This is a genomic window from Achromobacter sp. 77, from assembly GCF_020541125.1.
Lineage (GTDB): Bacteria > Pseudomonadota > Gammaproteobacteria > Burkholderiales > Burkholderiaceae_B > Achromobacter > Achromobacter mucicolens.
The window spans coordinates 1,024,124-1,079,067 of sequence record NZ_CP059848.1; the positions used below are offsets into that span (position 1 = coordinate 1,024,124).

General features: G+C 65.2%; 54 protein-coding genes and 4 tRNA genes (2 of these 58 running past the window's edge). 22 read left to right on the top strand and 36 right to left on the bottom strand.

What is annotated here, in order from left to right; genetic code table 11:
- The 5 genes from H4P35_RS04600 to H4P35_RS04620 form a co-directional block, all read right to left on the bottom strand.
- Positions 1 to 193: the beginning of a quinone-dependent dihydroorotate dehydrogenase gene (locus H4P35_RS04600; protein WP_226848294.1), read on the bottom strand. The gene continues 851 nt to the left of window position 1, outside the view; only the first 193 of its 1,044 coding nucleotides appear in the window; the start codon lies at positions 191 to 193; its stop codon lies beyond the left edge, outside the window.
- A gap of 63 nt (positions 194 to 256) precedes the next feature.
- The gene (locus H4P35_RS04605; RefSeq protein ID WP_226848295.1) at positions 257 to 994 is read right to left on the bottom strand and encodes an arginyltransferase; all 738 of its coding nucleotides are present in this window, start codon (positions 992 to 994) and stop codon (positions 257 to 259) included.
- Between the two features lie 82 nt (positions 995 to 1,076).
- On the bottom strand, positions 1,077 to 1,847 hold the full coding sequence (aat, locus tag H4P35_RS04610; protein WP_179691047.1) for a leucyl/phenylalanyl-tRNA--protein transferase: 771 nt from the start codon (positions 1,845 to 1,847) through the stop codon (positions 1,077 to 1,079).
- Entirely contained in the window at positions 1,844 to 2,425 is a 582-nt protein-coding gene (locus H4P35_RS04615) for an NUDIX hydrolase (RefSeq protein ID WP_152383565.1), read from the bottom strand. Before H4P35_RS04615 ends, aat begins: the two co-directional genes overlap by 4 nt.
- 10 nt (positions 2,426 to 2,435) lie before the next feature.
- Positions 2,436 to 3,368: a LysR family transcriptional regulator gene (locus H4P35_RS04620; RefSeq protein ID WP_056321249.1), complete on the bottom strand. Its 933-nt coding sequence runs from the start codon at positions 3,366 to 3,368 to the stop codon at positions 2,436 to 2,438.
- Positions 3,369 to 3,499: 131 nt separating this feature from the next.
- Between H4P35_RS04620 and H4P35_RS04625 the strand changes: the two genes are divergently transcribed.
- Positions 3,500 to 3,901: a DoxX family protein gene (locus H4P35_RS04625; protein ID WP_062840371.1), complete on the top strand. Its 402-nt coding sequence runs from the start codon at positions 3,500 to 3,502 to the stop codon at positions 3,899 to 3,901.
- Positions 3,902 to 3,911: 10 nt separating this feature from the next.
- Here the strand turns inward: H4P35_RS04625 and H4P35_RS04630 are convergent, their stop codons facing one another.
- The 6 genes from H4P35_RS04630 to H4P35_RS04655 form a co-directional block, all read right to left on the bottom strand.
- The gene (locus tag H4P35_RS04630) at positions 3,912 to 4,511 is read right to left on the bottom strand and encodes a DUF2946 family protein (protein ID WP_226848296.1); all 600 of its coding nucleotides are present in this window, start codon (positions 4,509 to 4,511) and stop codon (positions 3,912 to 3,914) included.
- 4 nt (positions 4,512 to 4,515) lie between these two features.
- Complete coding sequence (locus tag H4P35_RS04635; RefSeq protein ID WP_175156616.1) at positions 4,516 to 4,851, bottom strand: hypothetical protein; 336 nt, start codon at positions 4,849 to 4,851, stop codon at positions 4,516 to 4,518.
- Between the two features lie 100 nt (positions 4,852 to 4,951).
- Positions 4,952 to 5,025: transfer RNA gene (locus H4P35_RS04640), tRNA-Cys, on the bottom strand.
- Between the two features lie 55 nt (positions 5,026 to 5,080).
- Positions 5,081 to 5,156, bottom strand: a tRNA-Gly gene (locus tag H4P35_RS04645).
- A gap of 162 nt (positions 5,157 to 5,318) precedes the next feature.
- Positions 5,319 to 5,394: transfer RNA gene (locus tag H4P35_RS04650), tRNA-Gly, on the bottom strand.
- 215 nt (positions 5,395 to 5,609) lie between these two features.
- A tRNA-Gly gene (locus H4P35_RS04655) sits at positions 5,610 to 5,685 on the bottom strand.
- Between the two features lie 205 nt (positions 5,686 to 5,890).
- Here H4P35_RS04655 and murB point away from each other — a divergent pair.
- Positions 5,891 to 6,934, top strand: coding sequence for a UDP-N-acetylmuramate dehydrogenase (gene murB / locus H4P35_RS04660; protein WP_175156614.1), 1,044 nt, complete (start codon positions 5,891 to 5,893; stop codon positions 6,932 to 6,934).
- A gap of 280 nt (positions 6,935 to 7,214) precedes the next feature.
- Here the strand turns inward: murB and H4P35_RS04665 are convergent, their stop codons facing one another.
- The 3 genes from H4P35_RS04665 to H4P35_RS04675 form a co-directional block, all read right to left on the bottom strand.
- Positions 7,215 to 8,240, bottom strand: a complete 1,026-nt coding sequence (locus H4P35_RS04665; RefSeq protein WP_226847664.1) for an IS110 family transposase — start codon at positions 8,238 to 8,240, stop codon at positions 7,215 to 7,217.
- A 108-nt stretch (positions 8,241 to 8,348) separates the two neighbouring features.
- On the bottom strand, positions 8,349 to 9,140 hold the full coding sequence (gene dapB, locus H4P35_RS04670) for a 4-hydroxy-tetrahydrodipicolinate reductase (protein ID WP_152383570.1): 792 nt from the start codon (positions 9,138 to 9,140) through the stop codon (positions 8,349 to 8,351).
- A gap of 16 nt (positions 9,141 to 9,156) precedes the next feature.
- On the bottom strand, positions 9,157 to 9,693 hold the full coding sequence (locus tag H4P35_RS04675) for an outer membrane protein assembly factor BamE (RefSeq protein WP_226848297.1): 537 nt from the start codon (positions 9,691 to 9,693) through the stop codon (positions 9,157 to 9,159).
- Positions 9,694 to 9,847: 154 nt separating this feature from the next.
- Here H4P35_RS04675 and fur point away from each other — a divergent pair, with 154 nt between their 5' ends.
- Positions 9,848 to 10,267 carry a ferric iron uptake transcriptional regulator gene (gene fur / locus H4P35_RS04680; RefSeq protein WP_056321269.1) on the top strand — a complete coding sequence of 140 codons (420 nt, stop codon included), beginning with the start codon at positions 9,848 to 9,850 and terminating at the stop codon, positions 10,265 to 10,267.
- Positions 10,268 to 10,383: 116 nt separating this feature from the next.
- Here the strand turns inward: fur and recN are convergent, their stop codons facing one another.
- Together recN and H4P35_RS04690 are read right to left on the bottom strand one after the other, a co-directional pair.
- Positions 10,384 to 12,045 carry a DNA repair protein RecN gene (gene recN / locus H4P35_RS04685; protein WP_226848298.1) on the bottom strand — a complete coding sequence of 554 codons (1,662 nt, stop codon included), beginning with the start codon at positions 12,043 to 12,045 and terminating at the stop codon, positions 10,384 to 10,386.
- A gap of 12 nt (positions 12,046 to 12,057) precedes the next feature.
- Positions 12,058 to 12,957: an NAD kinase gene (locus H4P35_RS04690; RefSeq protein WP_056321271.1), complete on the bottom strand. Its 900-nt coding sequence runs from the start codon at positions 12,955 to 12,957 to the stop codon at positions 12,058 to 12,060.
- 140 nt (positions 12,958 to 13,097) lie between these two features.
- On the opposite strand from H4P35_RS04690, the gene hrcA reads away from it, so the two are divergent.
- The 7 genes from hrcA to dnaJ all read left to right on the top strand — a co-directional run bounded on the left by hrcA (position 13,098) and on the right by dnaJ (position 19,827).
- Entirely contained in the window at positions 13,098 to 14,102 is a 1,005-nt protein-coding gene (gene hrcA, locus H4P35_RS04695; RefSeq protein WP_062840377.1) for a heat-inducible transcriptional repressor HrcA, read from the top strand.
- A gap of 45 nt (positions 14,103 to 14,147) precedes the next feature.
- On the top strand, positions 14,148 to 15,263 hold the full coding sequence (gene hemH, locus H4P35_RS04700; protein WP_152383573.1) for a ferrochelatase: 1,116 nt from the start codon (positions 14,148 to 14,150) through the stop codon (positions 15,261 to 15,263).
- The gene (locus tag H4P35_RS04705) at positions 15,253 to 15,489 is read left to right on the top strand and encodes a hypothetical protein (protein ID WP_056321277.1); all 237 of its coding nucleotides are present in this window, start codon (positions 15,253 to 15,255) and stop codon (positions 15,487 to 15,489) included. The genes hemH and H4P35_RS04705 overlap by 11 nt, the downstream gene beginning before the upstream one ends.
- A 127-nt stretch (positions 15,490 to 15,616) precedes the next feature.
- Complete coding sequence (gene grpE / locus H4P35_RS04710; RefSeq protein ID WP_056321280.1) at positions 15,617 to 16,174, top strand: nucleotide exchange factor GrpE; 558 nt, start codon at positions 15,617 to 15,619, stop codon at positions 16,172 to 16,174.
- A gap of 13 nt (positions 16,175 to 16,187) precedes the next feature.
- Positions 16,188 to 16,592: a thioredoxin family protein gene (locus H4P35_RS04715; RefSeq protein WP_062840379.1), complete on the top strand. Its 405-nt coding sequence runs from the start codon at positions 16,188 to 16,190 to the stop codon at positions 16,590 to 16,592.
- A gap of 84 nt (positions 16,593 to 16,676) precedes the next feature.
- Positions 16,677 to 18,602 (top strand): molecular chaperone DnaK, encoded by a 1,926-nt coding sequence (gene dnaK / locus H4P35_RS04720; RefSeq protein WP_056321286.1) that lies wholly within the window; start codon positions 16,677 to 16,679, stop codon positions 18,600 to 18,602.
- A 109-nt stretch (positions 18,603 to 18,711) separates the two neighbouring features.
- The gene (dnaJ, locus tag H4P35_RS04725) at positions 18,712 to 19,827 is read left to right on the top strand and encodes a molecular chaperone DnaJ (RefSeq protein ID WP_226848299.1); all 1,116 of its coding nucleotides are present in this window, start codon (positions 18,712 to 18,714) and stop codon (positions 19,825 to 19,827) included.
- Between the two features lie 88 nt (positions 19,828 to 19,915).
- On the opposite strand, the gene H4P35_RS04730 is transcribed toward dnaJ, so the two are convergent.
- The 3 genes from H4P35_RS04730 to H4P35_RS04740 all read right to left on the bottom strand — a co-directional run bounded on the left by H4P35_RS04730 (position 19,916) and on the right by H4P35_RS04740 (position 24,436).
- Complete coding sequence (locus H4P35_RS04730; RefSeq protein WP_056321290.1) at positions 19,916 to 20,197, bottom strand: DUF4148 domain-containing protein; 282 nt, start codon at positions 20,195 to 20,197, stop codon at positions 19,916 to 19,918.
- 817 nt (positions 20,198 to 21,014) lie between these two features.
- Positions 21,015 to 21,404, bottom strand: a complete 390-nt coding sequence (locus H4P35_RS04735; protein WP_062840384.1) for a DUF4148 domain-containing protein — start codon at positions 21,402 to 21,404, stop codon at positions 21,015 to 21,017.
- A gap of 284 nt (positions 21,405 to 21,688) precedes the next feature.
- On the bottom strand, positions 21,689 to 24,436 hold the full coding sequence (locus tag H4P35_RS04740) for a pitrilysin family protein (protein WP_226848300.1): 2,748 nt from the start codon (positions 24,434 to 24,436) through the stop codon (positions 21,689 to 21,691).
- A 132-nt stretch (positions 24,437 to 24,568) separates the two neighbouring features.
- Here H4P35_RS04740 and H4P35_RS04745 point away from each other — a divergent pair, with 132 nt between their 5' ends.
- From H4P35_RS04745 to H4P35_RS04755, 3 genes are all read left to right on the top strand, one after another.
- Positions 24,569 to 25,168, top strand: a complete 600-nt coding sequence (locus H4P35_RS04745) for a GNAT family N-acetyltransferase (protein ID WP_226848301.1) — start codon at positions 24,569 to 24,571, stop codon at positions 25,166 to 25,168.
- Between the two features lie 247 nt (positions 25,169 to 25,415).
- Positions 25,416 to 25,796 (top strand): hypothetical protein, encoded by a 381-nt coding sequence (locus H4P35_RS04750; protein WP_217617783.1) that lies wholly within the window; start codon positions 25,416 to 25,418, stop codon positions 25,794 to 25,796.
- A gap of 115 nt (positions 25,797 to 25,911) precedes the next feature.
- Positions 25,912 to 26,469 carry a GNAT family N-acetyltransferase gene (locus H4P35_RS04755; protein ID WP_180098919.1) on the top strand — a complete coding sequence of 186 codons (558 nt, stop codon included), beginning with the start codon at positions 25,912 to 25,914 and terminating at the stop codon, positions 26,467 to 26,469.
- A 13-nt stretch (positions 26,470 to 26,482) separates the two neighbouring features.
- Here the strand turns inward: H4P35_RS04755 and H4P35_RS04760 are convergent, their stop codons facing one another.
- Both H4P35_RS04760 and H4P35_RS04765 read right to left on the bottom strand, forming a co-directional pair.
- Complete coding sequence (locus H4P35_RS04760) at positions 26,483 to 27,655, bottom strand: VWA domain-containing protein (protein WP_226848302.1); 1,173 nt, start codon at positions 27,653 to 27,655, stop codon at positions 26,483 to 26,485.
- 25 nt (positions 27,656 to 27,680) lie between these two features.
- On the bottom strand, positions 27,681 to 28,562 hold the full coding sequence (locus H4P35_RS04765; RefSeq protein WP_062840388.1) for a MoxR family ATPase: 882 nt from the start codon (positions 28,560 to 28,562) through the stop codon (positions 27,681 to 27,683).
- Positions 28,563 to 28,737: 175 nt separating this feature from the next.
- On the opposite strand from H4P35_RS04765, the gene H4P35_RS04770 reads away from it, so the two are divergent.
- On the top strand, positions 28,738 to 29,091 hold the full coding sequence (locus H4P35_RS04770; RefSeq protein WP_056321309.1) for a cytochrome c: 354 nt from the start codon (positions 28,738 to 28,740) through the stop codon (positions 29,089 to 29,091).
- 12 nt (positions 29,092 to 29,103) lie between these two features.
- Complete coding sequence (locus tag H4P35_RS04775) at positions 29,104 to 29,466, top strand: cytochrome c (protein WP_062840389.1); 363 nt, start codon at positions 29,104 to 29,106, stop codon at positions 29,464 to 29,466.
- A gap of 65 nt (positions 29,467 to 29,531) precedes the next feature.
- On the opposite strand, the gene H4P35_RS04780 is transcribed toward H4P35_RS04775, so the two are convergent.
- Complete coding sequence (locus tag H4P35_RS04780; RefSeq protein ID WP_062840390.1) at positions 29,532 to 29,957, bottom strand: DUF1841 family protein; 426 nt, start codon at positions 29,955 to 29,957, stop codon at positions 29,532 to 29,534.
- Positions 29,958 to 30,162: 205 nt separating this feature from the next.
- Here H4P35_RS04780 and icd point away from each other — a divergent pair, with 205 nt between their 5' ends.
- The 3 genes from icd (at position 30,163) to H4P35_RS04795 (ending at position 34,603) form a co-directional block, all read left to right on the top strand.
- The gene (gene icd, locus H4P35_RS04785) at positions 30,163 to 31,419 is read left to right on the top strand and encodes an NADP-dependent isocitrate dehydrogenase (RefSeq protein WP_175156822.1); all 1,257 of its coding nucleotides are present in this window, start codon (positions 30,163 to 30,165) and stop codon (positions 31,417 to 31,419) included.
- Between the two features lie 153 nt (positions 31,420 to 31,572).
- Positions 31,573 to 32,832 (top strand): O-antigen ligase, encoded by a 1,260-nt coding sequence (locus H4P35_RS04790; protein WP_226848303.1) that lies wholly within the window; start codon positions 31,573 to 31,575, stop codon positions 32,830 to 32,832.
- A 214-nt stretch (positions 32,833 to 33,046) separates the two neighbouring features.
- On the top strand, positions 33,047 to 34,603 hold the full coding sequence (locus H4P35_RS04795) for a methyl-accepting chemotaxis protein (protein ID WP_226848304.1): 1,557 nt from the start codon (positions 33,047 to 33,049) through the stop codon (positions 34,601 to 34,603).
- On the opposite strand, the gene H4P35_RS04800 is transcribed toward H4P35_RS04795, so the two are convergent.
- The 9 genes from H4P35_RS04800 to kdpF all read right to left on the bottom strand — a co-directional run bounded on the left by H4P35_RS04800 (position 34,566) and on the right by kdpF (position 45,167).
- Complete coding sequence (locus H4P35_RS04800; protein WP_226848305.1) at positions 34,566 to 35,465, bottom strand: 4-hydroxy-tetrahydrodipicolinate synthase; 900 nt, start codon at positions 35,463 to 35,465, stop codon at positions 34,566 to 34,568. The two genes, H4P35_RS04795 and H4P35_RS04800, sit on opposite strands and share 38 nt — an antisense overlap.
- 3 nt (positions 35,466 to 35,468) lie before the next feature.
- Positions 35,469 to 35,795, bottom strand: coding sequence for a hypothetical protein (locus H4P35_RS04805; RefSeq protein WP_226848306.1), 327 nt, complete (start codon positions 35,793 to 35,795; stop codon positions 35,469 to 35,471).
- A gap of 139 nt (positions 35,796 to 35,934) precedes the next feature.
- The gene (locus H4P35_RS04810) at positions 35,935 to 36,696 is read right to left on the bottom strand and encodes a TorF family putative porin (protein WP_226848307.1); all 762 of its coding nucleotides are present in this window, start codon (positions 36,694 to 36,696) and stop codon (positions 35,935 to 35,937) included.
- A gap of 116 nt (positions 36,697 to 36,812) precedes the next feature.
- Entirely contained in the window at positions 36,813 to 37,505 is a 693-nt protein-coding gene (kdpE, locus tag H4P35_RS04815) for a two-component system response regulator KdpE (protein ID WP_152383582.1), read from the bottom strand.
- 8 nt (positions 37,506 to 37,513) lie between these two features.
- Positions 37,514 to 40,330: a sensor histidine kinase KdpD gene (locus H4P35_RS04820; protein ID WP_226848308.1), complete on the bottom strand. Its 2,817-nt coding sequence runs from the start codon at positions 40,328 to 40,330 to the stop codon at positions 37,514 to 37,516.
- A 51-nt stretch (positions 40,331 to 40,381) separates the two neighbouring features.
- Positions 40,382 to 40,990, bottom strand: a complete 609-nt coding sequence (gene kdpC, locus H4P35_RS04825; RefSeq protein WP_226848309.1) for a potassium-transporting ATPase subunit KdpC — start codon at positions 40,988 to 40,990, stop codon at positions 40,382 to 40,384.
- A gap of 49 nt (positions 40,991 to 41,039) precedes the next feature.
- The gene (kdpB, locus tag H4P35_RS04830; RefSeq protein WP_226848310.1) at positions 41,040 to 43,277 is read right to left on the bottom strand and encodes a potassium-transporting ATPase subunit KdpB; all 2,238 of its coding nucleotides are present in this window, start codon (positions 43,275 to 43,277) and stop codon (positions 41,040 to 41,042) included.
- 22 nt (positions 43,278 to 43,299) lie between these two features.
- Positions 43,300 to 45,078 carry a potassium-transporting ATPase subunit KdpA gene (gene kdpA, locus H4P35_RS04835; RefSeq protein WP_226848311.1) on the bottom strand — a complete coding sequence of 593 codons (1,779 nt, stop codon included), beginning with the start codon at positions 45,076 to 45,078 and terminating at the stop codon, positions 43,300 to 43,302.
- Complete coding sequence (kdpF, locus tag H4P35_RS04840) at positions 45,078 to 45,167, bottom strand: K(+)-transporting ATPase subunit F (RefSeq protein WP_056321339.1); 90 nt, start codon at positions 45,165 to 45,167, stop codon at positions 45,078 to 45,080. The genes kdpA and kdpF overlap by 1 nt, the downstream gene beginning before the upstream one ends.
- Positions 45,168 to 45,906: 739 nt before the next feature.
- Between kdpF and H4P35_RS04845 the strand changes: the two genes are divergently transcribed.
- Both H4P35_RS04845 and H4P35_RS04850 read left to right on the top strand, forming a co-directional pair.
- Entirely contained in the window at positions 45,907 to 46,185 is a 279-nt protein-coding gene (locus H4P35_RS04845; protein WP_152383586.1) for a DUF4212 domain-containing protein, read from the top strand.
- Positions 46,185 to 48,275, top strand: a complete 2,091-nt coding sequence (locus H4P35_RS04850) for a sodium:solute symporter family protein (RefSeq protein WP_226848312.1) — start codon at positions 46,185 to 46,187, stop codon at positions 48,273 to 48,275. The genes H4P35_RS04845 and H4P35_RS04850 overlap by 1 nt, the downstream gene beginning before the upstream one ends.
- Here the strand turns inward: H4P35_RS04850 and H4P35_RS04855 are convergent.
- From H4P35_RS04855 to trxB, 5 genes are read right to left on the bottom strand one after another with little or no spacing between them, the layout of a single operon-like run.
- Positions 48,272 to 49,402, bottom strand: coding sequence for a hypothetical protein (locus tag H4P35_RS04855; protein ID WP_226848313.1), 1,131 nt, complete (start codon positions 49,400 to 49,402; stop codon positions 48,272 to 48,274). The two genes, H4P35_RS04850 and H4P35_RS04855, sit on opposite strands and share 4 nt — an antisense overlap.
- Positions 49,389 to 49,994: a hypothetical protein gene (locus tag H4P35_RS04860; protein WP_226848314.1), complete on the bottom strand. Its 606-nt coding sequence runs from the start codon at positions 49,992 to 49,994 to the stop codon at positions 49,389 to 49,391. The genes H4P35_RS04855 and H4P35_RS04860 overlap by 14 nt, the downstream gene beginning before the upstream one ends.
- 59 nt (positions 49,995 to 50,053) lie before the next feature.
- Positions 50,054 to 50,383 (bottom strand): multidrug efflux SMR transporter, encoded by a 330-nt coding sequence (locus H4P35_RS04865; protein WP_226848315.1) that lies wholly within the window; start codon positions 50,381 to 50,383, stop codon positions 50,054 to 50,056.
- A complete protein-coding gene (locus H4P35_RS04870; RefSeq protein ID WP_226848316.1) occupies positions 50,380 to 51,057 on the bottom strand; it encodes a Smr/MutS family protein in 678 nt (225 codons plus the stop codon). Before H4P35_RS04870 ends, H4P35_RS04865 begins: the two co-directional genes overlap by 4 nt.
- On the bottom strand, positions 51,044 to 52,003 hold the full coding sequence (gene trxB / locus H4P35_RS04875; protein ID WP_056321357.1) for a thioredoxin-disulfide reductase: 960 nt from the start codon (positions 52,001 to 52,003) through the stop codon (positions 51,044 to 51,046). Before trxB ends, H4P35_RS04870 begins: the two co-directional genes overlap by 14 nt.
- Before the next feature lie 42 nt (positions 52,004 to 52,045).
- Between trxB and H4P35_RS04880 the strand changes: the two genes are divergently transcribed.
- Together H4P35_RS04880 and lolA are read left to right on the top strand one after the other, a co-directional pair.
- Entirely contained in the window at positions 52,046 to 54,427 is a 2,382-nt protein-coding gene (locus H4P35_RS04880; RefSeq protein ID WP_128827581.1) for a DNA translocase FtsK, read from the top strand.
- Positions 54,427 to 54,944 carry the 5' portion of an outer membrane lipoprotein chaperone LolA gene (lolA, locus tag H4P35_RS04885; RefSeq protein WP_056321362.1) on the top strand. It continues 118 nt past the right edge of the window, so only the first 518 of its 636 coding nucleotides appear in the window; it begins with the start codon at positions 54,427 to 54,429; its stop codon lies beyond the right edge, outside the window. The genes H4P35_RS04880 and lolA overlap by 1 nt, the downstream gene beginning before the upstream one ends.

Consider the following 54,944-nt stretch of genomic DNA (forward strand, 5'->3'; position numbering starts at 1 on the left):
GCCCGATCGGGTTGGCCATCTGCATCCCCATCAGCATGCAGGGCGCCTTGGGTTGCGCGTGCATGAGCTTGCGCGTGGCGCCGCATTCATAGGCGCGCTGCAGGCCCGACAAGGTGACTTCGTGGGCGGTTTCCGCGTCCATGGCGAACAGCGCCGGGCGGGCCAGGGGGTAGGCGTGAAAGAGGATAGACATGGGGCGGAATTGTAGAGCGATTTGATGTGTCCCCGCCGCTCATGGACCCACCGCAAGGCCGATTCAGGCGGGCGGTCGCTCGGGCGTGTCGCGCCATTGCCCATCGACCAGGAACTGCGCCGGACGGAAGGCCGATTTATAGGACATTTTCCGGCTGTCCGCGATCCAGTACCCCAGATAGAGCCAGGGCAGGTTCAGTGCGCGGCACTGTTCGACCTGCCAGAGGATGCTGTAGGTGCCCAGGCCGTCAGCAATGTCCGGGTCATAAAACGTGTAGACCGAGGACAGGCCATCGTCCAGCACGTCGATGATGGACACCATCACCAGCACCCCTTCGGCGCTCCGGAACTCGACCAGCCGAGTGTTGACGCGGCTGGTGAGCAGGAACTGCGCGTACTGGGTGCGGCTGTCTTCGTCCATGCCGCCGCCCGGATGCCGGCCCTGCTGGTAGCGCGTGTAGAGCCGGTAGTGCTCGGGCGACCATGCAAGTTCGGCCACGAACGACTGCAGGCGCTGATGATTGCGCCACGCGCGGCGCTGGCTGCGATTGGGGGCGAAGGCGGCCGCGTCCACGCGCACGGGGATACAGGCCTGGCAGTTGTCGCAATGGGGACGATAGGTAAAGAGTCCGCTGCGGCGAAAGCCCTGTTCCACCAGTTGCGAATACGTGCCCGCGTTGATCAGATGGCCGGGCGCGGCAACCTGCGACCGGGCCTGGCGACCCGGCAGATAACTGCACGGGTAGGGAGCGGTTGCATAGAACTGCAGCGTGGAGAAGGGAAGTTCTTTCAGCTGGCTCATGGGAGCTGGCTCATTGGCGCTGTCGCATGGAATATCCCTTGAGGGCGGCGGGCCCGGGACAGGAATCGCTCCATATTAACGCTTAACTCGGGCGGCAATCCGTCCCCTCGGGTGTGTCCGGATGCAGCGTTCCCTGCGTATCCAACCTGCCGCGGGACCACGCGATGCCGGGTTGCATCGTGGCCTGGCGGACATGCCGCAGAAAGCGTTCGCGCGGCAGGGGGCGTGCGCCCATGCTGGCCAGGTGGCGCGTCTGCTGCTGGCAGTCGATCCACTCGACGCCCTGCGCCTCCAGGTAGCGAACCAGATGCGCCAACGCGATCTTGGAGGCGTTCGGGACACGGGTGAACATGGATTCGCCAAAGAACATGCGGCCCAGGCTGATGCCGTACAGGCCGCCCGCCAACTCGCCGTCGATCCAGGTCTCGATACTGTGCACGACCCCGGCCTCATGCCACTGGCGGTAAGCCTCTTGCATGGCCGCCGTGATCCACGTGCCCGGCTGTCCGTCTCGCGGCGCGGCGCAGGCCGCCATGACCTGCGCAAACACGGTGTCGACCCGCACCTGCACCCTCGGCGCCGGGTCTTGCTCGCGCGCGGCGATCTGCCGCAGCAGCTTGCGCAGCGAGTGCGACGGCGCGAAATCCTTCACGCGCAGCACCATCCGCGGATCCGGGCTCCACCACAGGACGGGTTCGCCTTCCGAGTACCACGGAAAGATGCCGTTGGAATACGCCTGGGTAAGCCGTTCCGGGGACAGATCCGCGCCTGCGGCCAGCAGGCCATCCGGATCCGTCAGCGCGAATTCCGCAGGGGGGAACGGGGTGTCGGCGGCCAGCCAGGGCAGTTTCAACGGTGAGATTCGAGGGTGTAGTGATGAGGACCGAAGGTGCCGCGTTTGCGGTCCTCGAAAAACAGGCGCAGGGTGCTTGCCACGGTGCGAAACGCCAGGTCGTCCCAGGGAATCTCGGTTTCGTCGTACCAGCGCGCTTCAAGGCTCTCCGGGCCGGGGTCCAGTTCGGGACCCACCGCCTGCGCCAGATAGAACACGTGCACCTGCTCGATCTGCGGCACGTCGATGATGGTGTAGATGTCGCCCAGCTGGATCTTGGCGCCGGATTCTTCCAGCGTTTCGCGCGCGGCGCCCTGCGCGGTGCTCTCGCCCAGTTCCATGAAGCCGGCGGGCAGCGTCCACGTGTTGTAGCGCGGCTCGATCGCGCGCAGGCAGAGCAGCACGCGGTTTTCCCAGACGGGCACGGTGCCGACCACCAGCCGAGGATTCTGGTAATGGATCGCCCCGCAGTGATCGCAGATGTCGCGCTCGCGGTTGTCGCCTTCCGGCACGCGGCGGTTTACCGGCGTGCCGCATTGGCTGCAAAAGAGGGAACGGCGCGGGGCGGGAAAGTACACGAGGGGCGATTTGGCGGTCATGGGTACGATTCTAACGGCTGCGGCGAGTCGTGGCGCGCCGTCCCGGCGGCGTGGGCGCGGGGCTGCCGAATCGGGCTTCCAGGTGTTCCACGAACGACCGCACCTTGGGCGACAGGAAGCGGCGGTGCGGGTAGACGGCGACCATGGAGATGGGGGTGTGGGCGTAGCCGGTCAGCAAGGCGGTAAGGCGGCCGGCGCGAATGTCGTCGCCCACCAGGAATTCCGGCTGCAGGATGATCCCGTGGCCGGCCAGCGCGGCGGTGCGCAGCACGTCGCCATTATTGGCCCGCAGCGCCGCATTCACGCGCACCAGGTGCGTCACGCCATCCTTCTCGAAATGCCATTCGTTGCCCGTGCTTGCGTAGGCGTAGTGCAGGCAGCGATGCTGCTTCAGGTCTTCAGGCACGGCAGGGGCGCCGTGGCGTTGCAGGTACGAGGGCGCCGCGCAGACCAGCAGTTGCTGCGGCGCCAGCGGCCTGGCCACCAGTGATGAATCCACCAGCGGTCCGATGCGCACCGCGACGTCGTAGCCGTCCTCGACCAGATCCACCACGCGATCGTTCAGGTCCAGGTCGATCACCACGTCCGGATAGCGCTGCAGGTACTCGGCAATCGCCGGTCCCAGATGCAGGATGCCGAAGGACACGGGGGCGCTGACCCGCAACCGGCCGCTGGGCCGCTGGCCTTCTGCCTGCAGCGACAGTTCCAGGTCGGCGACCTCGGCCAGGATGGGCCGGACTCGCTCGTAGAAGGCGCGCCCGGCATCGGTCATGCTCAGCTTGCGGGTGGTGCGGTTGAGCAGGCGAACGCCGTACTTCTGCTCCAGATAGGCAATCTGCCGCGTGACCACGGAGCGCGCCTGGCCCATCTTGTCGGCGGCCGCCGCGAATGAACCCAGTTCAACGACCTTGGCGTAGGTCTGCATGGCGGTGTGGGTGTCCAAGATTGTTTCCTATCGAGGAACAATAATTTGCAATTCTGCATGTTTATCTTTGTTTTTGGAATCGCAAGAATACGGCTCCATGAAGGTTCGCCCCGTTTTGAGCGATCCGTTTCTGCACAAGGATGACTGCAATGATTGATTCCCGTACCGCGCCGTATGCGGCACTGCTCCTGCGCGTGGCGCTGGGCGTGATGTTCCTGGCCCACGGCCTGACCAAGCTGCTGGTCTTCACGCTGCCCGGCACGGCGCAGTTTTTCACGAAGATCGGCTTTGCCGGCTGGCTGGCCTATCCCGTGACGTTCTTTGAGGTGGCGGGCGGCATTCTGCTGATTTTGGGCGTGGTGCCGCGCTGGGTGGCCGCCATTGCCGTGGTGCAGCTCTTCGCGGCGTCGACGGTTCACTTCGGCAACGGCTGGGGATTCGGCAACCCGGGCGGCGGCTGGGAATATCCCATCTTCCTGACCGTCGCGGCTGCCGTGCTGGCGCTGCTGGGCGACGGCAAGTTCGCCCTGGTCAAGAGCGGCCGGCGCTGAACGCGCTTTTTCAGCCCGCGCCGGCGTGCGGCGCGGGGTCGAACGCCAGGCGATCGGCAACGTCCGCCTGCGCAATCGAATGCAGCGGCGCGTCCACATAAACGCCTGGCCACGCCACGCTGATCGACTGGCCGGGCGTCAAGCCGGCCAGCGCGTCCATCAGCGACGCGCCCGCAGCCGTCCGCAGGGTTTCGAGCAGCGGCTGCAGATCGCGGTCCATCACAATGCCGGCGCCCAGAGGCGTGGATGCGAAGAGCCGGCCTGCATCATCCAGCCACCACCCGGTGACCGAGCCGACGGCCGCATCGGTATGCGTGACGAGGGCGCGATTGTCATCGGCCAGGCGCAATACATAAGGCGCCGCGTCCAGCCGCACGAAGACGCGCTGCGGCCCGTTCTGGAAAAACCAGCGGCCCACATCGTCATGGTCGTAATTGCGGCCGATGAATTCCAGGATTTGCGTGTTGGTGATCGGCTCGCCCGGCCCGCCTTCATTGGCCTGACCTTGCGGATGAAGGCGCCAACGCCCGCGCGCATCGAGCGACAGCCAGCCGTACACTGCCGGCACATTGGGCCATCGGGCGAGGGCGTCCTTCACCGATTGATCCATGGTGTTACGGGCGGATGACGATGGTGGGCGAGATGACGATGCCAGGCTGAACGGGCATCACAGGCACGGCCACGGGCTGCGGCGCGTAGCCATACGCATAGTCGTCGCGGCATTTGCGCTTTTCGCTGTAATCGCCATTGCGCTTCCACTTGCGCTCGACCTTACAGGCGCCATCCCAGTACTTTTCCTTGTACTCGCCACCCTTGTGGCGGTGGTGATGGTGCTTGTCGCCAGCCTCCGCGGCAAGGGGCGCAAGTGCGATCAACGCGGCGGCGGACAGGCTCAGGAAAGCGGGGCGGGTAGCAAAGCGGCGCGGGTGCGATTCCGGGATGTTGTGCATGGACTCATCGTTCAAATGAAAACGGGGTCACCATAACAATCATCCGGCTAACCGGGCGTAGGGATGGGTAACGAGATGCAGGGGGAAAGGAGAAAGATGCTGGAGGCGCAAGCCGGAATCGAACCGACGTACACGGATTTGCAATCCGCTGCATAACCACTCTGCCATTGCGCCAGCACTTGCAAGAAAAAAGGAAGCGCGGTGTGTGCCGTTGCTTCCTCTTTGTATTTGGAGCGGGAGACGAGTCTCGAACTCGCGACCTCAACCTTGGCAAGGTTGCGCTCTACCAACTGAGCTACTCCCGCGGGGGTACTACTTTGCTGTACTACTTTGCCGTACTGCTTTGCGGTACTGCTTTCCCACTGCTTTATTTGCTTTTAGTGAAAGCCTGTATTGGTATCAGGGCTGTTCAGCAAAGAAAGCGATTGTACATGCTTTTAAGGGTCTTTGCACTGCAGACCGAAATCTGGAGCGGGAGACGAGTCTCGAACTCGCGACCTCAACCTTGGCAAGGTTGCGCTCTACCAACTGAGCTACTCCCGCATTTGCACACTGACCGCATCGCTGAGGGTCCGTTTGAATCTTGAGAATTCTGGCGGCTGGCCGATCAGCGAGGCGAGAGTATACATTAATTTTTTCATCCATCAAGCCGATGCGCCTGCGTTGGCGAACCCGGTGTTTCAGGCATGAAAAAAGGGCCTTTCGGCCCTTGCTTCAACGATTTGCAGCGATTTGAAAAAGCGCTGCAGATCAAAATCTGGAGCGGGAGACGAGTCTCGAACTCGCGACCTCAACCTTGGCAAGGTTGCGCTCTACCAACTGAGCTACTCCCGCATTGGTTCCGTAAACTGCCCAGAACCGCTTTTCTTATTCACTCTGACCAACTTGGTTATCGATCAGAAGGCGCGCAGTCTAGCACGATTTTTTGAGCTTGTCCTGAGCCGGTCTGGCTGGCTGCGATTTACGCTGTAAATCGGGTCAAGCACTCAATCAAGTAAACTGAGCGAAGACAGAAACTATAGCATACCTCGTAGCACTCATGTCAAATTCCTTCGCGGGATCCGCGCCCGATTCCTTGTCTCCGTCCGTGCAGGACCTCACTGGTCTGAATACGTTGGGACTGGCATCCCGGGCCGATGCGTTCGTCGCGCTGCGCGAGCCCGCGCAATTGCCCGCGTTGTCCGCCCTGGCGCAAACGGCGCCGTCGTTGCTCGTGCTGGGCGGCGGCAGCAACGTGGTGCTGCCCGAGCGAGTGCCCGGCCTGGTTGCGCGCGTGGCCTTCCAAGGTGTGCGGCTGCTGGAATCGCGGCCGGACGCGTGGATCGTCGAAGCGGCAGGCGGCGAGAGCTGGCATGGATTCGTGTCGGCCTGCGTCGCGCAGGGATGGGATGGCCTGGAAAATCTGGCGTTGATCCCCGGCACCGTGGGCGCGGCGCCCGTGCAGAACATCGGCGCCTATGGCGTCGAGCTGCAGGAACGCCTTCACAGCCTGACGGCCTGGGATGTGCGCGAGGCGCGCTTTGTGGAAATGCAGGCGGCCGATTGCCGGTTCTCGTACCGCGACAGCGTGTTCAAGCATGATGCGCCCGGGCGCTGGATCATCGTGAGCGTGCGCTTTGCCTTGCCGCGGCCGTGGCGGCCGGTGCTGGCGTATCCCGATCTGCAACGCCATCCGCGGCTGTCGGGTGCATCGCCCTGCGCGCGCGATGTCTTCGATGCGGTGTGCGAGATCCGGCGCGCCAAGCTGCCCGATCCCGCGGTCACAGGTAATGCCGGCAGCTTCTTCAAGAATCCCATCGTGCCGGCCGCGCAGCGTGACGCGTTGGCGCAGCGCTTTCCTGGCCTGGTGTCGTACGCGCAGGCTGATGGCCGCTTCAAGCTGGCCGCAGGCTGGCTGATCGATCAGTGCGGCTGGAAGGGAAGGGCGCTGGGGGCGGCGGGCGTGCATGACCGCCAGGCGCTCGTGCTCGTCAATCGCGGGGGCGCCACCGCCGCAGACATCATGGGATTGGCGCGCGCGGTGCAGGATGCGGTGGCCGATCGCTATGGCGTGCGCCTGGAGCCCGAGCCGGTCGTGGTGTGACCGGGCAGGCTTTCCGGCATGAAAAAATCTATGGTCAGCCCGATTTTTGCAAGCGGGTTTGTGTTGGCGTAAATTGGGCTTTGCTCAAATCTATTCGGAGTCGTTTGGGGACAGGTCCCCCGCTCCATGATGAGAGTCGCGCCCGGCAAACCTCAAAAGGGCCTCAGCATCCAGGTGCTGAATTTTTTACCAGGTTTCTTGCCAGGCCGTTGAGCCGTTTATGTCTTCACGTACTCGCGTCGCAAAACCAGGAAGTGACTGCGTAAAACGGTGATGAATGTCAGGTTGCGCTAACAACCTGCTCACTTCGGTAGTTCGTTCCATTGGCGAGGATGGCCCAGGCTATCCTCGCCAATTTATTGGCCAGCGCGCAGGCCACCACGTTCGAGTGGCGTCGTGCCAGCAGCTCGCGTACCCAGACGCCCAGCCGATCCGTGCGCCGCTCTACGCGTTGCATGATCGCTCGTGCGCCCTGCACCAACAGCCGCCTGAGATTCTTGTCGCCACGCTTGCTGATTCCCAGCAGCTTAGGCGTACCGCCAGTGCTGTATTGGCGTGGCACCAGACCCACAGAGGCGGCGAACTGGCGGGCCGAACCGAATTGCTGCGCATCGCCCAATTCTGTCATCAGCACGCTCGCGGTGATCGGCCCGATGCCGGGGATCTCCAGAAGCCGCTGGCTGCGTTCATCCTCGCGCAGTTGCTGGCACAAATCGCGTTCGATTTCGCCGATCTGCTCGTCCAAATACTTGAAGTGCGCCTGCAGCCGTTCAAGCAATGCCGCCAGTCGGGGCGGCAGCTCATGCTCGGCCAACACCGCTGGCAGGCGCCGCAGGATCGCCTGGCCGCGCGGCAGGCTGATGCCGAACTCCAGCAAAAAGGCGTGGACTTGGTTGATCACGCCGGTGCGCTCGCGCACCAGCGACTCTCGGACGCGGTGCAGCGCCGAGACGGTCTGCTGAGCCTCGTTGCGCACGCACACGAACCGCATGCTCGGGCGCGAGGCTGCTTCGCAGATCGCCTGCGCATCGGCAAAGTCGTTCTTGTTGCCCTGCACGAAAGGGCGCACGAACTGTGGGGAGATCAGCTTGGGTTGGTGGCCTAGCGCCTGGATGCGGCGCGCCATCCAATGGGCTCCTGCGCAGGCCTCCATCACCACCGTGCTGCACGGGCTATTACCCAGCAACGTGAACACTTGCTGGCGAGAGCACTTCTTGCGAAACACCATCCTGCCGGCAGAATCCTGCCCGTGCAGATGGAAGCTATGCTTACCCAGATCGATGCCAATCAGCGTGACGGTGCTCATGAGAGGTCTCCCAGAAAGAACAATCCCCACTCAGCGTACCGCTTCGTGGGGATCGGGCTGACCATCTCATTAGGACCCCGCGGGGTCCTTTGCCTTTGGCGCCGGAAATCACAGCCCCAGCACGGACTGCATGTCGTAAAGACCGTTGGTCTTGCCCTCGAGGAAGCGCGCAGCGCGCAGCGCGCCTTCGGCGTAAGTGGCCCGGCTGGACGAGCGGTGCGTGATCTCGATGCGCTCGCCGATGCCGCAGAACGACACCGTGTGATCGCCAACGATATCGCCGCCGCGCAGCACCGAAAAACCGATGGTGCCGGGCTTGCGCACGCCGGTGTCGCCGTGGCGGCTCCAGGTGGCAACGTCGGGCAGTGCGACGTCCCAGGCCGACGCGATGGTCTCGCCCATCTTCAGCGCCGTGCCGGAAGGCGCATCGACCTTGTTGCGGTGATGGGCTTCGAACACTTCGACGTCGTAGCCGGCGTTCAGGATGCGGGCGGCCATGTCCAGCAGCTTGAGCGTCGCGTTGACGCCCACGCTCATGTTGGGGGCGAACACGATGGCGGTCTTTTGCGCGGCAACCTCGATTGCGGCGCGGCCGTTGTCGTCAAAGCCGGTGGTGCCGATGACGGCCTTCACGCCGTGCTTCACGCAAGCCTGCAGATGCTTGAGCGTGCCTTCCGGGCGGGTGAAATCGATGAGGCAGTCAGCGCTTGCAAGCGCGTCCAGGTCGTCGGTGATGGCAACCCCGGTCTGCTTGCCCAGCGTGGCGCCGGCGTCGCGGCCCAGCGCGGCCGAGCCCGGCACGTCCAGCGCAACGGCCAGTTCCAGGCCGTCGGCCTTCAGGATGGCCTCGATCAACATCTGGCCCATGCGGCCGTTTGCGCCGGCGATAGCAATACGCATAAAAAAGTCCTTGGATTTAACGCAGCGGCTCGGGTGAGATGCCGGGCTGGCCCGGATACTGGTTGAGCGGGCTGGCGGGTGCATCGGTGTCGCGCTTCTGTTCGTCCTGCTCTTGCTCGACGCGGGCTTCGTCCCGGGCCAGGCGCTTGTCGGCCTTTTCGTCGGCAACGGCGTCCGGCGTGTTGATCTGGTAGGGCTGCAGATCGGGCTGCTTGTCGCCTTCCCAGCGCGTGAGACGGTCGTTTTCGAACCAGACGGTGAACTTGCGCTCTTGCGGGTTGCCGTAGCCCGGCTTGAAGTAGTACGGGTAGTCCCAGCGATTGGCGTGCAGCACGCTGGTGAGCGTGGGGCTGCCGAGCGCGAAGCGGACTTGTTCACGGGTCATGCCGGGCTGGAGCAGCGCAACCTGTTCCTGCGTGATCCAGTTACCCTGCTGGACCGGCGCCTTGTACGGGAAGCCCCATTTGTTCGAGGTGCAGCCCGCCAAGGCGACGGCCAGGGCGGCAACGGCCAAACCGGTCTTCAGAGAGCGGGAGGGAATACGTGCAAACATGGACACTACGCGCCCCTATTATTTGGAAGCAAGCAAAACCGTTATCATAAAGGTTTCATAAGGATAGTTCCGCGAGGCGGCATGAATTCGGCGAGCCGGCTTGCGGTGACCCCAGTCCTTGCCCATGCCAACGCGGACGGAGAGCGATTACACCATGAGCGACCAAAGCGAACTGAAAAACATGGGTTTGAAGGCGACTTTCCCGCGCCTGAAGATTCTTGATATTTTCCGCAAATCGGGTGAACGGCACCTGAGCGCCGAAGACGTCTACCGCGCCCTGATCGGCGAAAACGTCGAAATCGGCCTGGCTACCGTCTACCGCGTGCTGACGCAGTTCGAGCAGGCCGGCATCCTGGCGCGCAGCCAATTCGACAGCGGCAAGGCCGTTTTCGAGCTCAACGACGGCGACCACCACGACCACCTGATCTGCACCAACTGCGGAAAGGTCGTCGAGTTCTCGGATCCCGAGATCGAAAAGCGCCAGCAAAAGATCGCCAAAGACAACGCCTTCGCGCTGGAAAGCCACGCGATGGTGCTATACGGCATCTGCGGCAGCTGCCTCAAAGGCCGCTAAGCCTGGGCGGGCAGCCGTCAGGCCGGTACATCCGGCTGCGTAGCCAAAAACAAAAGCCCCTTCTGCACGAAGGGGCTTTTGCATGTTGGGGCCAGTGATGCCGGCAGGCCGCAGACTCAAGGCGTTGTCTGGCCGAACCCTTCCAGCATTTCGCGCGCGTGTTCGCGGGTGGTGGCCGTGAGCGTCATGCCGCCCAGCATCCGCGCGATTTCCTCGACGCGGGCCGGGGCGTCCAGCGGTTCGATGCTGGACCGGGTGGTGCCGCGGGACTCGGCCTTGCTGACCAGGAACTGGTTGTTGGCGCACGCGGCCACCTGGGGCAAGTGGGTGACGCACAGCACCTGATGGCGTTCGCCCAGTTCGCGCAGCAGCTTGCCGACGGATTCGGCCACCGCGCCGCCCACGCCGCTGTCCACTTCGTCGAAGATTAGCGTGGGCACGCGCGCCGCGCGGCTGGCGATGACCGACAGCGCAAGCGAGATACGTGACAGTTCGCCGCCCGAGGCGACCTTGGCCAGCGGACGCGGCGTGGTGCCGGCGTGACCGGCCACCAGGAATTCGACCTGTTCGTTGCCGTGCGCGGACGGCGCCGACGGGGCGAGCGTGGGTTCAAAGCGGCCACCCTGCATCGCGAGCGTCTGCATGGCCTGGGTGACCTGTTTGCCCAGATCCTTGGCGACCTTGCGCCGGGCGGTGGTCAGCTTGGCGGCGGCCGCGTCGTATTGCGCCTGCGCCGCGGCCGCCTGGGCGCGCAACGCGTCGATGTCGCCGGCGGCCTGCAAGGCCGCAAGCTCCGCATGTAGCGATTCGCGCAGCTCGCACAGGGCATCGGGATCGGTGCGGAATTTGCGGGCGGTCTCGAACACCAGTCCCAGCCGCGCTTCCACGTCGGCGAGTCGCTTGGGGTCCAGATCGACCCGGCTGACGTAGTTGTTCAGGTCGGACACGGCTTCGCTGATGGCGATGCGTGCCGATTCCAGTTCGTCATGGACACCCTTGAGGCCCGGATCGTGCCGCAGCATCTGCTGCAGGCGCTGGTTCGCGGCCGTCAGACGGTGATGCGCCGAATCGCCTTCGCCGTCCAGCATTTCAAGGATTTGCGAGGCGCCATCCAGCAGCGATTGCGCATGCGAGAGGCGCGTGTGCTCGGATTGCAGGGCGTCCCATTCGTCCGGTCCGAGGTTCAGCCGGTCCAGTTCGTCGACCTGCCATTGCAGGCGTTCACGTTCGGAGGCCAGACTTTCGGCGTCTTTTTCGGCCGATTCCAGCTGACGAGCCAAGGCGCGCCACTGCTTCCATGCCTGGCCAACCGCGTGGCGAAGCTCGCCATGGCCGCCGTGCGCGTCCAGCAGGTCGCGTTGGGCGTCGGGACGCATCAGGCTTTGGTGCGCGTGCTGGCCGTGGATGTCGACCAGGCTGTTGCCCAGTTCGCGCAATTGCGCCACGGTGGCCGGGGTGCCGTTGATATAAGCGCGGCTGCGGCCTTGCGCATCGATGACGCGGCGCAGTGAGAGTTCGTCGTCGGCGTCGATTTCGCGTTCGGCCAGCCACGCCTGCAGCGCCGACGGGGTGTCGAACACCGCGGTGATGTCGGCACGGGCCGCGCCTTCGCGCAACATGCTGGCATCGCCGCGCTCTCCGAGGGTGAGCGCCAGCGCATCGACCAGGATGGATTTGCCGGCGCCCGTTTCTCCCGAAAAGACGGTGAAGCCGGGGCCAAAGTGGATCTCGGTCTGTTCGACGATGACGAAGTCGCGGATGTGCAGGGTGCGCAGCATAAGGGGCGCTAATTACTCTACGTTGTCGGAGGCTTCGGGCATCAGGTTCCAGTGCAGTTTGCGGCGCAGGGTGGAAAAGAAGCTGTAGCCTTCGGGATGCACGAATCGGATGGTGTAGGGTGCGCGCTGCACGACGATGCGGTCGCCCGGTTGCAGGTCGGACCAGGTCTGCATGTCGAAGTGCACGCTGGCGCCGACTTCGACGCGGCCCATGGCCGTGAGCGTCATGTTGAGCACGCCGGTGTCCGGGATGACGATGGGTCGGTTCGACAGCGTTTGCGGCGCCACCGGCACCAGCACCATGGCATTCATGCCCGGGTGCAGGATGGGGCCATTGGCCGACAACGCATAGGCCGTGGAGCCGGTGGGCGTGGCGATGATCAGGCCGTCGGCGCGCTGCGTATACATGAAGGCGCCGTCAAGTTCGACCCGGACCTCGATCATGCCGCCGCGGCCCGCGCGGTTCAGGACCACGTCGTTCAGGGCCGACGCGGAATACATCTTCTGGTCGCCGCGCCACACGCTGCCTTCGAGCAGCATGCGGTCTTCGATCTGGAAGCTGCCTTCGAGCACCCGGGCGAGCGCCGCGTGCGCGTCCTGCAGGGCGATGTCGGTGATGAAGCCCAGGCGCCCGTGGTTGATGCCGATCAGCGGCATGCCGTAGGGCGCGAGATGGCGGCTGGCGCCCAGCACGGTGCCGTCGCCGCCCATGACCACGGTGAGCGAGGCGGTCTTGCCGATTTCCTCGAGCGTGGCGATGGGGTATTCGGTCAGCCCGGTATTGCGCGCCGTGTCCGCATCGATCAGCACATGGCGGCCCGCCTGCGTCAGCGCGTGCGCAAGTGCTCTCAGCGGTGTGTCCAGGCCGGTGTCCTGGTATCTGCCGATCAGGGCGACTATAGGAAAATGCATGGCTGCGTAGGAATGAAAAGGGCGAAACCGCAAAGCTGAACGTGCCCAGAATGGGCCAATTAGCCGATTATATGGGGCCGTATATTGTGTTGCGGGACAAAAATCGCCTCAACCTGAAAAGATTCCCTAAAATAGCCGCTATGGATGACCGCGCACGCGCTTTACTGAAAGCGTTGATAGAACGCTACATCGCCGATGGGCAGCCAGTCGGCTCGCGGACGCTATCTAAAGTCTTTGACTTGTCTCCGGCCACCATCCGCAACGTCATGGCGGACCTGGAAGAGCTGGGACTGATCCACAGTCCGCACACCTCCGCCGGCCGTGTTCCCACGCCGCGCGGATACCGCATGTTCGTCGATTCGCTGCTGTCGGTGCAGTCGTACCAGCTGCAGCCGCACAACATGGGCGAAATGCTCTCGGCCGCCGAACCCACCCGCGCGGTCAATGCGGCCGCGGCGCTGCTGTCCAACCTGACGCAATTCGCCGGCGTGGTCCTCACGCCCAAGCGGGCGCAGGTGTTCCGGCAGATCGAATTCATCCGCCTGTCCGACAAACGCGTCCTGCTCATCATCGTGACGCCCGATGGCGACGTGCAGAACCGCATCCTTTTCGTCCAGCGGGATTACGCCGAATCCGAGCTCCTGGAAGCCGGCAACTTCTTCAACATGCACTTCGCCGGCAAGTCGTTCAATGCCGTGCGCCAGACGTTGTCGACCGAGCTGGCCCAGTTGCGCGAAGACATCTCGCGCCTGATGCAGGCCGCCGTCGAGGCCAGCGCCGAAGCGGCCGAGGACGGCGACGCCGTGGTCATCTCGGGGGAGCGCAAGCTGCTGGACGTCACCGACATCGCGTCCGACATGGACCGGCTGCGCAAGATGTTTTCGCTGTTCGAGAAAAAAACCGATCTGCTGCAATTGCTGGACGTCTCGAGCCGCGCGCAGGGCGTGCAGATCTACATCGGCGGCGATTCGCAACTGGTGCCCCTGGAAGACGTCTCCGTCATCACGGCGCCTTACGGCGTCGACGGCAAGGTGGTCGGCACCCTGGGTGTCATCGGTCCGACCCGCATGGCCTACGAGCGGGTCATACCCATCGTGGACATCACGGCGCGCCTGCTGTCCAACGCCCTCAGCCACAACCAGTAGTCCCATTCAAAGCTACATCCTCCTTGCGGAGGAAGGGGAGTTTTTGTGTTTCTTCGCCTGTTCAAGTATCTCTGGCCTGAGCGCTACCTTCCTGAGCCCCACCAAGAAGATCCCTTCAACGAGGATCCGCCGCCGCGCGTGCCCGGCAAGGTCGGCGTGCTGCTCGTCAACCTGGGCACGCCCGACACGACGTCGCCCAAGGACATCCGCAAGTATCTCGGCGAATTCCTGTCCGACCCGCGCGTCATCGAAATCCCGCGCTATCTCTGGAAACCCATCCTGCACGGCATTGTGCTCGTGCGCCGGCCCAAGCGGCTGGAGCCGCGCTACGCCGGCATCTGGATGGAGGGCGGCTCGCCCCTGATGGTCTACAGCCAACGCCAGACCGATGGCGTGCGCGCCGCCCTGCAGGCGGCCGGCGTGGATGCCGTGGTCGAGCTGGGCATGCGCTATGGCAACCCCTCCATCCCCCAGGTGATCGCGAACATGCGCAAGCAGGGCTGCGAGCGCATCCTGACGGTGCCGCTGTATCCCCAGTACGCCGCCAGCACCACCGCCACCGTGGTCGACGCGGTCACTCGCTACATGGGCAAGCTGCGCGATCAGCCGGAGATGCGCTTCATCAAGCGCTTTCACGACGAGCCCGCCTACCTGGACCCGCTCGCCGCGCGCATCGAGCGCTACTGGGCCGAGCATGGCAAGCCGCAGAAACTCGTCATGAGCTTTCACGGCCTGCCGCGCTACTCCATCGAACTGGGCGATCCCTACTACCGCGACTGCATGGAAACCGCCCGGCTCCTGGCGCAGCGGCTGTCCCTGCCCCGCGACCAGATCGAAGTGACCTTCCAGAGCCGGTTCGGCTCGGCCCGCTGGCTGGAGCCTTACACCGAGCCGACCCTGAAGGCCCTGGCGGCTTCCGGCGTCACGGAGGTCGATGTGGTGTGCCCGGGATTTGTGGCAGACTGTCTGGAAACCCTGGAAGAAATCAGCCTGGAATGCCGCGACGCCTTTCTCGAGGCGGGGGGCAAACAGTTCCGTTACATTCCTGCCATCAATGACGACCCGGCCTGGATCGCGGGGCTGTCCGGTCTGGTGGAACGAAACTTGCAGGGGTGGATACCAGCAGCCACGGACTTGAAGGAGAAGGCGCATGCACCATGATCCCAAGACTGGAAAGACGGTCAAGAAGGGCAAAGTCACCACTCCCGTCGACGAGGACCGCGTCGAACATGACCTGGACGAGGCCCTGGCCGATACGTTCCCGGCCAGCGACCCGGTCGCGATTCCCTCGGACCCGGACGCCGATGACAAGCGCGTGGACCGCGCGCTGAAGGAAAGTTTTCCGGCCAGCGACCCCGTGGCCCCCGCCCAGCCCAGCAAGAAGTAGCCGTTCGGTCAGCGGGCGCCCGGCCTTCGGGCCGCGCCCCGGGGAATATTTCGCTTAACCGGGCTTGAATTAGGGGTATTGGCCCCCATTCATGTCTGCGAAAGCCATTCTTTTTGGAGGATTCCCCATGACGGCACCCCACGAGCCTGCTGACCAGGCGCCCGAAGTCGGCCAGAGCGCCGATGCGGCTCCCGCCGCCCAGGACGCCGCGCAGGCCGAGCTGAACGAGTTGCGCGCCCAATTGGACGCCGCCCAGGCTACCGTCAACGAGCAGCACGACCAGCTTCTGCGTGTGCAAGCCGAAGCCGAAAACGTGCGCCGCCGCGCCCAGGAAGAAGTGTCCAAGGCGCGCAAGTTCGGCATCGAGTCGTTCGCCGAAAGCCTGGTTCCGGTCAAGGACAGCCTGGAAGCTGCCCTGGCCCAGCCCGATCAGACGGTCGAAACCCTGCGCGAAGGCGTCGAAGTCACCCTCAAGCAGCTTGCCGCCGCGTTCGAGCGCAACCTGCTCAAGGAAATCGCGCCGGCCCAGGGCGACAAGTTCGATCCGCACCAGCACCAGGCCATTTCGTCCATTCCCAACGAGCAGCCCGCCAACACGGTGGTGCAACTGCTGCAGAAGGGCTATGTGATTGCCGACCGTACCTTGCGCCCGGCGCTGGTGGTCGTGTCGGCCGGGCAGGGCTGAACCGCGTCCCACCATGACCGACCCGCGCTTTGACCCGGCCCAGGTATTCCAGGTGTTCGGCATGCGCCATGTCGACACCGCGGGATTCGATGCGGCCGTGGTGCAAGCGCCCGGGGCGGACCTGCGCTGTGTCTTTCTGTGGGGCCAGGATTGCTACAACTGCAATCTGTTCAAACAGGCGGCGCTGCTGCACCAGGAAACGCTGGTGGGGCTTGGCCTGACGTGGTTCGAAGCAGATGTCTATGCGGATGAACCGCTGGGACGCCGCTTTTCGTTGCATGGCGTCCCCACTTTTGTGCTGTACCGGTCCGGCAAGCGCCTGGGGCGCATCACCGGCTGGCCCGGATTGCCCCAGTTCACGGCGGCGATCCACCGCCTGCAGGAATCGGGCGCCGAAAATTCCAGCCCGGCGTCTTGAAAAACCCTTTGGGCAGCCCCAGTTATGGGGGGACAAGCAGTTTTCCCCAATTTTTCATAGATTTAATAATCAAGGTAACCCACCATGAGCAAGATTATTGGCATTGACCTGGGAACGACCAACAGCTGCGTGGCTGTCATGGACGGCGGGCAGGTCAAGATCATCGAAAACGCCGAAGGTGCTCGCACCACCCCCTCCATCGTTGCCTACATGGATGACGGCGAGACTCTGGTCGGCGCGCCTGCCAAGCGCCAGGCCGTGACCAACCCGCGCAACACGCTCTACGCCGTGAAGCGCCTGATTGGCCGCAAGTTCGAAGAAAAGGCAGTGCAGAAGGACATCAACCTGATGCCCTACGCCATCGTCAAGGCCGACAACGGCGACGCCTGGGTTGAAGTGCGCGGCAAGAAGATGGCGCCTCCCCAAGTGTCGGCCGACGTGCTGCGCAAGATGAAGAAGACCGCCGAGGACTACCTGGGCGAAGAAGTGACCGAGGCCGTCATCACCGTGCCCGCCTACTTCAACGACAGCCAGCGCCAGGCCACCAAGGACGCCGGCCGCATCGCGGGCCTGGAAGTCAAGCGCATCATCAACGAACCCACCGCCGCGGCGCTGGCGTTCGGCCTGGACAAGACCGAAAAGGGCGACCGCAAGATCGCTGTCTATGACCTGGGCGGCGGCACGTTCGACGTGTCCATCATCGAAATCGCCGACGTGGACGGCGAAAAGCAGTTCGAAGTGCTGTCGACCAACGGCGACACCTTCCTGGGCGGCGAAGACTTCGACCAGCGCATCATCGACTACATCATTGCCGAGTTCAAGAAGGAACAAGGCGTTGACCTGTCCAAGGACGTGCTGGCGCTGCAACGCCTGAAGGAAGCCGCCGAAAAGGCCAAGATCGAACTGTCGTCCGCGCAGCAGACCGAAATCAACCTGCCGTACATCACGGCCGATGCCTCCGGTCCCAAGCACTTGAACCTGAAGATCACGCGCGCCAAGCTGGAAGCGCTGGTCGAAGAACTGATCGAACGCACGATCGAGCCCTGCCGCGTCGCCATCAAGGACGCCGGCGTGAAGGTCTCCGACATCGACGACGTGATCCTGGTCGGCGGCATGACCCGCATGCCCAAGGTTCAGGAAAAGGTGAAGGAATTCTTCGGCAAGGATCCGCGCAAGGACGTGAACCCCGATGAAGCCGTCGCCGCTGGCGCCGCCATTCAGGGCTCCGTGCTGTCGGGCGACCGCAAGGACGTGCTGCTGCTGGACGTCACGCCGTTGTCCCTGGGTATCGAAACCCTGGGCGGCGTCATGACCAAGATGATCCAGAAGAACACCACGATCCCGACCCGGTTCTCGCAGACGTTCTCGACCGCTGACGACAACCAGCCGGCCGTGACGATCAAGGTGTTCCAGGGCGAGCGCGAAATCGCCGCGGGCAACAAGGCCCTGGGCGAGTTCAACCTCGAAGGTATCCCGCCGTCGCCGCGCGGCATGCCGCAGATCGAAGTCACGTTCGACATCGACGCCAACGGCATCCTGCACGTGTCCGCCAAGGACAAGGGCACCGGCAAGGAAAACAAGATCACCATCAAGGCCAACTCGGGTCTGTCGGAAGACGAGATCCAGCGCATGGTCAAGGATGCCGAGGCCAACGCCGAGGAAGATCACCGCGTCGCCGAACTGGCCCAGTCGCGTAACCAGGCCGATGCGCTGGTGCATGCCACCCGCAAGTCGTTGACCGAGTACGGCGACAAGCTCGAAGCTTCCGAAAAGGAAAGCATCGAAGCCGCCATCAAGGACCTGGAAGACACGCTGAAGGAAGGCGACAAGGCCGCGATCGACGCCAAGGTGGAAGCCCTGTCGACCGCATCGCAAAAGCTCGGCGAAAAGATGTACGCCGACATGCAGGCGCAGCAAGCCGCCGGCCAGCAGCAAGCGGCCGACAACGCGAAGCCGGTGGACGACAATGTCGTCGACGCCGACTTCAAGGAAGTCAAGCGCGACCAATAATGGCCGGGCGCTGACCTGCCTCTGCCGCCCGGTAGCCGGAGAAATCCGCCTACCGGGCGAACTCATTCTGTAGCACTGAAAAGAAGGCTCGGTTTCGAGCCCACGGATCATGGCAAAACGCGACTATTACGACGTCTTGGGCGTGGCAAAAAACGCCTCGGACGACGATCTCAAGAAGGCCTATCGAAAGCTGGCCATGAAATACCACCCGGACCGCAATCCGGACAGCAAAGAAGCCGAAGAGAAGTTCAAGGAAGCCAAGGAAGCCTACGAGGTCCTGGGCGATGAGCAAAAGCGCGCCGCGTACGACCGCTACGGTCACGCCGGCGTCGACCCCAATGCCGCCGGCATGGGCGGCGGTTTCGCCGACGCGTTCGGCGACATCTTTGGCGAAATCTTCGGCGGCGGCGGCGGTGGCCGTCGTGGCGGCGGTCCCCAGGTGTACCGCGGCGCCGACCTCAAATACGCGCTGGAAATCACCCTCGAACAGGCAGCCGCCGGTTTCGACACGGAAATCCGCGTCCCCAGCTGGGAAAACTGCGACACCTGCCACGGCTCCGGCGCCAAGCCCGGCACCTCGCCCAAGACCTGCCGCACTTGCGGCGGCTCGGGCGCCGTGCGCATGCAGCAAGGTTTCTTCAGCGTCCAGCAAACCTGCCCGACCTGCCACGGCAATGGCAAGGAAATCACCGACCCGTGCCCGTCCTGCGACGGCGTCGGCCGCATCCGCCGCAACAAGACCCTCCAGGTCAAGATCCCGGCCGGCATCGACGACGGCATGCGCATCCGCTCCAGCGGCAATGGCGAACCCGGCATCAATGGCGGCCCTCCGGGCGACTTGTATGTGGAAATCCACATCAAGCAGCACAAGATCTTCCAGCGCGATGGCGACGACCTGCACTGCGAGCTGACCATCCCGTTCACCACCGCGGCATTGGGCGGCGAACTCCAGGTGCCCACGCTGGGCGGCAAGGCCGAGATCTCCATCCCCGAGGGTACCCAGTCCGGCAAGACCTTCCGCCTGCGCGGCAAGGGCATCCGCGGCGTGCGCGGCAGCTACCCCGGCGACCTCTACTGCCACGTCGTGGTGGAAACGCCGGTGCGCCTGAGCGAAGACCAGAAGAACATCCTGCGCCAGTTCGAAGCGTCGTTGAACGACGGCGGCGACCGCCACTCGCCGCAAAGCAAATCCTGGACGGACCGCGTCAAGGAATTCTTCAGCTGATCACGCCGATCTTCAGCAAAAAAGCCGCGACGAGAGTCGCGGCTTTTTTTTCGGGCCTTTCAATATCGGCCCGCCCACATCCGGCTGCTTATCGAGCGACCGGCGGGTAATCCAGTTCGCCAAAGGTGTATTCGCCATTGGCCTTGGCTTGTTGAAGTTCGGCCCGCACTTCCTGTTCGGTCAGGCCGGAGGTGCGGGGCAAAGCGGCGGGATAGTCCATTTCGCCAAACGTGTACTGGCCGGTCAGCTTGGCTTCCTGCAACTCGGCCGCGACCTGAGAGCCGGACTTCCCGTGTTCAGCGCCCGCCGCATGTGCGCCGGTGCTGGCCAGGGCCAGGGAAAAGAACAGCGTGGTGGCCAGGATTTTCATGTGTGAGAGCTCCAGTTTGTTTTAAGAGAGATCGAGTCCCGCGTCCCTGCATCACGGCCCAGCACATATCAAGAGGGCCGATGCGGCGTACCGTAAGAAACTCGAATAAACCCGCACGCATGAAACCACCTTCCAAATTGCCAAGAAATCGAAGGGTTTCTAAAAATTACGGATATAGGGAATGGGGATTTCGGAGCCAGCCGCGCGCAGCGAGCACCCGAAACCGAACCACATCGCGTAAGCGCTGCGAGGCCGCCCGCGCGGCCGACGCAGCGCGGGCCCCGCAAGATCTTCCAAACAACTAAAACCGCGAAAAAAACGCCAAGCAAACCACCCGCCCCGACGCCCGTCTTGTTTCCGACACCGCGAGCCCGGTGTGGCTGCGGCGCCCGGTGCGTGGGGCGTCGATAAGCCCAACGGAATCCGAAGGAATCGCCGTAGGCGATGACGAGGATGAGGCAGGGGAAGTCCGGAGCGAAGGCTCCGGACCGCAATCGTGGCCCCACGCGCCGGGCGCCGTGGCCGCGCCGGGCGCCAAAAGAACCCAGATCCCCGCCAGTCCTGAACCGACAAAAAAAGAGACCGCGACGCATCGCCACGGCCTCTTCACTACTGCAACTGCAACTACTAGTACAGCAACTTCAACTTCAACTGCGAACTTCAACTGCGAACTTCAACTGCTGACTGCAACTACATCACAGCAACTTCGATTGCTACTTCAACTTCAACTACTGCTACTTCAACCGCCGCTGTGTGCCGAAAATACCGGCCTCAGGCCATGATGCCGCCCGAGGCCGGCCGGGCTACAGCAAGCAGCTCACCGGCTGATCGGCGGGTATTCGAGCTCGCCGAACGTGTATTGACCGCTGGCCTTCGCTTGCGCCAGTTCCTGCTGGACGTCGGCGCGCGACTTCGCGGCGCCCGTGGCGGCGGCGACCGGCGGGTACTGCAATTCGCCGAACGTGTATTGGCCGCTGACCTTGGCTTGTTGCAGCTGGGCTTGCACTTCTTGCGAGCTCAGGCTGGTCTTTTGGGGCAGGGCGGGCGGATAGTCCAGCTCGCCGAAGGTGTACTGGCCGCTGACTTTCGCTTCGTGCAGTTCAGTCGCCACCTGGGCGCTGCTCTTTGCTTGCTCAACGCCGGCGGCTTGTGCGCCGACACCGGCCAGGGCCAGGGATAGGAAAAGGGTGGTGGCTAGGGTTTTCATGATGAGACCTCCAATTCGTCGTAAATGGGGACCGAATCCGGCGGCGCTCCGTCGTGTTCGTTTGCTGTTCCCGATGAACTGAATTGTCCTCGTCATCCATCCTGGGATAAACCCTTATTCCTTGAAAACATCTTTCCAAATAACCGAGTAATAGATTCAGGACGACAAATTATCCCCATCAATGGAATGGTTGAATCCGTTTCCCACCTTCCCGCTCCAGGGGAACAGATCGACTATGCAAAAAAAACCCCTGCCGAAGCAGGGGTTTTGCAATTAGCGATGCGTCAGGGCTTCTTGAAGTCACCCGCCAGCGCCGTGCTGAATCCGTCCGGACGCACGTACTTGCGCAGCGCGGCGTTCACCGCGTCAGGCGTCAAGGCCGAGATCTTCTTGTCCATCTCGGCCGACCACGCAAACGTGCGGCCACGCTCCAGATAGTCCAGCCAGGTGCTGGCCAATACATCGTCCTGCGCGCGCGCCAGATTGCGGTAGTTCAGCAGCGCCGTGATGCCCTCCGAGATTTCCTTGTCCGAGAAGCCATCCTTCAGGACCCGCGCCAGTTCTTCATTGATTGCCTTCTCGAGGCGCTCGCGATTCTGCGGCGCGTAGATCGCGTAGATGCTCCAGTTTGCGGCAGGTTCGAACGACGATACCGACAGCGAGCTGCGCACGTTGTACGACAGGCCCTCGGTCTCGCGCACCCGGTTCCACAGCCGCGACGTTTCCGACGCGCCGAACAGATAGTTGGCCAGATACAGCGCCGCATAATCCGCGTCCGTGTCCTGCAGCTTAAGCGGCATGCGCGACAGATAGAACGCGTTGGCCTTGTCCGGCGTATTGATGTCGAACTGCTTGGCCGGCACGTCGCGATACGGGTTCGGCACGCGGGTATAGGCCGGCGCCTTCTTCCAGCCGGCAAGTCCCGCGCGCAGCGATTTTTCCACCGCTTCCGGTTCGAAATCGCCCACCGCCGAGAACTCGATGTCGCCCGCGCCGTAGAACTTCGCGTGGAACTTGGCCAGTGCCTCGCGATTCAGCGCGCGCACGCTGGCCAGCGACTCTTCGAACGTCGGCACGTAACGCAGGTCATCGGCAGGCCACGGATTGTCGTGGCGGGCCAGCGTACGGCCGGCCAGGGCCGACGGCTCCGTCATCGCGTTCTGGATCGAGGTCTCGAGCTGACGCTGGTATTCCTCGACCTGTTCCTTCGGGAAGCTGGCGTTGCGGATGATCTCCAGCGCCAGCGCCGTCAGCTCCGGCAGATTTTCGCCCTTGGTCGACATCGCTACCTTCAGCGTCGTGCCGCCGCCGCTAAAGCCCAGCTCGGCCTGCAGCTTGTCCAGACGGTCCTGAATGTCCTGGCGCGTCAGCTTGTCCGTGCCGCGCAGCAGCAGGTCGGCGGCCGCGCTGGAATTCACGCGTTGGCCCAGCAGGTCCTTTTCGTTGCCGAATTGAATCAGCATCTGCGCCTGCACGCGGCTGCCGCGCGTGGCCTTGGGCAACAGCGCCAGTTTCACCGGGCCATTGGGCAGGTCAAGCGTCGTGCGCTTGGTCAGCTTGTCGATGTTGGCCGGCGAGGGATCGAACGCCGAGGCGGCCTTGAAGTCCGGATCGCCCTTGTAGTCCTTGAACACCGCCGTGAGGTCCACGCGCTGCGTCTGCGGCGCGCGCACCGGCTTTTCGGTCGGGATGTAGCGGCCTTCGATGCGGTTGCTCTGCACCAGATAGGTCGTCGCGGCCTTTTGCACTTCGGCCAGCGTAGCCTGGCGCGCGCGGTCGCGCTGCAGGAAAAAGAGACGCCAGTCACCCGCGGCGATCGCTTCAGATAGCGCCACGCCGACTTGTTCGGGGTCGCTGTAGGTCTGTTCCCACGAGGTCAGCCACTTGCTGCGCGCGCGATCCAGCTCCTGCTGCGTGAACGGCTTTTTGTCGAGCGACTCCAGCGTGCCCGTCAGCGCCTTCATGGCCGCGTCCAGGTCCTTGCCCGGCGTCAGTTGCGCGGCGAACATCGCCAGTCCCGGATCCAGATTTTCCATCGTGAAACCGAACACGCCCGAGGCCAGCTTGGTCGGAACCAGCGCATGGTACAGACGGCCCGACGGCGTGTCGGCCAGGATCGTGGTGGCCAGGTCGAACGGCACGAAGTCCGCGCTGGCGCCGGCGGGGATGTGATACATCGCCGCGACCAGCGGCGTGCCGCCCGTGCGGCGCAGCGTCACCGACCGCTCGCCGTCCTGCGCCGGCTCTACCGTGTATTCCGGCGGCAGCTTGCGGTCGGGCTTGGGCAGCTTGCCCAGTGTGGCCTCGATGTCCGCCAGCGTCGTCTGCGGGTCGAACTTGCCCGCCACGATCAGCACGGCGTTATCGGGCTGGTAGTACTCGTGGTAGAAGGCGCGCAGCTGCGCGATGTCCACGTTTTCAACGTCCGAGCGGGCGCCGATCGTGTTTTTGCCGTAGCTGTGCCATTGGTAGGCCGCCGACTGCATCTTCTGCATCAGGATGCGGAAAGGATTGTTCTCGCCGCTTTCCATTTCGTTGCGGACCACGGTCATTTCCGAGTCCAGGTCTTCCTTGGCGATCAGCGAATTGACCATCGCATCGGCCTGCCAGCCGAGATACCACTTCAGCGTCTCGGGGTTGGCCGCGAAGCTGGCGAAATAGTTGGTACGGTCGCTGGAAGTCGACCCGTTGGCCTGCAGGCCGCGGCGCGAGAACTCGCCCATCGCGTTACGCGTGGTGGACGTGCCCTTGAACAGCATGTGTTCCAAGAGGTGCGCCATGCCGGTCTGGCCGTAGTTTTCGTTGCGCGAGCCCACCAGGTAGGTCATGTTGACCGTGGTGGACGGCTTGGATTCATCGGGTACCAGGAGCACCCGCAGGCCATTGGCCAGGCGGTATTCGGTGATGCCTTCGATCGAGGCGGCCTCCGTGACGCCGGCCGGCAGGCTGGCGGCTCCGGCCTGAAAGGCCAGGAAGGAGGAAAACAGCAGCACGCCCAGGGGGCGCGGCAGCTTCGACAGGGACAAGCGCATGGCGGATCATTCCTTTGGCATGGCAGAATCCGTTGGAGTGTATACGTTGGCAATGGTTCAGGCGCTGCGGCGGGCCTCCCGCCAAAGCCGCCGCATCGCTTCAGCGCCCGCCGCAATGCCGAGGAAATTCCTATGTCCCTGACCGTCGAAGTCCAAACGCCCCGTCTGGTGCTGCGGCAATGGCGGGCCTCCGATCGCAAGCCCTTTGCGGCCCTGAACGCGGACCCGACCGTGACGCAGTTCCTGCTGCCGCTCACGCCCCAGGAAAGCGATGCGCTGGCCGACAGGCTGGCCGCGGGCATCGACGAGCACGGCTGGGGCTTCTGGGCGGTGGAAGCGCCCGGCGTGGCGCCCTTCATCGGCTTTGTAGGCATCAAGCCGCTGGCGCCTGCGTTGCCGTTTGCGCCCGGGGTGGAAATCGGCTGGCGTCTGGCGCAGCCATTCTGGGGACGGGGCTACGCCAGCGAGGCGGCCGGCGCGGCCCTTGGCGTGGGCTTCGAGCAGGTCGCGCTGGATGAGATCGTCGCCTTCACCGCCACGGACAACCTGCGGTCCCGCGCCGTAATGGACCGCCTGGGCATGGTGGCCGACCCGCAGCCCTTCGATCACCCCGCCGTGCCGGCAGGCCATCCTTTGCGCGCCCATGTGCTGTACCGCATCGGGCGGGACGCCTGGCGCCGCCGGCGCGACGCGGGGGGCGCTACAGACGCTGCGGTGTTTGCGGCGGCATAAGCGGCGCGAAGCCGCATCCGGCTTGATGCTGCGGCGCAGCAACTCTGATTTCCCTGGGGATTTGAATCGGTTCCGGTCGCGGGTGTAAGCTTTTAAGCACGCATTCGCTGTTGATGACGGGATGCGCGACAGCCGTTTCACCGGCTTCCCGTCCAACGCCAGACGCCGCCGCCGCGCGGCGCCGGTGCTTGTCGTTCGCGCCTTCGCCGCCGGCATCCTGCTGGCGCATTCTACGGAGGAACGACCCATGCTGACCGAGATCGTCACGCGTGCCTTGTCCCAACTGACCGGCAATGCCCTGAACGGCGACGGCATCAAAGGACAGTTTCAGTACGCTTATGCCAGTGATGACGGCCAATACGTGGCCATATTGACCCATGACATGACCACCTACGTGGTGGACCTGAGTTCCCAGCGGTATTTCGCGGAGTGCGGCGGATCGCCTCGCGGATTTGCCGGCCATGTGCTTGAAATGGAGGGCGCCACCGCGCGCTCCCATCCGTGGCCCGCCGCGCAAGATTTGTTCGACCTGGACATGGACGCCGACGAATTGGCATGGCGGCAGTGCCCGGGTTTGCGCCATGCGGCAAACGGCGCGCATCGATCTGTGGAGAGCCGCGCCGCCTGAGAGTGGCCAGAAGCGGCAACATTTCACTGAACCGGCGTCATCGCCGGTTTTTTTTCGCCCTGTGCCCCGTTTACGCCGGTAGGCGGCGCGCGACACGGTCGCTAAAATCCTGGCCATGACGACGCCCGCCGAACTCCGCGCCCCGCAAGGCACCACCCTGGTCTCGTGCACGCACGCGCGACACGCCGACCAGATCCTGGCCATTTTCAATGACGCCATCGCGAACTCCACCGCGCTGTACGACTACAAGCCGCGGCCGCGCGAGGCCATGCAGGGCTGGTTCCAGGCCAAGGAGCAGGGCGGTTTTCCGGTCTTGGGTCTGGAAAACGAAGATGGCGAATTGATGGCGTTCGCGAGCTACGGCACGTTCCGCGCGTTTCCGGCGTTCAAGTATTCGGTCGAGCATTCCGTCTACGTGGACGGGCGCTTTCGCGGCCGCGGCCTGGGCGAGGCGATGATGGGCCTCCTGATCGAACGGGCGCGCGCCGATGGCGTGCACGTCATGGTCGGCGGCATCGACGCGTCCAATCAGGGCAGCATCCGGCTGCATGAAAAGCTGGGGTTCGTGCACGCCGGCACCATCCGCGAGGCCGGCTTCAAATTCGGCCGCTGGCTCGACCTGGCCTTTTATCAGCTGACGCTGAACACGCCGGCAAACCCGGTCGACGGCTGAGGCCGGCGGCGCGCTACTTCGACAGCATCCGCATCGCCTGCTCCAGCCCGGCGACGGTCACGGGATACATGCGGTCCTGCATGATGTCGCGCATCAAGGCAATGGACTGGCGGTACTGCCAGGAAGCCGTGGGCTCGGGGTTCAGCCACACCGACTTGGGCCAGGCGTCCAGCAACCGGCGCATCCATTCGGCGCCGGGTTCCTTGTTGTAGTGTTCGACCGAGCCCCCGGGCTGCAGGATCTCGTAGGGACTCATGGTGGCGTCGCCCACGATGATCAGGCGCCAGTCCGGGTTGTACTTGCGCAGTACGTCCCAGGTGTCGAAGCGCTCGTTCTGGCGCCGGCGGTTGCTCTGCCACAGGCTTTCATACGGGCAGTTGTGGAAGTAATAGACCTCGAGGTTGCGGAACTCGCTGCGGGCCGCCGAGAACAGTTCCTCGACGCGGCCGATGTGGTCGTCCATGCTGCCGCCCACGTCCAGCAGCATCAGCACTTTCACCGTGTTGTGGCGTTCCGGGACCATGCGCAGGTCCAGATGGCCGGCGTTGCGCGCGGTGCTGGCGATGGTGTCGTCCAGGTCCAGTTCCAGATCGGCGCCTTGGCGCGCGAAGCGGCGCAGGCGGCGCAATGCCACCTTGAAGTTGCGCGTGCCCAGTTCGACCTGGTCGTCGTAGTCCTTGAACTGGCGCATGTCCCAAACCTTGACCGCCGTGCGGTTGCCGGCCGATGCGCCGCCCACGCGGATGCCTTCGGGGTGATAGCCGCCGTTGCCGAAGGGCGACGTGCCGCCGGTGCCGATCCATTTGCTGCCGCCCGCGTGGCGCTCCTTCTGCTCATCCATGCGCTCCTTGAAGAGCTCCATGAGCTTGTCCCAGCCGTGCTTTTCGATGGCGGCCTTTTCTTCGGGCGACAGGCTTTTTTCGAACTGCTTGATGAGCCAGTCGATCGGGATCTCCTTGCCTGCGGGCAACGCGGCCTCGATGCCGCGGTAGTACGCGCCAAACGCCTTGTCGTAGCGGTCGTAGAGCGATTCGTCCTTGACCAGCGTGGCGCGCGCCAGGAAGTAGAACTCGTCCAGCGTGGGCGACATCAGGTCCTGGCGCAAGGCGTCCACCAGCGTCAGGTATTCCTTGACCGAGACCGGCAGCTTGTGCGCCCGGAGGTGATAGAAGAAGTCGATCAGCATGTGCGTGCCGCCCTTGGATGCGGGATCAGCGGCGCTGGCCGCCGCGCGTCATGGCCGCCAGGCGTTCAAGAAGATGCACGTCCTGCTCGTTCTTGAGCAGCGCGCCGGCCATCAGCGGCACGGCGGTGGCGGTGTGCGCGTCGATCTGCGCGGCCGAGACGTCCTCGGCCAGCAAGAGGCGCAGCCAATCCAGCAGTTCGGACGTGGACGGCTTTTTCTTCAGGCCGGGCGCATCGCGCAGCGCGAAGAACGTGTCCAGCGCAGCGCGCAGCACGTCCTGCTTCAGATCCGGATAGTGGACGGCCACGATGTCGCGCATCGTGTCGCGATCGGGAAAGCGGATGTAGTGAAAGAAGCAGCGGCGCAGGAACGCGTCGGGCAGGTCCTTTTCGTTGTTGGACGTGATGATGACGAGCGGACGGTGGCGCGCGGAGATGGTCTCGCGCGTCTCGTACACATGGAACTCCATGCGGTCCAGTTCGCGCAGCAGGTCATTGGGGAATTCGATGTCGGCCTTGTCGATCTCGTCGATCAGCAGCACCACCGGCTCGTGCGACTGGAACGCTTGCCACAGCGTGCCCTGCACGATGTAGTTGCGGATATCGCGGACTTTCTCGTCGCCCAGCTGCGAATCGCGCAGCCGCGAGACGGCGTCGTATTCATACAGGCCCTGGTGCGCCTTGGTGGTGGACTTGATGTGCCATTGCAGCAGCGGCCGTCCCAGCGCGCGGGCCACTTCCTCGGCCAGCATCGTCTTGCCGGTGCCGGGTTCGCCCTTGATGAGAAGCGGGCGCTGCAAGGTGAGGGCGGCGTTCACGGCGAGCTTGAGATCGTCGGTGGCGACGTAGCTGTCGGTGCCATCGAAGCGGACTGGCTTGGCGGAGGAGGCGGTCTGGGCTGCGGGCATGATCTGATGGCTTCTGTGGTTTGATTGGGATCAACACTAACGCAAGGTATTAATCCTGAGCAATTATCGTACAATCAGGCGGTTTTGCTTTGGGTTCCACCCGCAACGTGTTTGCAGAGGGCCTTTTCGTGTGAGCAGGCCCTAGTCCTTAGCCATACCAAGAAGAGTCATTCCAATGAAGTTGCGAACCTCTCTGAAGTACACGGTTTCCGTGTTGGCCACGATGGCGTCCTGTGCGATCGCCGGCCAGGCTGTTGCTGCAGACGCAGCGCCGGTCGGTAATGTCCAGAATGCCCGAGACAAGGTTTCGATGTGCATCGGTTGCCATGGCATCCCAGGCTACAAGGCATCGTTTCCCGAGCTTTACCATGTTCCGATGATTGCTGGCCAAAACGCCAAATACATCGAAACGGCCCTCAACGAGTACAAGAAAGGCGCGCGCAGCCATCCCACGATGGATGCGATTGCCGGCAGCTTGACCGACCAGGATATCGCCGACCTGGCCGCGTACTACTCGAATCTCAAGTAAGGGGGCAACACCATGAACCGCACCATGCTTGCCCTTGCGGGCGCGACCCTGGCCATTTCGGGCGCAGCCGCCCAGGCGCAGGACCTGGCGGCCGGCAAGGCCGTCTTCGACAAATTCAACTGCGCCTCGTGCCACGGCGCCGACGCCAAGACGGCGGTGGATCCCGCCTATCCGACGCTGGCCGGCCAGCATGCCGATTACCTGGTGCATGCCCTGAAGGCCTACAAGCGTGGCGCCTCCGGCAGCGCGGCCACGGCCAATGTGCGCAAGAACCCGATCATGGGCGCCTTTGCCACGCAGCTGTCCGACCAGGACATCTCCAACGTGTCGGCGTGGCTGGCGTCGCTGCCCAGCGACCTGGGCGTCCGGCGCTAAGACGCGCCCGCTGCGGCGGGTGTGCAAGCAAAAAACTCTCGCGTGCGAGGGTTTTTTTGTTTGGGTCAGAGGCTGGCGCGGCGGCGGATCAGGTCGATGTAGGTGTCGCTGTCCAGCGGCGTGCCCAGGCGCTGCGCTTCCCAGACGACCTGGCCCAGGCATTCCATGATTTCGTGGGCGGCGTGGTGCGCGTCCGAGCGCGCCGTCAGCTGCTGGTAGGCCTGGCGGATGCCGGGCGGATGGTCGATGGACAATTGCTCTGCAATCGCCAGGTGCATGGACAGGTGCAGGAACGGATTGGTCCGGCCTTTTTCCACCGCGTATTCGGCCGTCATGGCCTCGGGGCTTTCGAGGTCTGCGTGGTATTCCGGGTGCTCGATGATCCAGTCCAGCGCGATCGCCTCCAGCGGGGTCAGGACCTCGTTGGCGCGGTGCTTGCGCCAGGTTTCGATAAAGAATTCGCGAACTTGGTCGCGGGAGGGATTGAACATCGGGAGGGAGCCAAAAGCAGGATGGAGTCGCTTTATTTTACCGCCCCACGACGCAGCTCAGGTTTCGCCCGGCGCTTTGCGATATAGAATGGGCTGCTATCCGCCATCCGGTGTGCGGTTCGCAGGAGGCGGTATGACCCGCGGAATCGGACGTGGTCCGATCCTGGCGCGTGCAGAAAAACCACCCGGAGCAAATGGAGCATTCATGTCCTACCAACATATCAAGGTTCCCGCCGGCGGCCAGAAAATCACGGTCAACGCCGATTTCTCGCTGAATGTGCCTGACCAGCCCGTCATCCCCTTCATCGAAGGCGACGGCACGGGCGCCGACATCACCCCCGTCATGATCAAGGTCGTCGACGCGGCAGTGGAGAAGGCGTATGGCGGCAAGCGCAAGATCCATTGGATGGAGGTCTACGCCGGCGAAAAGGCCACCAAGGTCTACGGCCCGGACGTGTGGCTGCCCGACGAAACCCTGGAAGTCGTCAAAGACTACGTGGTTTCCATCAAGGGCCCGCTGACCACCCCGGTCGGCGGCGGCATCCGGTCGCTGAACGTGGCCCTGCGCCAGCAGCTGGACCTGTACGTGTGCCTGCGCCCCGTGGCGTACTTCAAGGGCGTGCCGTCCCCGGTGCGCGAGCCCGAAAAGACCAACATGGTGATCTTCCGCGAGAACTCGGAAGACATCTACGCCGGCATCGAATACATGGCCGAAAGCGAGCAGGCCAAGGAACTGATCCAGTTCCTGCAGACCAAGCTCGGCGTCAAGAAGATCCGTTTCCCGAACACCTCGTCCATCGGCATCAAGCCGGTGTCGCGCGAAGGCACCGAGCGCCTGGTGCGCAAGGCGGCCCAGTACGTCATCGACAACGACCGTACGTCGCTGACGCTGGTGCACAAGGGCAACATCATGAAGTTCACCGAAGGCGGCTTCCGCGATTGGGGCTACGAGCTCCTGCAGAAGGAGTTCGGCGCGCAGCTGATCGACGGCGGCCCGTGGTGCAAGTTCAAGAATCCCAAGACGGGCCGCGAGATCATCGTCAAGGACGTGATTGCCGACGCGTTCCTGCAGCAGATCCTGCTGCGCCCCGCGGAATACGACGTCATCGCCACCTTGAACCTGAACGGCGACTACATTTCGGACGCGTTGGCCGCGCAAGTGGGCGGCATCGGCATCGCCCCGGGCGCCAACATGTCCGATTCCGTGGCCATGTTCGAGGCCACCCACGGCACGGCGCCCAAGTATGCCGGCAAGGACTACGTGAACCCCGGTTCCGAAATCCTGTCCGCCGAAATGATGCTGCGCCACATGGGCTGGACCGAAGCCGCGGACCTGATCATCTCCAGCATGGAAAAGTCGATCCAGTCCAAGAAGGTCACGTACGACTTTGCCCGTCTGCTGGAAGGCGCGACGCAAGTGTCGTGCTCCGGTTTTGGCCAGGTGATGATCGAAAACATGTAAGCCGCGAAAAGGGCCCTCCGCAAGGCTGTCTGCCGTGCAAGGCCCGGCTCCCGCTCTTTCGCCAAACCCGCCCGCCTTCATGGCCGGCGGGTTTTCTCTAACCACCGGCATGACGCGCATCGTGCGTGCTTTGTTCTTTTCAGGTTGATTGTTGTGCCCCGACTGTATGTAACCCTGGCCGCCTGGCTGGTGCTGCTGATGCCCGCCCTGGCGCTGACCAGCCCCGTGGGCGGCCCCGCCGTTCTGTATCTGAGTGCCTTGATCGCCCTGACCGCGATCACCATGAACGCCGTCAAGCGCTACGAGCCCATGGATTTCCGCGCGCTCTGGCCCCTTTCCCTGGCGCTGCTGTCGCCGCTGGCCTGTCTGCTGATCACCTCGGCCGTGAAAGGCATGTGGAGCAGTTCCGAACTTGAGAAACTGCTTCGGTTTGCCTTGGCGCTTCCCGTCCTGTGGTTGCTGCTGCGCGCGCCGCAACGTCTGCTTCGCCATATCGAATGGACCATCCTGGCCGGTGCGCTGGCCGGGTCCATCCTCTTGATCGTGACGATGCTCTCGGGCGGCCGCGGCGCGGTGGTCGAGGTGGGCGGACGCTACAACGCCGTGGCCTTTGCCAACATGGTGCTGCTGTTGGGCGGCATGACGTTGCTGTCGCTGGGCTGGGGGCCGGGCTCGCGCTGGCCGCGCCTGGAAACGGCGGTCAAGCTTGTGGCCGTGGCGCTGGCCGTGGTCGCGACCTGGATGTCCGAGACCCGCAGCAGCTGGATGCTGTTGCCCATTCTGGGCCTGGTCTTTCTGCTTGGGCTGCGCAACTGGCGCCGGCGCCACAAGGTGTATTGCGCGCTGGCTATCTGCGTGGCGCTGGTCGCCAGCGCGGCGGCCATCTGGACCTTCAGCAGCCGCATGCAGCAGATCACCCACGACGTTCAGGGTTTTTCCACGTCGGCCAACCGCGATACGTCGTTCGGCATCCGGCTGCAGCTGTGGCATGCCTCGTTCCTGATGTTCGAAAAGAGCCCGATCGTGGGCATCGGTCCCAGCCGGTTCCGCGAGGAACTGCGCGAGCTGCAGAAGCAGGGCATCGTGACGCAGGAAGTGGTGGATGGTTTTGGCGAGCCACACAACGACCTGCTGGCCGCCATGGCGGGATACGGCCTGCTGGGTCTGTTGAGCATGCTGGCGTTGTATCTGGTGCCGGCAGGCGTGTTCTTCCGGCGCCTGGCCAGCGACGACCGGGTTATCCGGGTGGGCGCGCAGATGGGGCTCTTGTTCTGCCTGAGCTACTGCGCCTTCAGCATGACCGAGATGATGTTCCGCAATATGCGCAGCGTGCCCACTTATGCGCTCATCATGGTGGCGCTGATTGCCCTGACGACGGCGCGGCCGCAACGCATTCCCCCGCCCAGGGCCTAGGGAACGGGCGGGCCTCGTCCCGCGGTCCGGTTTAAAGAAGAACGCAAGGCGCGAGTCGCCTTGCGTTTTTTTTATGAGAATTGAGCTAGATCAAAGTGACTAGTCAAATCGAATTCAAACGAAGTTTGAAATAGTATGCTCGTCGGTCAATCTACATAAAAAGTCACAATCCGCCGATTTTTGTTTCGATTGGCGGTCATGCAGAAGAGAGTCGATGAGTCATTCCAGCTTGCGCAGGGAACTGTTGTGGTTCGTGTTTGCCATTGGCGCCGCCGTCCTGGCGCTGGGCGTGTGGGACGCCTGGCAGCGGCGCGCCGAGATGATGGAGGATCGCAAGACGGAGCTTCGCCACGTGATCGACATGGCTGCGGGCGTCGTCAGCGGGGGCAAGCGGCGCGTGCAGGAAGGCGTGCCGCTGGCCGAAGCCAAGCGCGATGTGGCGCGCCAGCTGTCGGCAATGCGGTACGGCGCAGATGGTTATGTGGGCGCGTTTGGCGACGACTACGATCTATTGGTGCATCCCGACGCGAAGCGGGTGGGCACGAACGTGCGCGCCACGCGCGACAGCGACGGGCAGCCGCTCTTTGAAAACCTTTACGCGCAAGGCAAGGCGGGCGGCGGCTACGTGCGCTACCTATTCCCGCGGCCGGGCGCCGAGGATCCGCTGCCCAAGTTGACCTACGCAGCCTACGACCCGGAATGGGGCTGGCTGATGTTCACGGGCCTGTATGTCGACGACGTCGACGCGGCGTTCTACGGCACGCTATGGCGGCAGGGCAGCGTGACGCTGGTCTTGCTGGCCCTGGTGTTGGCGGCGGCGCTGCGCTTTTTCAGCACGCACATCCTGCGGCCGCTCGATGAGGCGGTGGCCGTGTGCGAGCGGGTGGCCAATGGCGACCTGTCCAGCGCCATCTCGCACCATCATCGCGGCGAAATCGGCCAGCTGTTCGGCGCAATGGCGCGGATGCAGCAGCGGCTGGACGCGGCGGTGCGCACCATCGTGCATTCCACCGCGTCCATTGCGGCCGCCTCGCGCCAGATCGCCGCAGGCAGCGTGGACCTGTCGGACCGCACGGAACAGCAGGCGGCGGCCTTGGAACAGACCGCGGCCAGCGTGGAAGAGATCACCGCCACCGCCCGGCAAAGCGCCGAGCACGTGCGCGAGGTCAGCGCGTTGGCCGCCGAGGCCGCGCGTCTGGCCCGGCAGGGCAGCGACGAGACGCAGCACGCCATCGACGCCATGCGCGAGATCTCGCACAGTTCGCAGCGCATCGACGAGATCATCCGGCTGATCGACGAGATCGCGTTCCAGACCAATATCCTGGCGCTGAACGCCGCCGTCGAAGCCGCGCGGGCGGGCGAGCAGGGTCGCGGCTTTGCCGTGGTGGCGGGCGAAGTCCGGGCGCTGGCCCAGCGTTCGGCCACGGCCGCCAAAGAGATCAAGACGCTGATCGAGGCGTCGTCCGCCTCCGTGGCGCGCGGTAGCCAACGCGTGGAGCAGGCCAGCGCCACGATGGGCAGCGTGCTGGAATCGGCGGCCACCAGCGCGCCGCTGATGAGCGAAATCGCCACGGCGTCCGGCGAGCAAAGCGCGGGTATCGAGCAGATCAACGTGACCGTGACGCATCTGGACGGCGCCACGCAGCAGAATGCGGCGCTGGTGCAGGAGTTCGCGGCCTCGGCCGCCACGCTGCATGGACAGGCGGGCGACCTGGCGCGCGCCGTGGCGATCTTCAGGCTGTCTGCAGCCGGTCAGCCAATGCCGGGATGAGGTCCAGGGCGCGCCGCAGCCGCGCGCTCAGCTTGCGGCTGGCGGGCATCATGGGCAGGCGAAGCTCGTCGGCGATGAGGCCCTGCATGGCCAGCGCGCGCTTGACCGGCGCGGGATTGGGCTCGCTGAACAGCAGCCGGATCAAAGGGCGCAAGGGGTCAAAGCAGTCGCGCGCGGCCTGCGCATCGCCTGCCTGTGCCAGCGCCATCAGCGCGACAAAGCGTTCCGGAAAGAGATGCGCGGCCGCGGGAATGGCGCCGCGTCCACCCGCCAAAAAGTGGTCCAGCAAAGCCAGGTCCTCGCCGCACAGCGCATTCAGCCGGCCTCGCGCGTTCAAGGCGGCCAGCACGGCCGAATTGCATTCCTTCACCGCGCCGAAGTTGGGCAGCAGTGCCAGCGCCTCCATGGTTTGGACCGTCATGGCGACGCCCGCGCGCTTGGGGATGTTGTACAGGATGATGGGACGCTCGGTGGCCCATGCGATCTGCCGGTAGTGCCACAGAATTCCGGCCTGCGACGGACCCAGGTAATACGGTGGCGGGACCAGGTAGCCGGCCGGCGCGTAGCGGTCCAACCGGCGCACCGCCGTGGCCACGCCCCGGGTGTCGACGCCGCCCACGCCCAGGACCATCGGCAGCGCGTGCGCGTCGCTGTTGATGGCCTCGATCATCTCGATCTTCTCCGGCATGCTCAAGAGGTTGCCCTCGCCGGTGGAGCCAAAGAGCACCAGGCCGGCGATGCCGGCGTTGCGGTAATAGCGGGCCAACGCCTGCGCGGCGTCCAGATCCACGTGGCCGCCTCGCATGGGCGTCACCATCGGCAGCCACAGGCCCTCGAACATGGGTTTGGGTCTCGGGTGCATGGCTCAGCGCTCCGTGACCGCAGTTGCCGGGCGCGCCGGCCCGAATTCCGCGCGGGGCAGACCGCGCATGACCGCGGACATCATGGCGTCCAGTTCGCCGCATTCGCATTGCAGTTCCAACGTGCTTTGGGCGTGCGCGTGGTCCACCGACAGCAGGTAGACGCCAATGCGGTCGCCCAATGCGCGGTGCAGGGCCAGCCGCACGTTCAGCGCGTCCAGCGTATCGATGCGCACGGTCAGCGAGATCAGGCGGCATTGCGGCTGCGGCACGGGCGAGGCGGCAACGGGGGCGGCTATCGGAACCTGGCGAAGGCGCGGTCGGGGAATCATGGCGGTTTGAAGGCGGGGGCCGTTGAGGGCGTCCCGCATATCCGGTGGGTTGATGACGATTCCACTATAGGAACCGCGCCGTAAAACCTGCCGATAAATGCGGGGGCGCCCTGTAAAAACCGCGTCAACGGCAGGCCGGTCAGAATGTCTTGGTCACCGACAAGAGGCCAGTGGCGCGTCCCATGTCGCGGCCGCGGGTGTTGGTGTAGACGGCGCGGTCGGCGTTGGTGTCCAGATAGGCCAGCGACACCGACAACCCCTGGCCGAAGTCCTTGGTCAGGCCCAGCTTCCAGCCGGTGTAGGACCCGTTGTCGACATTGCGCACGATCTGGCGGCCCGCATGGGCGTTGAGGACGAGGCCCCAGATGCCGGTGTCGAAGTTGCCCGACAGGTCGAAGTATTGGCTGTACTTGCTGTCGGCAAAGCCGAACAGGTTGGTCAGCGCGAGGGAGTACTTGAACATCACCGGGCCGTAGCCGATGCCGGCGTAGAGTTCGGTGGTGTCGGGGCTGGTGAAGCCGGACGGATAGTCGCCCGGGTAGTAATACTGCAGCACGCCCAGGTCCACGGGCACGCTGTTCGTCAGATTTCCCTTGTAGCCGCCGTAGAAGTCCATTTCCACCGGCGCGGAGACGTCGCTGTTGCTGTCGTTCAGCCAGCTGATGCTGGAGTTCCAGTTGCCCAGGTAAAAGCCGCTGGCGTGCGCGAGGTCGAAGCCGCCTTGGATGGCGGGCTGGTTGTTGGTCTGCATGAGACCGCGATAGCGGTACTGACTGGCGAGCGTGACGTTGGCCGTCAGGGAATACGGCGACACGGCATCGGTGGCGACGGGGGCGTCGGCGGCTTGCGCCAGGGGAACGAGGGAAAACAGCGCCACTGCGGCAAGGGTGTTGCGGGGCATGGAAAGCCTCCTGGTGTTGTGCGGACCGCAACAATAGGAGGACCGGCATAAAGCGCGAGACAAGACTCGCGCCCTGCGCGTAAAGCGCGCATCAAAACGGCGGTGCGCGCGAAAGATCAGCCCGCGAAGCGGTAGCCCACGCCGATCTCGGTCAGCAGGAACACCGGCTGCGCCGGGTCGGCCTCGAGCTTCTGGCGCAGGTGGCCCATGTAGATCCGCAGGTAGTGATTGCTCTCGACATGAGACGGCCCCCATACCTGCCGCAGCAGTTCGCGGTGGGTCATGACCTTGCCCCGGTGGGCCAGCAGCGCCGCCAGCAGGCGGTATTCCATCGCGGTCAGGTGCACGTGCTGGCCGGCGCGTTCGACCACGCGCCGCGAGAAGTCCACGCGCACGTCGCCAAACGCGATCTCGGCTGCATTGCCCGCGCCGCCCCGCCCATGCCTGCGCAACAGCACGCGCAAACGCGCCAGCAGTTCACTGACGCCGAAAGGCTTGGCAAGGTAGTCGTCGGCGCCCGCGTCCAGCGCCGCGACCTTGTCGGCTTCTGCGCTGCGCGCGGACAGCACCAGCACGGGCACTTCGGTCCAGCCGCGCAGTTCGCGGATCAGTGTCATGCCGTCATCGTCGGGCAGGCCCAGGTCCAGCACGATCGCGTCGGGCTGGCGGGTGCCCGCCTCGATCAGCCCGCGTTTGACGGAGTCGGCCTCGTGCACCACGCAGCCTTCGCTTTCCAGGGCCTGGCGCACGAACCGCCGGATGTTGGCGTCGTCTTCGATGATGAGGACTATGGGCTGGAAATCGAACATGGGGGTACTCAGGCGGTTTCGGGTTGGATCTCGGGCGGGACGCCCAGCGGCAAGCTGAAGACGAACTGCGCGCCGCTGGCCTGGCCGGGCGCGTGTTCGACCCAGATGCGGCCGTGGTGAGCGGCGACGATGGCTTCGCACACCGCCAGTCCCAGGCCGACGCCAGGCGTGGCGGACTCGCGTTCGCCACGCGTGAATTTTTCGAAGATGCGGCGTTCGGCGCCGGGCGCCACGCCGGGGCCGTTGTCGGCGATGGCCACGCGCATTTCGCGCCCTTGCGCTTCGGCTCCCGGCGTTTCGGCCTCATGCACGACGGCGTGAATGCGCAGCGTGCTGCCGGCAGGCGTGTACTTGGCCGCGTTCTCCAGCAGATTGCACAGCACGCGTTCGATCAGCACGCCGTCGCACTCCACCAGCGGCAGCGCCGACAGCGGCGCGACCAGGACCTCGCGGCCGGCCAGCGGCTCGCGCATGGCCGCCAGCGCGGCGCCGACCAGTTCTTCGATGGACTGCCACTCCAGGCGCAGCGGCGTATCGCGGCTTTGCAGCCGCGCCATGTCCAGCAGGTTGACCACCAGCGCGTGCATGCGCTGCGCCTGATCGCGCATGGCGCGCACCGTGTCCTGCACGCCAGCGGGCAGCGCCTGCCGCTCGCGCATCAGCGTGTCGGTCATGCCCACCAGGCTGGTGAGCGGCGTGCGCAGGTCGTGCGAAACCGCGGCCAGCAGCGAGTTGCGCAGTTTTTCGGATTCCATGCTGACCACGGCCTGCTGCGCCACCTCGACATAGTGCAGGCGTTCGAGCGCAATGGCGATCAGGGTGGCGTAGGCCTGGACCTGGCGGCGCGTGTCGGGATGGGCGTAGAGGCTGCGGCGGGGCGCGTCCAGCACCAGCACGCCGCGGGTGCGCATCGGCGCCTTTAGCGGCAGGTACAGCAACGCGCTGTTGGACAGGGTGGCGGTGCCCGCGCCTGCGGGCTGGCCGTGGTCGTAGACCCACTGCGCCAGCGCCGATTCGGGCGCGGACATGTCGCTGTCGGCGGGCATGGCCAGTTTCAGGCGGTCGTCCAGGCCCAGGATGTAAAGCGCGCAACGCGCGCCAAAGGTGGCATGCACGAACGAGCCGGCCAGCGCGACGATCTGTTCGGGCAGCAGGGCGGAGGACAGTTCGCGCGCGAATTCGTAGAGGCTGCGCGCGTCGGCCTCGCGCTTGACCGACGCCTGCGCCTGCAAGCGCAGGCCGGCGGTAAGCTGGCCGATCAGCAAGCCCACGCCAAGCAGCACGCCGAAGGTCAGCAGGTACTGCACGTCCGACACGGCGAACGAAGACAGGGGCTGCACGAAGAAGAAGTCAAACAGCCCGACGCTGACGACCGACGCGAGCGCGGCTGGCCCGCGTCCGTGCCGCAGTGCGACGGCGGCCACCGCCAGCAGGAACAGCATGACGATGTTGGTCTGGTGCAGCGCGGGGAAGACGAGTGAGGACAGCGCCGTGGCCACGGCGCAGTAGCACAGCGCCCACACGTACCCCGCCAGTGGCCGGGCGGCGCGTTCGTCGTCGGCTGCGCGCGCGCGGCGGCCCAGCGTGAGCGGGTCGCGTTTGGCGGGTGCGTGCTGGGGCACGGGCGGCGCGCCCAGCCGGATGATGTCGATCTCCGGGCACCCGGCGGCGAGCTGGTCGGCGAAGCTGTGGCGCCGCCACAGCCAACCGTGCGACATGCCGGCGGTCAGCAACGCCGTCAGCGACAGGCGCAGGCGCTGCCATCCGCCGGCGCGGGTGCGGCCCACGATCACCTTGGTGATGTTGTGGCGGCGGACATAACGCACGACGGCGTCGACCATGTCGCCGCCTGCCAGCGTTTCGGTGCGCGCGCCCAGCGCGTCGGCGAGCGCCAGGCCGTGCTGCAGGCGCTCGGTTTCGGCGGCGGCGGGCGGCGCGGCGCGCGGCGTGTCGATGGTGACGACATGCAGATCGCAATCGAGCTGCTGGCTCATGCGATGGGCGTTGCGGATGACGTACTCGGCGTCGGCGTCGGACCCGATGCAGGCCACGATGGCTTCGCGCGTGCGCCACACGGAATCGATGGCGCGGTCGCGGCGGTACGCCTGCACGTCGTCGTCCACGTGCTCGGCCGTGCGCCGCAGCGCCAGCTCGCGCAGCGCGATCAGATTGCCCTTGCGAAAGAAATTGCGGGAGGCGTGCCGGGCCTGTTCGGGCAGGTAGACCTTGCCTTCCTTCAAGCGGCGCAGCAGTTCGTCGGCCGACAGGTCGACCAGCATGACCTCGTCGGCCGCGTCGAACACGTCGTCGGGCACCGTTTCCCAGACGCGCACGCCGGTGATGCTGCCCACGGCCTCGTTCAGGCTGTCCAGGTGCTGCACGTTCAGCGTGGTCCAGACGTCGATGCCGGCCGCGAGCAGCTCCTGGATGTCCTGCCACCGCTTGGCGTGGCGCGAGCCGGGGGCGTTGGAGTGGGCCAGTTCGTCGACCAGCACCAGCGCCGGACGGCGGCGCAACGCGCCGTCCAGGTCGAATTCCTTGAGCACGTGGCCGCGGTAGACAACGTCCCGAAGCGGCAGGACCGGCAGGCCATCGAGCAGCGTCGCGGTCTCGCGGCGGCCGTGGGTTTCGACGATGCCCGCAAGCACGTCCGTGCCCTGCGCAGCCTGCGCGCGCGCCGCCGCCAGCATGGCGTAGGTCTTGCCTACGCCGGCCGACGATCCGAAATACACGCGCAGCTTGCCGCGCACCGCCTGCCGCTCGGCGGCGTCCAGGGTTTTCAAGAGCGCGTCCGGATCGGGACGCTCGCCAGCGATGTCAGCCATGAACGCGCAAGGAAGGGGAGGAAACGGCTGGCAATACTATACGCCGCCCCATCAGCGCGGCCCGCGCAGCTTGTCCAGCGCCAGGTTCAGCGTCAGCACGTTGACCGCGGGGCTGCCCAGCACGCCCAGCCAGGGCGTGGCGGTGTGGGCCCGGATCAGCGCATCGACCTCGCTGCGCGGCAGATTGCGGGCCCGCGCCACCCGGTCCGCCTGATAGGCCGCGGCGGCCGGACTGATGTGCGGGTCCAGCCCGCTGCCCGAGGCGGTGACCAGGTCGGCCGGGACCGGCGCGGCGTTGTCCGGATCGGCCGCCTTCAAGGCGGCGATGCGAGCCTGGACGGCCTCGGCCAGCGCCGGGTTGCGCGGGCCAAGATTGGAGCCGCCGGAGGCCGCCGCGTTGTAGGGCATGGGCGCCGTGGCCGACGGGCGGCCCCAGAAGTATTGCGGCGAGGTGAACGATTGGCCGATCAACGCGGATCCGACCACCTTGCCGTCCTGCTCGATCAGCGAGCCGGCGGCCTGGTGGGGGAACACGGCCGACGCGATGCCGGTGGTCAGAAACGGATAGGCCAGGCCGGTGATGAGCGACAGCGCGGCGAAGACGGTCAGCGCGGGGCGCAGGATGCCGCCTTGGCGCGGCGCGGAAGTTGCGGTGGTCATGAGGAATTCCTTTGCGTGGAGGCTTGCAAGGCAGTGGCAGGGATGAGCGTCAAGCCCAGCCCAGCGCGGCCAGCACCATGTCGATGAGCTTGATGCCGGCAAACGGCACGATGAGGCCGCCCAGGCCATAGATGAGAAGGTTGCGGCGCAGCAGCACCGAGGCGCCCAGCGGGCGGTAGCGAACGCCCTTCAAGGCCAGCGGGATCAACACCACGATGATCAGCGCGTTGAAGATCACGGCCGACAGGATGGCCGAGGATGGCGTCGCCAGGTCCATGATGTTCAGCACGCCAAGCTGCGGATAGACGGTGGCGAAGGCGGCCGGGATGATGGCGAAGTACTTGGCCACGTCGTTGGCCACGCTGAACGTGGTGAGCGCGCCGCGCGTCATCAGCATCTGCTTGCCGATTTCGACGATCTCGATGAGCTTGGTCGGGTTGGAATCCAGGTCCACCATGTTGCCCGCTTCCTTGGCGGCCTGAGTGCCCGAATTCATCGCCACCGCCACATCGGCCTGCGCCAGCGCGGGCGCGTCGTTGGTGCCGTCGCCCGTCATGGCGACCAGCCGGCCCTGCGACTGGTAGTCGCGGATGAGCTTGAGCTTGGCCTCGGGCGTGGCTTCGGCCAGGAAGTCGTCGACGCCGGCTTCCGCCGCGATGGAGGCGGCGGTCAGCTTGTTGTCGCCGGTGATCATCACGGTCTTGATGCCCATGCGGCGCAGTTCGGCAAAGCGCGACTGGATGCCGGGCTTGACGATGTCCTTGAGCTCGACCACCCCCAATGCGCGATTGCCGTCGCTGACCATCAGCGGCGTGCTGCCGCGCCGCGCCACGTCTTCGGCCAGGCGCAGCGCCTCGGCGGGCACCGTGGCGTCCTGCGCGGCCAGCCAGGCCTGGATCGCGTCGACCGCGCCCTTGCGGATCCTGCGCTCGCCGAGGTCCGCGCCGCTCATGCGCGATTGCGCGGTGAACGGCACGAACTCGATGCCCGCGATGCGCGGCGCGGGCGCATGGATGGCCTTGTCCGCCAAGGCCACGATGCTGCGGCCTTCCGGCGTTTCGTCGGCCAGCGAGGCCAGGCGCGCGGCATCCGCGAGTTCGCGCGCTGAAACGCCGGGCGCCGGCAGGAAGGTGGACGCCTGACGGTTGCCGAAGGTGATGGTGCCGGTCTTGTCCAGAAGCAGCACGTCGACGTCGCCTGCGGCTTCGACCGCGCGGCCGGACGTGGCGATCACGTTGGCGCTCATCATGCGGCTCATGCCCGCCACGCCGATGGCCGACAGCAGGCCGCCGATGGTGGTGGGTATCAGGCAGACCAGCAGCGCCACCAGCACGGTCACCGTGACCGCTGCGCCGCCGCCCGCCGCCGCGACGGCGTAGAGCGAGAAGGGCATCAGCGTGACAACGACCAGCAAGAACACCACGGTCAGACCCACCAGCAGGATGGTCAGCGCCAGCTCGTTGGGCGTCTTCTGGCGCCGGGCGCCCTCGACCATCGAGATCATGCGATCCAGGAAGCTCTCGCCGGGATCGGCGGCGATGCGCACGAAGATCCAGTCCGACAGCACGCGCGTGCCGCCGGTGACGGACGAGAAATCCCCGCCCGACTCGCGGATGACGGGCGCGGACTCGCCCGTGATGGCGCTTTCGTCGACGGAGGCCACGCCGGCGATGACCTGGCCGTCGCCGGGCACCGTGTCGCCGGCTTCGACCAGCACGACATCGCCGCGGCGCAGCAGGCCCGATGGCTGGTTGACGGCCTGGGCGCGCCAGTGCGCCGGGTCCGCCTCCAATGCGTCCTCGTCGCGAAAGCCCTTGAGCAGGTGCGCGTCGATGGTGGTGCGCAGGCCGCGCAGCGTGGCCGCCTGCTGCTTGCCCCGGCCTTCGGCCAGCGCCTCGGCGAAGTTGGCGAACAGCACGGTGAACCACAGCCACACGGCGATGCCCAGGATGAATCCCGCCGGCGCCTCGGCCTGGCCGCCGAGGGCCATGATCCACAGGACCGTGGTGAGCAGGCTGCACACATAGACCACGAACATCACGGGGTTTTTGACCTGCGCGGCGGGCGACAGCTTGCGCAGGCTGTCCACAAGCGCGGGACCCACCAGCGCCCGCGACCAGAGGCCAAAGGGTCGGGCCGCGTCTGGTCGGGCCGCGCTCGGTCGCGCCGCGTCAGTCCGGGCCGCGCTCTGCTTGCCCGCGTTCGGTTGACCCGGTTCGTCGGGCACGGACGCGCGGGCGGCTGTACTGCCGTCAGATCCGATGGTTTGCATATCAATCTTGGCCATGTTCTTTCCTAGCCTTCTTGCATCAGGGTTGCAGGTGTTCCGCGACCGGGCCGAGAGCCAGCGCGGGCACATAGGTGAGGGCGCCGACCAGCAGCACGGCGCCGATCAGGAGCGTCACGAAAAGCGGGCCGGTGGTCGGCATGCTGCCGGGGCCGGCGGGGAGCCGGCGCTTGGCCGCCAGTGAGCCGGCCATGGCCAGCACCGCGACGATCACGGCGAACCGGCCGAACCACATCGCGATGCCCAACAGGACGTTGTAGAAGGGCGTGTTGGCCGACAGCCCCGCGAAGGCGCTGCCGTTGTTGTTGCCGGCCGACGAGAGCGCGTACAGGATCTCCGAGAATCCGTGGATGCCGGGATTGAGCACGCCGGCCTGGCCCGCCGCCACGGACACGGCCAGCGCCGTGCCGCCCAGCACCAGCAGCGGCGTGGCCAGGATGACGATGGAAACCATCTTCATGTCGAAGGCCTCGATCTTCTTGCCCAGGTATTCGGGCGTGCGGCCGATCATCAGTCCGGCGATGAAGACGCCCAGGATGGCAAAGGCCAGCATGCCGTACAGGCCGGAGCCCACACCGCCGAATACGACTTCGCCCAGCTGCATGAGCAGCATCGGCGACAGACCGCCCATCGCGGAGAACGAATCGTGCATGCCATTCACCGCGCCGCAGGACGCCGCCGTGGTGACCGTGGCAAAGAGCGACGTGGCCGCGATGCCCAATCGCGTCTCCTTGCCTTCCATGTTGCCGCCGAACGTCGCGGCGCCGGCTTCGACCGCCATGGGATTGGGCTGCTGCTCGAAATAGGCGGTGGACAGCGCAAAGACGGCGAATAGCGTTGTCATCGCGGCCAGGATGGCGATGCCCTGGCGCCGGCTGCCCACCATCTCGCCGAAGGTAAAGCACAGTGCGGCGGGTATCGCAAGGATGGCCAGCATCTGCAGGAAGTTCGACAGCGGCGTGGCGTTTTCGAAGGGGTGCGCCGAATTGGCGTTGAAGAAGCCGCCGCCGTTGGTGCCCAGCAGCTTGATCGCTTCCTGGGACGCGACCGGCCCCATGGCGAGGGTCTGCGTGCGCGTGGTGGCCGGGTCGGTGACCGGCGCGCCGGCCGCGTCCAGCACGGGCTGGCCTTGCGCGTCCACGCGGGGCTGGTCGTAGTGCACGGTCTCGACCGTCTGCACGGCCTGGTAGGGGCTGAAGTTCTGGATCACGCCCTGGCTGACCAGCGCCATCGCCAGCACGAGCGACAGCGGCAACAGCACATACAGCGTGCACCGGACCATGTCGGCCCAGAAGTTGCCCACGGTGGCCGAGCAGTGCCGGGCGAGCCCGCGGATCAGCGCGAACACCACGGCGATGCCGGTCGCCGCCGATACGAAATTCTGCACCGTCAGCGCCAGCATCTGCGTCAGGTAGCTCATTGTGGATTCGCCCGCGTACCCCTGCCAGTTGGTGTTCGAGACGAAGCTGATGGCCGTATTCAGGGCGGAATCGGGCGACACGGCGCCCAGGCCGGCGGGGTTCAGCGGCAGCAGCCCCTGCACGCGCTGCAGGGCATAGACGGCGGCGATGCCGACCAGGTTGAAGACCAGCACGGCGGCGGCATAGCGTTTCCAGCCCATTTCCGCCTTGGGGTCGATGCCCGCCAGCCGGTAGATGCCGCGCTCGAGCGGCCGTCCCCAGGCCGTCAGCCGCGAACGGCCGTCTTCCATCGCGACGCGGATGTAGCGGCCCAAGACGGGCGCAATCGCAAAGAGGACTGCCAGGTACAGGACCAGCAGCCCGACGAATTCGGGGGTCATCAGAATTTCTCCGGTTTGAACAGCGCGACCAGCAGGTACACGAACAGGAATGCGGCCGTCAGGCCGCTCAGCCAGTAGAGCCAGCTCATGACTGCCCTCCGGCCGACAAGGCGTCGCAGAACCGGACAAGCGCCCAGGTCAGCCCGGCCATCGCGGCAAAGAGCCCGATATAGACGAGATCCACGTTTTTTCTCCCCGGGAGGCTTGCTCCCTTCGAACAGGCCTGCGCGGCAAAAGGCGGATGCGCGCCGGGCAGGCGAGGTGACCATTGAAAACACCGGCAGGTTACGGAGCGGGGGGTAAAAACGGGGTATAGCTTGGCGGGCGGGGTGTAAACGCCGTGTAAAGAGCGGCTGGCAAGCTTCTGGCTGTCGTGCCCGGAATCGGGCATCCTGGCGTGCACGGGTTCGGACGCCGGTCGCCATCGGCCATGCTCATGAACTGAGCAGTGCTCAAGAATTAGGCCGTGCGCGGGGCGGTTTGGGCCAAAAAATCCCAATATTTAGAACGGCGGGGCCAAAATGCACTTATATGGTGCAGGGAATATGTAAATGAATGCTCCGTCTTAGGGCATTCCCCTAGTGTGGCAATCCCGCATCTGGTGCAGAATCTCTTCCCATGCAGGTGAGGAGACAAAGCCCTGCATGGGCAAATACCGGCGGCACCGGTAAATAAAAAAAGTAAAGCAGTACTCAAAAAAAGCAAACGCACAACGGCTGGCACCAGGAAGTGCCAGCCGTTGTCGCATAAAAAGCCGGCAAATCAAGATTCAGGGCTTTTCAAGCGCTGCGTTTGGCGATATTTAGATGGGACCTGCTCATCCACGCTATGCCGCAAACGCGCCTTACTCCCTCCCGGACATCCGTCACGCCTTACTGGCGCCGCAATCTGCGGCTGATCCTGCTGCTGCTCGCCATCTGGGCGGCGCTGACCTTCATTCCCTCGTTTTTCGCCAGCCGGCTCTCGTTCGACTTCATCGGCTGGCCCTTCGCCTTCTGGATGGCCGCCTATGGCGCCCCGCTGGCCTATCTGATCATCATCGCCGTCTACGCCCGGGTCATGAATCGCGCCGATGAGCGCGCCGACGAAACCGGGGAGCCGCGCTGATGCCGTTTTTCACGGGAGACACCCCCCAGGAGTTCCGCATCCGCCTGCGGCGCATCTATGTGCTGTACACGGCAGGCTTTGCGCTGATGATCCTGCTGATGGCGCTGGCCGAGATCCTGGGCATGCCGCGCAACTGGATCGGCTATGTGTTCCTGCTGGTCACCGTCAGCCTGTACGCCGGCATCGGCATTGTCTGCCGCACCTCCGACCAGGTGGAGTACTACGTCGCCGGCCGGCGCGTGCCGGCCATTTACAACGGCATGGCGACCGCGGCCGACTGGATGTCGGTGGCGTCCTTCATCGGCGTGGCGGGCACGCTGTATCTGACCGGCTATGGCGGGCTGGCCTACATCATGGGCTGGACGGGCGGGTACGTGCTGGTGGCGATGCTTCTGGCGCCGTACCTGCGCCGCTTTGGCCAATACACCATTCCCGATTTCATGGGCGCCCGTTACGGCGGCAACTTGCCGCGCCTGGCCGGGGTCTTCTGCGCCGTTCTCTGCTCGTTCACGTATCTGGTCGCCCAGATCTACGGGGTGGGCATCATCACCACGCGGATGACGGGCATTTCATTCGAGCTGGGCATCTTCGTTGCGCTGGGCGGCATGCTGGTTTGTTCGTTCCTGGGGGGCATGCGCGCGGTCACGTGGACGCAGGTCGGGCAATACATCATCCTGGTCATCGCGTACCTCGTGCCGGTGATCTGGCTGTCGGTCAAGCACACCAACATGCCGTTGCCGCAACTGTCGGGCGGGGCCGTGCTGCAGCAGGTGACCGAAAAAGAGGTCTACCTGCAGAACGATCCGTCCGAGATCGAGGTGCGCACGATCTGGCAGCAGCGCGCCGACGAGATGTCGCGCCGCCTGCAGACGCTGCCCGACTCGTGGACGCTGGAAAAAGACAAGCTGCGCAGCCGGCTGGCCCAATTGAACGCGGGCGACGCGCCCATGGTCGAGATCCGGTCGGCCGAACGCGAACTGGCCGCCTACCCGCCGACTGTCGACGACGCGCGCACCACGTGGTCGCAGGCCAAGGCGACCTTCGAGGCCCGCGCCGCGCCGCCCACGCCGCACGCCGAACCGTTCCCGGCCAAGGACCCCGAGGAACGCAGCAACATGCGCATCAACTTCCTGGCGATGGTGCTGTGCCTGATGCTGGGCACCGCGGGCATGCCGCACATCCTGATGCGCTCATACACCACGCCGTCCGTCATCGAGGCGCGCAAGTCGGTGTGCTGGTCGCTGCTGTTCATCCTGCTGCTGTACTTCATGGCGCCCGCGCTGGCGCTGCTGGTCAAGTTCGAGATCTATACCCAGGTCGTGGGCTCGAACTTCCTCAGTCTGCCCAACTGGGTGCACGCCTGGAGCGCGGTCGACACCAACCTGCTCGACGTCACCGACATCAACCGCGATGGCGTGGTGCAGCTGAGCGAAATCAGCATGGGCGCGGATGTGGTGGTGCTGGCCATGCCCGAAATCGGCGGCTTGCCCTACGTGATCTCCGGGCTGGTCGCGGCCGGCGGTCTGGCGGCGGCGCTGTCCACGGCCGACGGGTTGCTGCTGACGCTGTCCAACTCGCTTTCTCACGACATGTGGTACCGGGTCGTGTCGCCGCGCATGTCGGCCGCGCGCCGGGTGATGGTGTCCAAGATCCTGCTGCTGGTGGTCGCGTTTGGCGCGGCGTGGGTCGCGGCCCGCAAACCCGCGGACATCCTGTTCATGGTGTCGGCCGCGTTTTCGTTCGCGGCCTCGTCGTTCTTCCCGGCGCTCGTCATGGGGGTGTTCTGGCGGCGCGCCAACAAATGGGGCGCCACGCTGGGGATGGCCGCAGGCCTTGCCGTGACGTTTGCCTACATGACGCACACGCACCCGTGGCTGCGGGAATCGGTGCTGGGCATCGCGCGCACGCAGCCGGTGGACCTGTGGTGGGGCATCCAGCCCATTGCGGCGGGCGTGTTCGGCGCGCCGGTGGCGTTCCTGACGATCTTCGTGGTGTCGCTGCTGACCCCGCCGCCCGACCGGGCCACGCTGGCGCTGGTCGATTACCTGCGCAACCCGGATGCGCGGCATCCGCAGCCGGACAACAGCTAAGGAGCAGGGCAGGCTGCCGGCCGGTGGTCCTGAGGGTCGGCGCAGGCGGCCCACGCGGTGTCGGGCATGGCCTGCAACAGCGTAAGCACCTGCCCCGGCGCCCACAACCACTGCACGCCGCCAGGCGCGCGGCCCGCCGCCGCCCACACGCGCCGGCGGACGTCCGCGCTCATGTCGAAACGTCCATTTTCACCGCTGTTTCCGCTGGCCAGCACGGACTTGGGATCGCGCTTGGCCTCGTAAACGCTGGCGTCGCCGCGCGGCTGCACGATGGCCCAGTCGTAGTGGTAGGACTCCAGGGCGGGCGGCTGCCAGCCGGGGCCAGGCAGCACCCGAACCGGGTGTTCGCCCGCGACGGCGCGGTATGGCAATCCCGCCTGCGCGTCGCGCCCGTCTTCGCTTTGCAGGACCGGCCGCAGATAGCGCTGGGCGATCCCGCCTGCGGCGTCATGCACGATGACCTCGTTGGCGTCACCGGTTTCAGGCGCGTGGCGGACGGTCCGCAACAGGCGGCCGGCCGTGTCATGCACATAGCGCACCTGCGGACGGGAGGCGCCGTCGCAACTGCCGTCGGCCAATTCGGCGAGCCAGCCGTTGGCGTCATAGCGCAGGCAACGCCGGACGGGCCGATTCGCGCGGCCGTCCCAGGTGCGCGACCGCACCTCGTAGCCGATCAGCCGGCCCGATGCGTCGTAGCGAAAGCGGGTTTCGTTCTCCGGCGGCGGCAAGGCGGAATCGCGCCGCGCGCGGGCTGCGGCCACGGTGTTGGGGCTGTACTGGGCAATGCCGCAAAGATGCGGGCGACCGTCCTGGCCTTGCTCGAAACGCAGCATCGTGGCGCCAATGCGGGCGCCGGGATCGGCCGCATAGACCGACCAGTCCACGTTTTCGGCCCAGATGACCGGCACGGCGCGCGGTCCGTCGGGCACCTGGACGGCAGGCAACCAGCTGCGGATGCGTGAGCCGTCCTTGGCCAGCAGCGTGTGGGTGTCGTCGAGCCGCACGTCGGCGACAACGGTCAGCCGTTCGTTCGCGGCGAGCGGCTGGCACAGGGCCAGTGCAAGGCCGGGCGCAGCGGACATCGCGGCCATGGCGTACAGGCGCAGCACGGGCTTAGTTCGCGGCATTTTGCAGCCACGCAACGAGGCCCCAGAGTTCGGCGCTGACGCCGCCCAGCCGCAATGCGCCGTCTCGGGTATCCATCAGCAGGAACGGGTACGCGCGGCGCTCGAACGTGCCCGCGGGCGGCAGCCGGTAGGGGGTGAAGGCGCCGGACGACAGCAGGTACGTGTTGGTCATGTCGCCTACGTCCACGTGCAGGTACCAGACCGACAGGTCCTTGCCTTGGAACGCGGCATCAGATTCTGGATAGCGGCCGCCCTGGCCCGCGGGAATACCGCTGGCTAGCACACCCATGAATACGGGGCGGGGGCCGTATCGCGGGCGGTACGTGCCATCGCCGGTTCGGCGCGCGAAGGTTTCACGCAGGAAGCCGGCCGCGCGCGAGCCGGGCACGACCGACGTTTCAAACAGCGCATCGAACTGCGCTTCCGTCAGCGGGCCGGACGCCGCGGCCAGCCGGTCCATGTCCTCTGAGAAGACCGTGTACCAGGCCCGGTAGCGCTTGAGCTCGGCGGCGCGGTCAAAGCCCTGGGCCGATGCGCAGGCAGCAAACAGCAAACCCAGGCACAGGATTGCAGCAAGGGCGAGGCGTAGCAAGGTCTGCGCCAGGATGCCCCGCGTCCCCAGGCCTTGTATCCGGACGGCGGAGAACGTCGTCAATGCGAGACGGATTTGGAGAAGACGTTCATCACCACCACGCCGGCGATGATGAGGCCGATGCCGATGAGCGCGGGTGTGTCCAGGTGCTGCTTGAACAGCACCGCGCCCACGATGGAGATCAGCACGATGCCGACGCCGGACCAGATCGCATAGGCGATGCCCACGGGAATCTCGCGCAGCGTCAGCGACAGGAAGTAGAACGAAATCAGGTAGCCGAAGACGGTGATGACCGACGGCACCAGCCGCGTGAAACCTTCGGATCCCTTGAGGGCGCTGGTGGCGAAGATCTCGGCGACGATCGCCACCGCCAGGAAAAGCCACTTCATTTGCGCGGCCCCTCGGACTGGCGCAGCAGCACCAACAGGGCGCCCGCGCCGCCTTCGCGCTCGGGGGCCTCGGAGAACGCCATGACGTCGGCCTTCTGGACCAGCCACGTCCGTGCCTTGTCTTTCAGCACCGGCTCCAGGCCTTCCGAGTTGTAGCCCTTGCCGTGCACGATGCGCACGCAGCGGATGCCGTGTTCCTGGCACTCGTCCAGGAAAGACAGCAGGGCATGGCGCGCCTGCTCGACGCGCAGCCCGTGCAGATCGAGTTCCGCGCCGGCGCGCCATTGGCCGCGGCGCAGGTTGCGCGCGGTGTCGGGCGCCACGTCGCCGCGCACGAAGGCGGTGCCGCCTTCGGACAGCAGGTGCGTGATCTCGCCGCCGTCCGAGACGCCCGCGTCGGCGCGGTTGGGCGTTTCGCCCAGCGCGTTGGCGCGGCGTAGCGCAGGCGCGGGTTCGGGGGCGGGCTTGTGCTCGACACGTTGCGCGTGCCGGATCGGCGTGACGGACTTCATCGAGCGCTTGAACGCCGCCAGGTCGTCCTCGGGGGGCGACGCGGGGCGCGCGGCCGCAGCCGCCGCCGCGCGCTGCGGGGCAAGGGCGGCGCGCTCGCGTTCTTCCTGCAGGTCCTTCTTCAGGCGTTTCAGGTCGGCCACGCCGACCTTACTGCCCCGCATTCTCCAGCCACCGTTGGGCGTCCAGGGCGGCCATGCAGCCCGTGCCGGCGCTGGTGATGGCCTGGCGGTAGACGTGGTCCTGCACGTCGCCGGCGGCAAACACACCCGGCACCGAGGTCATGGTGGCCATGCCGGACAGGCCGCTCTTGGTGACGATGTAGCCGTCTTTCATCTCGAGCTGGCCCTGGAAGATTTCCGTGTTGGGCTGGTGACCGATGGCGATGAACGCGCCCGTGACGGCCATGTCTTCGGTGGCGCCGGTGTCCACGTGGCGAACACGCACGCCGGTCACGCCGCTGTCGTCGCCCAGGACTTCTTCCAGCGTGTGGAACAGCTTGAGTTCCATGTTGCCGTTTTCGACCTTGCTCATCAGCTTGTCGACCAGGATCGGCTCGGCGCGGAACTTGTCGCGGCGGTGGATCAGCGTGACCTTGCGGCAGATGTTGGACAGGTAGAGGGCTTCCTCGACAGCGGTATTGCCGCCGCCGACCACTACCACGTCCTGGTTGCGGTAGAAGAAACCGTCGCAGGTGGCGCAGCCGGAGACGCCGCGGCCCATGAAGGACTGCTCGGACGGCAGGCCCAGGTACTTGGCCGAGGCGCCCGTGGCGATGATGAGCGCGTCGCAGGTGTAGACCTTGCCGGTGTCGCCGGTCAGGGTGAAGGGGCGCTTGGAGAGGTCGACCTTGGCGATGTGGTCGAACAGCATTTCCGTGTTGAAGCGTTCAGCGTGCTTCTGGAAGCGCTGCATCAGGTCCGGACCCTGCACGCCATCCGCGTCGGCCGGCCAATTGTCGACGTCCGTGGTGGTCATGAGCTGGCCGCCTTGGGCCAGACCTGTAACAAGAACAGGGTTAAGATTGGCGCGTGCCGCATAGACGGCCGCCGTGTAACCGGCGGGGCCGGAACCGAGTATCAAAACTTTAGCGTGCGTAGGCGTGGACATGGGCAGGTATCTTTAGGGTAACGCCCAATTATAATGAGCCGCATGCCGCGTATCTCGACTGCTTCTCCGCGCGCCTCGCGCAACACCCGCAACGGACCCTCGCCGCTGCAAACGCGCATTTCCGCGTTGTTGCGTGAAGCCCGCTGGATCCTCTTTGCCGCCCTGGCGGCCTGGCTTACCCTGGTGCTCGCCACCTGGAGCGCGTCCGACCCTGGCTGGTCGCACTCGGTTCCGGGCGATGTCGTGCGCAACCAGGGCGGACGCCTGGGCGCCTACCTGGCGGACATCCTCCTCTATCTCTTTGGTTTCTCCGCCTGGTGGTGGGTCGTCCTGCTGCTTCATCGCGTGCGGGCTGGCTACCGGCGCCTGGCCGCGCAGTTGCGCGTGGCCAACAGCAAGCAACCCGAAGTGCTGCCGCGCGTTCATTGGGAAGAGGGCATCGGCTTTTTCCTGCTGATGATGGGCTCGCTGGGCATGGAAGCCCTGCGCCTGGCCAGCCGTGGCACGCATCTGCCCGGCGCGTCGGAAACGGCAAGCGGCGCGGGCGGCGTCATCGGCCAGATGCTGGCGGACCTCATCGGCAGCAGCATCGGCTTTACCGGCGCCACGCTGGCCTTCCTGGTCATGCTGGCAATTGGACTCAGTCTGTTCTTCTCGTTTTCGTGGCTGGCGGTCGCCGAGCGCGTCGGTTCCTGGCTGGAGGGCCTGGTCCGCAAGATGCGCAATTCCTACACCGCGCGCCAGGACCGCAAGGTCGGCGAAGTCGCCAAGGCCGTGCGCACCGAACAGGTGGTGGCCAAGCAGGAAAAACTGGTGCACGAGCAGCCGGTCCGCATCGAACCGGCCATCACCGTGGTGCCCAAGTCCGAGCGCGTCGAAAAGGAAAAGCAGCAATCGCTTTTCTTCCCGCCCACCGGCGGCGCCGAAGGCGATCTGCCCACCCTTGGCCTGCTCGACCCTCCCCTGAACAACCAGGAAACCGTGTCGGCCGAGACCATCGAGTTCACCTCGCGCCTGATCGAAAAGAAACTGGCCGACTTTGGCGTGTCGGTCACCGTGGTTGCGGCGCAGGCCGGCCCTGTCATCACCCGCTACGAAATCGAGCCGGCCACCGGCGTGAAGGGCAGCCAGATCGTCAACCTGGCCAAGGACCTGGCGCGCGCGCTCAGCCTGGTCAGCATCCGGGTGGTCGAAACCATACCCGGCAAGAACCTGATGGGGCTGGAGCTGCCCAACCCGCGCCGCCAGATGGTGCGCCTGTCCGAAATCCTGGGTTCGCAGACCTACCACGCCAGCCATTCGGTCGTGACCATGGCGCTGGGCAAGGACATCGCCGGCAACCCGGTGGTGGCCGACCTGGCCAAGATGCCCCACTTGCTGGTGGCGGGCACCACCGGTTCGGGCAAGTCGGTCGGGATCAACGCCATGATCCTGTCGCTGCTCTACAAGGCCGACGCCTCGCACACCCGCCTGATCCTGATCGACCCCAAGATGCTCGAAATGAGCGTCTACGAAGGCATCCCGCACCTGCTGGCGCCGGTGGTCACCGACATGCGCCAGGCGTCCAACGCGCTGAACTGGTGCGTGGGCGAAATGGAAAAGCGCTATCGCCTCATGAGCAAGATGGGCGTGCGCAACCTGGCCGGCTACAACACCAAGATCCGTGACGCGATCAAGCGCGAGGAACCGATCCCCAATCCGTTCTCGCTCACGCCGGACCAGCCCGAGCCCCTGTCGCCGCTGCCCACCATCGTGGTCGTCATCGACGAGCTGGCCGACCTGATGATGGTCGTGGGCAAGAAGATCGAAGAACTCATCGCCCGTCTGGCGCAGAAGGCACGGGCGGCGGGCATCCACCTCATCCTGGCCACGCAGCGTCCCAGCGTGGACGTGATCACCGGCCTCATCAAGGCCAACATCCCGACGCGTATCGCGTTCCAGGTGTCGTCCAAGATCGACTCGCGCACCATTCTTGACCAGATGGGCGCGGAAACCCTGCTCGGCCAGGGCGACATGCTCTACATGCCGCCCGGCACCGGCCTGCCGGTGCGTGTGCACGGGGCGTTCTGCAGCGACGACGAAGTCCATCGCGTGGTCGAAAGCCTGAAGTCGCAGGGCGAACCCAATTACGTCGAGGGTCTCCTGGAAGGCGGCCTGGACGGCGACGGCGCCGAGGGCGCCAGCAGCGTCACGGGCATCGGCGGGGACGCGGAATCCGACCCGATGTACGACCAGGCCTGCGAAGTCGTGCTCAAGCACCGCCGCGCGTCCATTTCGCTGGTTCAGCGTCATCTTCGGATTGGTTACAACCGTGCGGCACGGTTACTCGAGCAGATGGAGCAATCGGGTATGGTGTCGGCGATGCAATCCAACGGGAACCGCGAGATCCTGGTTCCCGCAGCCGCCGCACGAGAGGAAGCATGATGAAGACGTTTCAACGCCTGGCCGCCGTTGCGGTGCTGGGCCTGACTCCGGCCCTGGTCCCCGCCCTGGCGCTTGCCGCCAGCGCGCAAGAGCAATTGCGCAACTTCGTGTCCACGGTCACGGCGGCCACCGGGTCGTTTTCGCAGTACACCGTCAATGACCAGGGCCGCACCCAGCCCGCGCAGACCGGCGTGTTCTCGTTCCAGCGCCCCGGTAAATTCAAGTGGGCCGTGCAAAAGCCCTACGAGCAACTGGTCATTTCCGACGGCCGCCAGGTCTTCCAGTTCGACCCCGATCTGGCGCAGGTCACCGAGCGCAAGGTCGACGCCGCCATCGGCACGTCGCCCGCGGCCATTCTTTTCGGCTCGGGCTCGCTGGAACAGTCCTTCGACGTCAGCGCGCTGCCGGCCAAAGATGGCGTCGACTGGCTGCGCGCCAAGCCGCGCACGGCCGACGCCGGTTTCTCGCGCGTGGACATCGGCATGAAGAACAACCTGCCCGTGCGCGTGGAACTGCT

Excerpts from the sequence above, each read along its gene's own strand:
- H4P35_RS04730 (WP_056321290.1), bottom strand. The coding sequence starts at position 20,197 with ATGAAAATCCTGGCCACCACGCTGTTCTTTTCCCTGGCCCTGGCCAGC.
- H4P35_RS04800 (WP_226848305.1), bottom strand. The coding sequence starts at position 35,465 with ATGCACCCGAGACCCAAACCCATGTTCGAGGGCCTGTGGCTGCCGATG.
- H4P35_RS04865 (WP_226848315.1), bottom strand. The coding sequence starts at position 50,383 with ATGAAGTGGCTTTTCCTGGCGGTGGCGATCGTCGCCGAGATCTTCGCC.
- grpE (WP_056321280.1), top strand. The coding sequence starts at position 15,617 with ATGACGGCACCCCACGAGCCTGCTGACCAGGCGCCCGAAGTCGGCCAG.
- dapB (WP_152383570.1), bottom strand. The coding sequence starts at position 9,140 with ATGCGTATTGCTATCGCCGGCGCAAACGGCCGCATGGGCCAGATGTTG.
- H4P35_RS04615 (WP_152383565.1), bottom strand. The coding sequence starts at position 2,425 with ATGACCGCCAAATCGCCCCTCGTGTACTTTCCCGCCCCGCGCCGTTCC.
- H4P35_RS04605 (WP_226848295.1), bottom strand. The coding sequence starts at position 994 with ATGAGCCAGCTGAAAGAACTTCCCTTCTCCACGCTGCAGTTCTATGCA.
- H4P35_RS04690 (WP_056321271.1), bottom strand. The coding sequence starts at position 12,957 with ATGCATTTTCCTATAGTCGCCCTGATCGGCAGATACCAGGACACCGGC.
- H4P35_RS04780 (WP_062840390.1), bottom strand. The coding sequence starts at position 29,957 with ATGTTCAATCCCTCCCGCGACCAAGTTCGCGAATTCTTTATCGAAACC.
- H4P35_RS04880 (WP_128827581.1), top strand. The coding sequence starts at position 52,046 with ATGCCGCGTATCTCGACTGCTTCTCCGCGCGCCTCGCGCAACACCCGC.
- kdpE (WP_152383582.1), bottom strand. The coding sequence starts at position 37,505 with ATGTTCGATTTCCAGCCCATAGTCCTCATCATCGAAGACGACGCCAAC.
- H4P35_RS04810 (WP_226848307.1), bottom strand. The coding sequence starts at position 36,696 with ATGCCCCGCAACACCCTTGCCGCAGTGGCGCTGTTTTCCCTCGTTCCC.
- H4P35_RS04775 (WP_062840389.1), top strand. The coding sequence starts at position 29,104 with ATGAACCGCACCATGCTTGCCCTTGCGGGCGCGACCCTGGCCATTTCG.
- H4P35_RS04675 (WP_226848297.1), bottom strand. The coding sequence starts at position 9,693 with ATGTTTGCACGTATTCCCTCCCGCTCTCTGAAGACCGGTTTGGCCGTT.
- H4P35_RS04805 (WP_226848306.1), bottom strand. The coding sequence starts at position 35,795 with ATGATTCCCCGACCGCGCCTTCGCCAGGTTCCGATAGCCGCCCCCGTT.
- H4P35_RS04750 (WP_217617783.1), top strand. The coding sequence starts at position 25,416 with ATGCTGACCGAGATCGTCACGCGTGCCTTGTCCCAACTGACCGGCAAT.
- murB (WP_175156614.1), top strand. The coding sequence starts at position 5,891 with ATGTCAAATTCCTTCGCGGGATCCGCGCCCGATTCCTTGTCTCCGTCC.
- H4P35_RS04745 (WP_226848301.1), top strand. The coding sequence starts at position 24,569 with ATGTCCCTGACCGTCGAAGTCCAAACGCCCCGTCTGGTGCTGCGGCAA.
- H4P35_RS04770 (WP_056321309.1), top strand. The coding sequence starts at position 28,738 with ATGAAGTTGCGAACCTCTCTGAAGTACACGGTTTCCGTGTTGGCCACG.
- kdpB (WP_226848310.1), bottom strand. The coding sequence starts at position 43,277 with ATGGCCAAGATTGATATGCAAACCATCGGATCTGACGGCAGTACAGCC.
- dnaJ (WP_226848299.1), top strand. The coding sequence starts at position 18,712 with ATGGCAAAACGCGACTATTACGACGTCTTGGGCGTGGCAAAAAACGCC.
- kdpA (WP_226848311.1), bottom strand. The coding sequence starts at position 45,078 with ATGACCCCCGAATTCGTCGGGCTGCTGGTCCTGTACCTGGCAGTCCTC.
- H4P35_RS04820 (WP_226848308.1), bottom strand. The coding sequence starts at position 40,330 with ATGGCTGACATCGCTGGCGAGCGTCCCGATCCGGACGCGCTCTTGAAA.
- trxB (WP_056321357.1), bottom strand. The coding sequence starts at position 52,003 with ATGTCCACGCCTACGCACGCTAAAGTTTTGATACTCGGTTCCGGCCCC.
- H4P35_RS04625 (WP_062840371.1), top strand. The coding sequence starts at position 3,500 with ATGATTGATTCCCGTACCGCGCCGTATGCGGCACTGCTCCTGCGCGTG.
- H4P35_RS04760 (WP_226848302.1), bottom strand. The coding sequence starts at position 27,655 with ATGCTGATCGACTTCTTCTATCACCTCCGGGCGCACAAGCTGCCGGTC.
- kdpC (WP_226848309.1), bottom strand. The coding sequence starts at position 40,990 with ATGACCACCGCAACTTCCGCGCCGCGCCAAGGCGGCATCCTGCGCCCC.
- H4P35_RS04870 (WP_226848316.1), bottom strand. The coding sequence starts at position 51,057 with ATGCGGGGCAGTAAGGTCGGCGTGGCCGACCTGAAACGCCTGAAGAAG.
- H4P35_RS04705 (WP_056321277.1), top strand. The coding sequence starts at position 15,253 with ATGCACCATGATCCCAAGACTGGAAAGACGGTCAAGAAGGGCAAAGTC.
- H4P35_RS04715 (WP_062840379.1), top strand. The coding sequence starts at position 16,188 with ATGACCGACCCGCGCTTTGACCCGGCCCAGGTATTCCAGGTGTTCGGC.
- H4P35_RS04740 (WP_226848300.1), bottom strand. The coding sequence starts at position 24,436 with ATGCGCTTGTCCCTGTCGAAGCTGCCGCGCCCCCTGGGCGTGCTGCTG.
- H4P35_RS04735 (WP_062840384.1), bottom strand. The coding sequence starts at position 21,404 with ATGAAAACCCTAGCCACCACCCTTTTCCTATCCCTGGCCCTGGCCGGT.
- H4P35_RS04665 (WP_226847664.1), bottom strand. The coding sequence starts at position 8,240 with ATGAGCACCGTCACGCTGATTGGCATCGATCTGGGTAAGCATAGCTTC.
- H4P35_RS04755 (WP_180098919.1), top strand. The coding sequence starts at position 25,912 with ATGACGACGCCCGCCGAACTCCGCGCCCCGCAAGGCACCACCCTGGTC.
- icd (WP_175156822.1), top strand. The coding sequence starts at position 30,163 with ATGTCCTACCAACATATCAAGGTTCCCGCCGGCGGCCAGAAAATCACG.
- H4P35_RS04845 (WP_152383586.1), top strand. The coding sequence starts at position 45,907 with ATGCCGCAAACGCGCCTTACTCCCTCCCGGACATCCGTCACGCCTTAC.
- H4P35_RS04850 (WP_226848312.1), top strand. The coding sequence starts at position 46,185 with ATGCCGTTTTTCACGGGAGACACCCCCCAGGAGTTCCGCATCCGCCTG.
- H4P35_RS04795 (WP_226848304.1), top strand. The coding sequence starts at position 33,047 with ATGAGTCATTCCAGCTTGCGCAGGGAACTGTTGTGGTTCGTGTTTGCC.
- H4P35_RS04630 (WP_226848296.1), bottom strand. The coding sequence starts at position 4,511 with ATGGATCAATCGGTGAAGGACGCCCTCGCCCGATGGCCCAATGTGCCG.
- dnaK (WP_056321286.1), top strand. The coding sequence starts at position 16,677 with ATGAGCAAGATTATTGGCATTGACCTGGGAACGACCAACAGCTGCGTG.
- H4P35_RS04855 (WP_226848313.1), bottom strand. The coding sequence starts at position 49,402 with ATGCCGCGAACTAAGCCCGTGCTGCGCCTGTACGCCATGGCCGCGATG.
- kdpF (WP_056321339.1), bottom strand. The coding sequence starts at position 45,167 with ATGAGCTGGCTCTACTGGCTGAGCGGCCTGACGGCCGCATTCCTGTTC.
- H4P35_RS04635 (WP_175156616.1), bottom strand. The coding sequence starts at position 4,851 with ATGCACAACATCCCGGAATCGCACCCGCGCCGCTTTGCTACCCGCCCC.
- hrcA (WP_062840377.1), top strand. The coding sequence starts at position 13,098 with ATGGATGACCGCGCACGCGCTTTACTGAAAGCGTTGATAGAACGCTAC.
- recN (WP_226848298.1), bottom strand. The coding sequence starts at position 12,045 with ATGCTGCGCACCCTGCACATCCGCGACTTCGTCATCGTCGAACAGACC.
- H4P35_RS04765 (WP_062840388.1), bottom strand. The coding sequence starts at position 28,562 with ATGCCCGCAGCCCAGACCGCCTCCTCCGCCAAGCCAGTCCGCTTCGAT.
- fur (WP_056321269.1), top strand. The coding sequence starts at position 9,848 with ATGAGCGACCAAAGCGAACTGAAAAACATGGGTTTGAAGGCGACTTTC.